Origin of the sequence: Natrialba sp. INN-245 (assembly GCF_009807105.1) — an archaeon.
In the GTDB taxonomy this organism is placed as follows: domain Archaea; phylum Halobacteriota; class Halobacteria; order Halobacteriales; family Natrialbaceae; genus Natrarchaeobius; species Natrarchaeobius swarupiae.
Map to the genome: position 1 here is coordinate 109,267 of NZ_WUBV01000017.1, position 57,193 is coordinate 166,459.

51 protein-coding genes and 1 tRNA gene (2 of these 52 running past the window's edge) are annotated in these 57,193 nt (G+C 64.2%); 23 read left to right on the forward strand and 29 right to left on the reverse strand.

All coding sequences use genetic code 11. From position 1 onward, the window contains the following. The 5 genes in view from GRS80_RS05395 to GRS80_RS05415 are tightly spaced (at most 4 nt apart) and all read right to left on the reverse strand, a layout consistent with a single transcriptional unit that may run on beyond the window. A protein-coding gene (locus GRS80_RS05395) for a 50S ribosomal protein L2 (RefSeq protein ID WP_149080020.1) crosses the window boundary here: on the reverse strand, window positions 1–715 show its 5' portion. 8 nt of this gene lie to the left of the window's left edge; the window shows 715 of its 723 coding nt (coding positions 1–715); it begins with the start codon at window positions 713–715; the stop codon falls past the left edge of the window. 2 nt (window positions 716–717) lie between these two features. Further along, a complete protein-coding gene (locus GRS80_RS05400; RefSeq protein WP_149080019.1) occupies window positions 718–972 on the reverse strand; it encodes a 50S ribosomal protein L23 in 255 nt (84 codons plus the stop codon). Continuing rightward, on the reverse strand, window positions 969–1,721 hold the full coding sequence (gene rpl4p / locus GRS80_RS05405; protein WP_160046668.1) for a 50S ribosomal protein L4: 753 nt from the start codon (window positions 1,719–1,721) through the stop codon (window positions 969–971). The genes GRS80_RS05400 and rpl4p overlap by 4 nt, the downstream gene beginning before the upstream one ends. Before the next feature lie 3 nt (window positions 1,722–1,724). Further along, on the reverse strand, window positions 1,725–2,744 hold the full coding sequence (locus tag GRS80_RS05410) for a 50S ribosomal protein L3 (RefSeq protein ID WP_160046669.1): 1,020 nt from the start codon (window positions 2,742–2,744) through the stop codon (window positions 1,725–1,727). Between the two features lie 4 nt (window positions 2,745–2,748). Next, window positions 2,749–3,600 carry an RNA methyltransferase gene (locus GRS80_RS05415; RefSeq protein ID WP_160046670.1) on the reverse strand — a complete coding sequence of 284 codons (852 nt, stop codon included), beginning with the start codon at window positions 3,598–3,600 and terminating at the stop codon, window positions 2,749–2,751. Between the two features lie 353 nt (window positions 3,601–3,953). Between GRS80_RS05415 and GRS80_RS05420 the strand changes: the two genes are divergently transcribed. Then, window positions 3,954–4,024, forward strand: a tRNA-Gly gene (locus tag GRS80_RS05420). A 173-nt stretch (window positions 4,025–4,197) separates the two neighbouring features. On the opposite strand, the gene GRS80_RS05425 is transcribed toward GRS80_RS05420, so the two are convergent. Beyond that, complete coding sequence (locus tag GRS80_RS05425) at window positions 4,198–4,875, reverse strand: helix-turn-helix domain-containing protein (RefSeq protein ID WP_160046671.1); 678 nt, start codon at window positions 4,873–4,875, stop codon at window positions 4,198–4,200. 137 nt (window positions 4,876–5,012) lie between these two features. On the opposite strand from GRS80_RS05425, the gene GRS80_RS05430 reads away from it, so the two are divergent. Next, window positions 5,013–5,180 (forward strand): hypothetical protein, encoded by a 168-nt coding sequence (locus GRS80_RS05430; RefSeq protein WP_160046672.1) that lies wholly within the window; start codon window positions 5,013–5,015, stop codon window positions 5,178–5,180. After that, complete coding sequence (locus GRS80_RS05435; RefSeq protein ID WP_160046673.1) at window positions 5,177–5,374, forward strand: hypothetical protein; 198 nt, start codon at window positions 5,177–5,179, stop codon at window positions 5,372–5,374. Before GRS80_RS05430 ends, GRS80_RS05435 begins: the two co-directional genes overlap by 4 nt. Window positions 5,375–5,474: 100 nt before the next feature. On the opposite strand, the gene GRS80_RS05440 is transcribed toward GRS80_RS05435, so the two are convergent. Both GRS80_RS05440 and GRS80_RS05445 read right to left on the reverse strand, forming a co-directional pair. Beyond that, window positions 5,475–5,663, reverse strand: a complete 189-nt coding sequence (locus GRS80_RS05440; protein ID WP_160046982.1) for a DUF5786 family protein — start codon at window positions 5,661–5,663, stop codon at window positions 5,475–5,477. 263 nt (window positions 5,664–5,926) lie between these two features. Continuing rightward, window positions 5,927–7,987 carry a cation:proton antiporter gene (locus GRS80_RS05445; protein ID WP_160046674.1) on the reverse strand — a complete coding sequence of 687 codons (2,061 nt, stop codon included), beginning with the start codon at window positions 7,985–7,987 and terminating at the stop codon, window positions 5,927–5,929. Window positions 7,988–8,593: 606 nt separating this feature from the next. Between GRS80_RS05445 and glmS the strand changes: the two genes are divergently transcribed. Continuing rightward, on the forward strand, window positions 8,594–10,408 hold the full coding sequence (gene glmS / locus GRS80_RS05450) for a glutamine--fructose-6-phosphate transaminase (isomerizing) (protein WP_160046675.1): 1,815 nt from the start codon (window positions 8,594–8,596) through the stop codon (window positions 10,406–10,408). A gap of 565 nt (window positions 10,409–10,973) precedes the next feature. Here the strand turns inward: glmS and glmU are convergent. Beyond that, window positions 10,974–12,155 (reverse strand): bifunctional sugar-1-phosphate nucleotidylyltransferase/acetyltransferase, encoded by a 1,182-nt coding sequence (glmU, locus tag GRS80_RS05455; protein ID WP_160046676.1) that lies wholly within the window; start codon window positions 12,153–12,155, stop codon window positions 10,974–10,976. A gap of 452 nt (window positions 12,156–12,607) precedes the next feature. Between glmU and GRS80_RS05460 the strand changes: the two genes are divergently transcribed. Then, window positions 12,608–12,817: a hypothetical protein gene (locus GRS80_RS05460; protein WP_149080009.1), complete on the forward strand. Its 210-nt coding sequence runs from the start codon at window positions 12,608–12,610 to the stop codon at window positions 12,815–12,817. Between the two features lie 60 nt (window positions 12,818–12,877). Here the strand turns inward: GRS80_RS05460 and glmM are convergent, their stop codons facing one another. Continuing rightward, window positions 12,878–14,203: a phosphoglucosamine mutase gene (gene glmM, locus GRS80_RS05465; RefSeq protein ID WP_160046677.1), complete on the reverse strand. Its 1,326-nt coding sequence runs from the start codon at window positions 14,201–14,203 to the stop codon at window positions 12,878–12,880. Window positions 14,204–14,422: 219 nt separating this feature from the next. Between glmM and GRS80_RS05470 the strand changes: the two genes are divergently transcribed. Beyond that, window positions 14,423–14,674 (forward strand): MarR family transcriptional regulator, encoded by a 252-nt coding sequence (locus tag GRS80_RS05470; protein WP_160046678.1) that lies wholly within the window; start codon window positions 14,423–14,425, stop codon window positions 14,672–14,674. Window positions 14,675–14,785: 111 nt separating this feature from the next. Here the strand turns inward: GRS80_RS05470 and GRS80_RS05475 are convergent, their stop codons facing one another. Both GRS80_RS05475 and GRS80_RS05480 read right to left on the reverse strand, forming a co-directional pair. Beyond that, window positions 14,786–15,796 (reverse strand): GNAT family N-acetyltransferase, encoded by a 1,011-nt coding sequence (locus GRS80_RS05475; protein WP_160046679.1) that lies wholly within the window; start codon window positions 15,794–15,796, stop codon window positions 14,786–14,788. Continuing rightward, entirely contained in the window at window positions 15,793–17,418 is a 1,626-nt protein-coding gene (locus tag GRS80_RS05480) for an alkaline phosphatase family protein (RefSeq protein WP_160046680.1), read from the reverse strand. Before GRS80_RS05480 ends, GRS80_RS05475 begins: the two co-directional genes overlap by 4 nt. A 325-nt stretch (window positions 17,419–17,743) precedes the next feature. Between GRS80_RS05480 and GRS80_RS05485 the strand changes: the two genes are divergently transcribed. Continuing rightward, window positions 17,744–18,862, forward strand: coding sequence for a DegT/DnrJ/EryC1/StrS family aminotransferase (locus tag GRS80_RS05485; protein WP_160046681.1), 1,119 nt, complete (start codon window positions 17,744–17,746; stop codon window positions 18,860–18,862). 112 nt (window positions 18,863–18,974) lie between these two features. Here GRS80_RS05485 and GRS80_RS05490 read toward each other — a convergent pair whose 3' ends face one another. Further along, window positions 18,975–20,756 (reverse strand): DUF87 domain-containing protein, encoded by a 1,782-nt coding sequence (locus GRS80_RS05490; RefSeq protein WP_343161462.1) that lies wholly within the window; start codon window positions 20,754–20,756, stop codon window positions 18,975–18,977. A gap of 407 nt (window positions 20,757–21,163) precedes the next feature. On the opposite strand from GRS80_RS05490, the gene GRS80_RS05495 reads away from it, so the two are divergent. Both GRS80_RS05495 and GRS80_RS05500 read left to right on the forward strand, forming a co-directional pair. Continuing rightward, entirely contained in the window at window positions 21,164–21,331 is a 168-nt protein-coding gene (locus GRS80_RS05495) for a hypothetical protein (RefSeq protein ID WP_160046682.1), read from the forward strand. Window positions 21,332–21,476: 145 nt separating this feature from the next. Then, a complete protein-coding gene (locus tag GRS80_RS05500) occupies window positions 21,477–21,803 on the forward strand; it encodes a hypothetical protein (protein WP_160046683.1) in 327 nt (108 codons plus the stop codon). 56 nt (window positions 21,804–21,859) lie between these two features. On the opposite strand, the gene GRS80_RS05505 is transcribed toward GRS80_RS05500, so the two are convergent. Further along, entirely contained in the window at window positions 21,860–23,725 is a 1,866-nt protein-coding gene (locus tag GRS80_RS05505) for a DEAD/DEAH box helicase (RefSeq protein ID WP_160046983.1), read from the reverse strand. Window positions 23,726–24,136: 411 nt separating this feature from the next. On the opposite strand from GRS80_RS05505, the gene GRS80_RS05510 reads away from it, so the two are divergent. Further along, a complete protein-coding gene (locus GRS80_RS05510; protein ID WP_160046684.1) occupies window positions 24,137–25,864 on the forward strand; it encodes a HAMP domain-containing methyl-accepting chemotaxis protein in 1,728 nt (575 codons plus the stop codon). A 104-nt stretch (window positions 25,865–25,968) separates the two neighbouring features. Continuing rightward, window positions 25,969–26,145: a hypothetical protein gene (locus GRS80_RS20325; protein WP_200840329.1), complete on the forward strand. Its 177-nt coding sequence runs from the start codon at window positions 25,969–25,971 to the stop codon at window positions 26,143–26,145. On the opposite strand, the gene GRS80_RS05515 is transcribed toward GRS80_RS20325, so the two are convergent. Further along, on the reverse strand, window positions 26,138–27,091 hold the full coding sequence (locus GRS80_RS05515; RefSeq protein ID WP_160046685.1) for a transcription initiation factor IIB: 954 nt from the start codon (window positions 27,089–27,091) through the stop codon (window positions 26,138–26,140). The two genes, GRS80_RS20325 and GRS80_RS05515, sit on opposite strands and share 8 nt — an antisense overlap. Window positions 27,092–27,863: 772 nt before the next feature. On the opposite strand from GRS80_RS05515, the gene GRS80_RS05520 reads away from it, so the two are divergent. Further along, complete coding sequence (locus GRS80_RS05520) at window positions 27,864–28,463, forward strand: ArsR family transcriptional regulator (RefSeq protein WP_160046686.1); 600 nt, start codon at window positions 27,864–27,866, stop codon at window positions 28,461–28,463. 430 nt (window positions 28,464–28,893) lie between these two features. Here GRS80_RS05520 and GRS80_RS05525 read toward each other — a convergent pair whose 3' ends face one another. The 5 genes from GRS80_RS05525 to GRS80_RS05545 all read right to left on the reverse strand — a co-directional run bounded on the left by GRS80_RS05525 (window position 28,894) and on the right by GRS80_RS05545 (window position 36,693). Beyond that, window positions 28,894–30,678, reverse strand: coding sequence for a hypothetical protein (locus GRS80_RS05525; protein ID WP_160046687.1), 1,785 nt, complete (start codon window positions 30,676–30,678; stop codon window positions 28,894–28,896). A gap of 491 nt (window positions 30,679–31,169) precedes the next feature. Continuing rightward, window positions 31,170–32,108 (reverse strand): hypothetical protein, encoded by a 939-nt coding sequence (locus tag GRS80_RS05530; RefSeq protein WP_160046688.1) that lies wholly within the window; start codon window positions 32,106–32,108, stop codon window positions 31,170–31,172. Between the two features lie 287 nt (window positions 32,109–32,395). Then, on the reverse strand, window positions 32,396–33,610 hold the full coding sequence (locus GRS80_RS05535; RefSeq protein ID WP_160046689.1) for a GNAT family N-acetyltransferase: 1,215 nt from the start codon (window positions 33,608–33,610) through the stop codon (window positions 32,396–32,398). Window positions 33,611–33,618: 8 nt separating this feature from the next. Further along, window positions 33,619–34,839 carry a succinyl-CoA:mesaconate CoA-transferase gene (mct, locus tag GRS80_RS05540; RefSeq protein WP_160046690.1) on the reverse strand — a complete coding sequence of 407 codons (1,221 nt, stop codon included), beginning with the start codon at window positions 34,837–34,839 and terminating at the stop codon, window positions 33,619–33,621. A gap of 54 nt (window positions 34,840–34,893) precedes the next feature. Further along, a complete protein-coding gene (locus tag GRS80_RS05545) occupies window positions 34,894–36,693 on the reverse strand; it encodes a hypothetical protein (protein ID WP_343161463.1) in 1,800 nt (599 codons plus the stop codon). 355 nt (window positions 36,694–37,048) lie between these two features. Here GRS80_RS05545 and GRS80_RS05550 point away from each other — a divergent pair, with 355 nt between their 5' ends. Further along, window positions 37,049–38,395, forward strand: a complete 1,347-nt coding sequence (locus GRS80_RS05550) for a hypothetical protein (protein ID WP_160046691.1) — start codon at window positions 37,049–37,051, stop codon at window positions 38,393–38,395. Between the two features lie 40 nt (window positions 38,396–38,435). Here the strand turns inward: GRS80_RS05550 and GRS80_RS05555 are convergent, their stop codons facing one another. Beyond that, entirely contained in the window at window positions 38,436–38,807 is a 372-nt protein-coding gene (locus tag GRS80_RS05555; RefSeq protein WP_160046692.1) for a hypothetical protein, read from the reverse strand. Window positions 38,808–38,908: 101 nt separating this feature from the next. Next, window positions 38,909–40,501, reverse strand: coding sequence for an alkaline phosphatase family protein (locus GRS80_RS05560; protein ID WP_160046693.1), 1,593 nt, complete (start codon window positions 40,499–40,501; stop codon window positions 38,909–38,911). A gap of 341 nt (window positions 40,502–40,842) precedes the next feature. Here GRS80_RS05560 and GRS80_RS05565 point away from each other — a divergent pair, with 341 nt between their 5' ends. The 6 genes from GRS80_RS05565 to GRS80_RS05590 all read left to right on the forward strand — a co-directional run bounded on the left by GRS80_RS05565 (window position 40,843) and on the right by GRS80_RS05590 (window position 45,925). Next, the gene (locus GRS80_RS05565) at window positions 40,843–41,817 is read left to right on the forward strand and encodes a polysaccharide deacetylase family protein (RefSeq protein ID WP_160046694.1); all 975 of its coding nucleotides are present in this window, start codon (window positions 40,843–40,845) and stop codon (window positions 41,815–41,817) included. Between the two features lie 197 nt (window positions 41,818–42,014). Then, window positions 42,015–43,118, forward strand: a complete 1,104-nt coding sequence (locus GRS80_RS05570; RefSeq protein ID WP_160046695.1) for a Gfo/Idh/MocA family oxidoreductase — start codon at window positions 42,015–42,017, stop codon at window positions 43,116–43,118. Continuing rightward, on the forward strand, window positions 43,115–44,086 hold the full coding sequence (locus GRS80_RS05575; protein ID WP_160046696.1) for a DUF362 domain-containing protein: 972 nt from the start codon (window positions 43,115–43,117) through the stop codon (window positions 44,084–44,086). The genes GRS80_RS05570 and GRS80_RS05575 overlap by 4 nt, the downstream gene beginning before the upstream one ends. Next, a complete protein-coding gene (locus tag GRS80_RS05580) occupies window positions 44,076–45,044 on the forward strand; it encodes an NAD-dependent epimerase/dehydratase family protein (RefSeq protein WP_160046697.1) in 969 nt (322 codons plus the stop codon). Before GRS80_RS05575 ends, GRS80_RS05580 begins: the two co-directional genes overlap by 11 nt. A gap of 87 nt (window positions 45,045–45,131) precedes the next feature. Continuing rightward, the gene (locus GRS80_RS05585; protein ID WP_160046698.1) at window positions 45,132–45,461 is read left to right on the forward strand and encodes a ribbon-helix-helix domain-containing protein; all 330 of its coding nucleotides are present in this window, start codon (window positions 45,132–45,134) and stop codon (window positions 45,459–45,461) included. Next, the gene (locus GRS80_RS05590; protein ID WP_235019652.1) at window positions 45,458–45,925 is read left to right on the forward strand and encodes a hypothetical protein; all 468 of its coding nucleotides are present in this window, start codon (window positions 45,458–45,460) and stop codon (window positions 45,923–45,925) included. Before GRS80_RS05585 ends, GRS80_RS05590 begins: the two co-directional genes overlap by 4 nt. 25 nt (window positions 45,926–45,950) lie before the next feature. On the opposite strand, the gene GRS80_RS05595 is transcribed toward GRS80_RS05590, so the two are convergent. Next, the gene (locus tag GRS80_RS05595) at window positions 45,951–46,868 is read right to left on the reverse strand and encodes a glycosyltransferase (protein ID WP_160046699.1); all 918 of its coding nucleotides are present in this window, start codon (window positions 46,866–46,868) and stop codon (window positions 45,951–45,953) included. A gap of 153 nt (window positions 46,869–47,021) precedes the next feature. On the opposite strand from GRS80_RS05595, the gene GRS80_RS05600 reads away from it, so the two are divergent. Beyond that, entirely contained in the window at window positions 47,022–48,152 is a 1,131-nt protein-coding gene (locus tag GRS80_RS05600; protein ID WP_160046700.1) for a DUF354 domain-containing protein, read from the forward strand. Between the two features lie 78 nt (window positions 48,153–48,230). Here the strand turns inward: GRS80_RS05600 and GRS80_RS05605 are convergent, their stop codons facing one another. Together GRS80_RS05605 and mvaD are read right to left on the reverse strand one after the other, a co-directional pair. After that, window positions 48,231–49,373: an FAD-dependent oxidoreductase gene (locus tag GRS80_RS05605; RefSeq protein ID WP_160046701.1), complete on the reverse strand. Its 1,143-nt coding sequence runs from the start codon at window positions 49,371–49,373 to the stop codon at window positions 48,231–48,233. Between the two features lie 81 nt (window positions 49,374–49,454). After that, window positions 49,455–50,438 (reverse strand): phosphomevalonate decarboxylase MvaD, encoded by a 984-nt coding sequence (mvaD, locus tag GRS80_RS05610; protein ID WP_160046702.1) that lies wholly within the window; start codon window positions 50,436–50,438, stop codon window positions 49,455–49,457. 200 nt (window positions 50,439–50,638) lie between these two features. Between mvaD and nth the strand changes: the two genes are divergently transcribed. Continuing rightward, complete coding sequence (nth, locus tag GRS80_RS05615) at window positions 50,639–51,322, forward strand: endonuclease III (protein WP_160046703.1); 684 nt, start codon at window positions 50,639–50,641, stop codon at window positions 51,320–51,322. Between the two features lie 146 nt (window positions 51,323–51,468). Next, window positions 51,469–51,732, forward strand: coding sequence for a hypothetical protein (locus GRS80_RS05620; RefSeq protein ID WP_160046704.1), 264 nt, complete (start codon window positions 51,469–51,471; stop codon window positions 51,730–51,732). 45 nt (window positions 51,733–51,777) lie between these two features. On the opposite strand, the gene GRS80_RS05625 is transcribed toward GRS80_RS05620, so the two are convergent. After that, window positions 51,778–52,545 carry an NAD(+)/NADH kinase gene (locus tag GRS80_RS05625; RefSeq protein WP_160046705.1) on the reverse strand — a complete coding sequence of 256 codons (768 nt, stop codon included), beginning with the start codon at window positions 52,543–52,545 and terminating at the stop codon, window positions 51,778–51,780. 153 nt (window positions 52,546–52,698) lie between these two features. Here GRS80_RS05625 and GRS80_RS05630 point away from each other — a divergent pair, with 153 nt between their 5' ends. Continuing rightward, window positions 52,699–54,900: an AAA family ATPase gene (locus GRS80_RS05630; protein WP_160046706.1), complete on the forward strand. Its 2,202-nt coding sequence runs from the start codon at window positions 52,699–52,701 to the stop codon at window positions 54,898–54,900. Window positions 54,901–55,044: 144 nt separating this feature from the next. Here GRS80_RS05630 and GRS80_RS05635 read toward each other — a convergent pair whose 3' ends face one another. The 3 genes from GRS80_RS05635 to GRS80_RS05645 form a co-directional block, all read right to left on the reverse strand. Further along, complete coding sequence (locus GRS80_RS05635) at window positions 55,045–55,743, reverse strand: protein sorting system archaetidylserine decarboxylase (protein ID WP_160046707.1); 699 nt, start codon at window positions 55,741–55,743, stop codon at window positions 55,045–55,047. An 85-nt stretch (window positions 55,744–55,828) separates the two neighbouring features. After that, window positions 55,829–56,215 (reverse strand): response regulator, encoded by a 387-nt coding sequence (locus GRS80_RS05640; RefSeq protein WP_160046708.1) that lies wholly within the window; start codon window positions 56,213–56,215, stop codon window positions 55,829–55,831. Between the two features lie 237 nt (window positions 56,216–56,452). Beyond that, window positions 56,453–57,193, reverse strand: partial view of a DEAD/DEAH box helicase gene (locus GRS80_RS05645; protein ID WP_160046709.1) — the 3' end only. The gene runs 2,091 nt beyond the window's last position; the window shows 741 of its 2,832 coding nt (coding positions 2,092–2,832); its start codon lies off the right edge, out of view; the stop codon is at window positions 56,453–56,455.

Below are 57,193 nucleotides of genomic sequence, written 5' to 3' on the forward strand. Positions count from 1 at the left end.
TTCCACCTCGGCCGGTTCGGCGCGAGGAAATGTCACCGACTTTGCGTCCCGGCGGGGCGTCCCGCGAGACGGATTTCGGTTTCCCCGGGTGTTGGCGGCCGCCGCCACCGAACGGGTGGTCGACGGCGTTCATCGCGACACCGCGGACGCGGGGCCACTTGGTCCCGCGGGCTTTCATCTTGTGGTACTTGTTTCCGGCTTTGACCATCGGTTTCTCTGTGCGTCCGCCACCGGCGACGACGCCGATGGTGGCACGACACTGCGGGTCGAGGCGCTTGACCTCGCCGCTTGGCAGCTGGACGACCGCGGCGTTGCGGTCGTGGGTGATCAGGTCCGCGTTCGTTCCAGACGCCCGGGCGAACTTCCCGCCGTCGCCGGGGTTGGCTTCGACGTTACAGACCGGCACACCTTCGGGAATCTCCGCGAGCGGCATCGTGTTGCCGGGTTTGATCTCCGCGGAGACGCCGACTTGGATCTCCTCGCCGACGCCGATTCCTTCCGGCGCGAGCACGAGTCGCTGATCACCGTCGTCGAACTCGATGGCGGCAATCGGCGCTGAGCGGGCCGGATCGTGTTCGATATCCACAACCGTTCCGCGAACGACGTCGCCGTCCTCTTCTTTCTTGTGATCGAGCTTCGCCTTGTATCGGTGCGACGGGGCACGGAACGTGGAGGTCCCGCGACCACGTCGCTGTCCGAGGATTCGTCGTCCCATGGTCAGAACACCCCGATACGCGAGGCGACTTCCTGGGCGTCGTCGTCCTCGGAGAGTCGAACTGTCGCTTTCTTCTTGCCCTTCATCGTTAGCTGGGTGTTGATGTTGTCGACCGAGACGTCGAAGCGCTCTTCGACCGCATCACGAATGTCGTGTTTGGTCGCATCCGGGTTGACGACGAACTGGAGCTTGTTCTCGAAGTCCATGTCGTTCATCGCCTTCTCCGTCACGAGCGGGTGTTCGATGATACCGGTCATCGGTCCGCCACCTCCTCGAGTGCGCTTTCGGTCCAGACGGTTAGTCGACCCGGCTGTGCGCCGGGTGCGAGATCCTCCGCGTTGACCTCGGCGGCCGTCGCGACGTCGGCCCCGGCGAGATTTCGTGCGGCCCGGGATGGGCCGGTCTCGCTCGAGGTGACGAACAGGATCGACTTTGGCGTCTTGTACTTCCGGCCTCGGGCTTTCCCCTGACCAGAGCGGACGCTGCGGCCCTCCTCGGCGCGTTCGATGTCGTCGGCGATGCCGGCGGCCTCGAGGAACTCGACGACCTCCTTCGTCTTCTGGAGGTCCTCGAACTCGTCGTCGACGACGACCGGAACGTCCGTGTCGTCGTCGAAGCGGTGGCCACGTTCGGCGACCAGTTCGGCGTCGGCCGTCGCGGCGACCGCGCTTCGGATGGCGAGTTTCTTCGTCTTCGTGTTGATCGATTCTCCCTGCTCTTTCTCGGCTTTCGGCGGGTGTGCCTTGCGCCCCTTGACCGCCTGGGGAACGCGGCGGGCACGACCGTCCTGTCGCGGGACGTGTGCCATCCCGCGACCGCTACCGAGCGATTCGGCCGGCGTTCGTTTGCCGGCGAACTCGTCGGCGCCGTAATCCTGTTTTCGGTTTGCCTGGGCGACGCGAACGGCACGAGCGATCAGATCCGGGCGGTACTGCGTGTCGAAGACCGCCGGGAGCTCGACCGAATCCGCGTCCGAGCCGTCCAGGTTGCGTACTGTTGCTTCCATTGTTTAGCCCTGGTTGGATGCGGTAGAGACGAACCGGACCTCGGGATCGAGGCGCGGCTGGTCTCCGGGTCGGATCGCCGGGCGGAAGCGTACGAGACGCTTCTGTGGCCCGGGGAGCGAGCCCTTGATCAACGCGTGCGGGCCGTCGACTTCGCCGTAGTTGACGAAGCCGCCGTCGACCGTCGCGTCAGCACCGTCGCCGATATCGACGAGGCGCTTGTTCAGTTCAGTCCGCTGATGGTAGCCCATCTGCCCCTGCTGTGGAACCGTCGAGCGAACGCGGCTCGGGTTCCACGGGCCGAGGTTACCGATGCGGCGGCGCCAGCCCTGCCGGGCGTGTTTGCCCTTGCGTTTCTGGACGCCCCAGCGCTTGACGGGGCCCTGGGTCCCTTTTCCTTTCGTGACGCCGCTTGCGTCGACGTACTCGCCGGCGCGGAACACGTCGTTCATGACGTGTTCGCCGCCCTCGGCGATCGTCTCGAGCCCAAAGTCGACGCGTTCCTCGGCGGAACCGCCGCCGACTCGAGTTTCCATCACGTCGGGTTTCTTCTTGGGCACCGATGGAACGTCGCCGGGAACCGTGTGGGTGATGACGCGAACGTCGTCGACGCGACCCTCCGCTAGGAGGCCCCGAAGCTCGTCTTCGGCGGCGTCGACGTCGTAGTCATCACCGGGCAGGTCGAGGACGCGGTCGAGTTCGGGAACGAACTCGTCGGTCCAGACCTCGGTTACCGGCTGCTTTCCGTACGGTGTATCTTCGTACGCTCGCAGAGCGACGGCGCGCATTGGCGGCGTCTCCACGATCGTCACGGGGACGGTAGTCTCCATCCCCTCGGTCGCCGAGTTCGCTTTGTCGTCGACCATGACGGCGTGGGTCATGCCGGCCTTGTAGCCCGCGAAACCCTGGAGCGTCGGCTGTCCTTCGTCGTCCGGCCACGAGTTGAAGCGTGGGACCTCGCTGGTCGCACGCTTTCGTGGGCCGAACCCGAGTGAGCCTTTGCGTGGTGCGTTTGGTTGTGGCATTCTATCACGCTCTCAGTGAGAGGGGCGCGAGGGTGGCGAACAGAGCCTCCTCCGTTCGCACGACCTTGCTCCCCTGGTTCGGAACCGTGTTCAGCCAGAGGTCGAACCCTAGATCGCTGGGTTCGACTCTGCCACCACCGTCGTCGGTGGATGACACCTCGATTCCGAGGATGTCCGGCAGCCCTCTCTCGGGCGCACCGAACGCGACGGTCGTCCCGTCGGATTCGACGCGTCCGGCCAGCGTCTCGAGTCGCCCGACGGTGAGTTCTTCACCGTAGCGGGACGACGCGATGCAAACGCCGGCGTCCTCACGGCCGAGTGCTGCCGAAAGGTCCGTCCGCTCGACCGACAGCCCCGGGAGGGGCTCGTCGACGAGTTTCGCCCGGACCGGTCGTCGCGAAGAGATCCTGATGGTCACGCGCTCGCCCTCGGAGACCGCCATTTTCGGCGGTACGTTGAGGGAGATCGGGTGTTGCAAGCCGCAATTGACCCGCACGCGTTGATCAGGTCCGACCTCGGTCACGATCCCTTGTCTTGTCGACCCCGAACCGTTCGATTCGGAGCCGGTCTGTGTCGTGGCGCGGAGCGGTGGCAGGACGCCCGCATACTCCAGTTCGTCCCGCATTCCCCAGACCTCGTTTCTGAGGTACGGTGGCGTTGCGGCGTACCGCAAGACGGTGTTTACGAACCCGCCGTCGAATCGCCCGGTTTCGCCGTCCCGATCGGGATAGACGAACAGGCGATCGACCCGAAAGATCGTCGCCGCGCGGGCGACGTATCCGAGCTTGCGAGTTGCCTCGCGTTTGTCCTCGGCTTCTCGGGTCAGTGACGACGGAACGAGTATGCTGACGGTCATGCCGAAACGCTTCGGCGCCGCGTCACTAGACTGTAGCGCTTTGTTGCCGATAGGGTCTTAAAAGGATAGCGGAATCCATCCCGGCTGTGACGGCCTCACAGGGTGGTATTGAGCCAGTTTGGGCGACATTCACACGCGATGCAATTTGTCGGCGATTGATACGGACCGGTATCGTTCGGTGCTGGCGATCGCTCGGACGGGACCGACCCGTTCTCGCTACTCGAGAGCCGGTGATCCGGACGATCTTCGAAAATCGGTTGACGGCGTCGCGTTCGTCGTGGTGGCGCGTACCGAACCCGACTCGATTCGCAACCCTTATACATCCCTCCGGGAGTAGAATAGAGTGCAGCAGGGCGCTGGTAGTGTAGTGGTATCACGTGACCTTGCCATGGTCACAACCTGGGTTCAAATCCCAGCCAGCGCATTTTCACTGGACAACAACGACGAGCGAAGCGAGTAGTCTGTCCAGTGAAAATCGAACCTGGATTTGAATCAGGGAGGAGCTTTGCTCCGACCGTGGTTCAAATCCCAGCCAGCGCATTTTTCGACGAACAATACCGACGACCAGAGCGAGTCGTCCGTTCCTCGAGACCGTGTCTATCCCTCGAAAAGCGCAGTCAGCACTGCCGCCTCGGCTTTCCTGAGGTGTTCCGCCGCGGTCGAGGTTGCACAGCCGAGTTCTCGAGCGACGTCTTCGCTCGTCGCTTCACGGGGAGTGTCGTAGTAGCCGAGTTCGATCGCGGATTCGACCGCCTCCCGCTGGCGCTCGGAGAGTCGGTCGACGACGGTCTCGGGTGCGACCCGCGTTCCGCCGACCGATTCGATCTCGACCGTGACGTCGTCGGGAATGTCTGCCACGGCGGACTGGGCGTTCGTGACCGCGGTCTGGACGTCGCCGTCTGACCCGACGACGGTGAACGTGTAGGTCCCGTCGGGGTTCCACTCCGCCGGCGGTATCGTCATCAGACTGCCCCGTTTGAAGTTTTCCCAGAGCGCCCGCGCGCTCGCCGACCCCGTTCCCCGGACGAAACAGTAACACTCGTCGACCGACAGCGAGATCAGTTCGTACTCGCTGACCGCGTCGTCACGCTCGAGAACCGATTCGAAACGCGACGTGTCACCGCGGACCCGCAACAGAAAGGTTGCGGGTGACTCCGTGACGTTCCAGTTGACGACCTGTACTCGAGCGAACTCCTCGTCTGCCCCCGTGACGGCGTCGTACGTGAGTGGCAGATTCGAATCGCCCGGATCGATCGTCACTCGCACGCGTTTCATACAGCGTTGGTTTCGCGATCCGGTGAAATACGTTTGCGAACGCGTCACAGTGCAGGACGGATCTCAGGCGTCGAAATATAAACGCGGGAAAAATATGCGGCAGGAGTTCTTCCTCCTGTCGGCACCTCTCGGCCCGTATGAAACGGATCGTTGTCGGAGCCGATCGAACTGTGAAGGGGATCGCAAAGACCGGAGCGACGGTGGTCGCGATCACGGCGTTTCTCGAGAGCAGTCGGACGAACGCGCTCCTCGAGGACGATACTCCCGACCAGTACCACGGCGAGCGAACGGTGAGATCGGAATGAACGGTAGTTGGACGGTGACTCTCGGTGCGATCGCCGTTTCGCTCCTCTTGATTCCCGGCGGGCTCACCTACTTCTTCGCAAACGGCGGTCTAGCAGCGGTCGACGGCTCGAGCACGGTCGTCATCGGACTGATCGCGATGCTTCCCGGGGTTTTGATGGGGTCGACGGCGCTGTGGGTCGCGGCCCAGGGGTAATTTATCGGGATTCGATCGGTTCTCGGCCGGATCGAGGATCGTATCGGCTTCCAGAACAGAGACGTCGGCTGTAAAAAGTGGAATCGATCGCGGGGGTCAGTTAGTCGTCGCCGTCGTCGTCGTCTTTCATCGAGTCGAGCTGGGAGACGAGCTCGTTCGTCGAGAGATCGGACTCGAACGACAGCTGGCCGTCGTGGTCGTTCTCGTGGACGTTGACCGCCTCGACGTCCTCCTCGTCCTCGCTCGTCTGCTCTCGCTGTTCGGACTCGTCGTAGCTACCAAAACCCATAGGACTACTGGTCGGCAGGTGGGTAAAGGCGTGGCGGTTCGTCGCCATACTGCGAACTGCTCACACGTGTCGACGCGATCCGACTGCCTGTGTTCGTCGGCCCTCATACGGATTCCTGTAACGTGTTACCGCTGAAACCGCAGACGGGTCGCGGTTTCGGCGGTACCGACTTACAGTAAATCGTATCAGGGGCAACCGGTTCCGACCGTGGTCCGTCACAGTCGATGGTTCGCTCGAGGCCCGTCGACCGGGTGGAGACCACGTTACTTCAGCCGGAGGTACTGTCTGTCGTAGTCGGGTTCGTCCTGTCGGGGGTGAATCGTGATGAACGACTCCGGGGGCAGTTCGGCAAGTCTGGCTGGCAGGTCCTCGAGTTCGGAGTGCCAGCCGACGTCGCCACGACGCGGCGAGATGGCGACGATGAGATCGTCTTCGTCCGTCCGAGACTCGAGTAACGGCAGAAGACGGCCCCAGTCGTCGATCGAATCGAACTCGGCTGGAACGTCCTCCTCGACGAGCTCGAACAGCTGTTCGAACTGGTGGGACGATCCCTCGACGACGACGACGTTCAGTTCGGCGCCGAGTCCAGCCGTGATACGCTTGACCAGGTGGACCGCCTCGTAGAACCCCTCGTGGTGGTCGGCACCGATCGGGACGACGACGACGATGCGGCGAGTCGTGTTGATCGGGTGACCGAGTCGCGAGATGAGTACGGGGAGTTTGGTTCGCTCGAGGACCTGGTCGATGATGCTCCCGAAGATGCGGTGGCGGAAGCTCTGTTTCGCGTCCCAGCCCATGACGATCTGGTCGGCCTGGACCTCGATCGAGCCCTGGACGATGCCGGAGGCGACGTTGTGGTTGATCCGGGTTTCGGTCTCGATGGGAACCTCGGCTGCGCTTCCGGTCGCAGCCAGATCGTCGAGGTCGGCTTGCACGTCGGTGACGCGGCGCTCCGTCTCCGCCTCGCCATCCGGTTGGACGACCGTGATGACGTTGACCGGCTCGGTTCCGCGATCACCCTTGATCACGAACGCGAGTTCGAGCAGCCGTTGCTGGAGTTCGGCGTTACGAGACAGGGGCAACAGGATGCTCGGATCGTCGGTGTCGGTCTCGCCGTCGCCGACCTCGCGATCGAGGGCGAGGCGGGTTGCCGCGCGCTCGGTGATCCAGGGGCTGACGAGGGCGGTCACGAGCAACATCAGGACGACGGCGTTGAGGACGCTGTCGCCGAACAGACCGGCGTCGTAGCCGACGAGAGTGATCGCAAGCGCCGCAGCGGCCTGTCCGGTCGAGAGCCCGAAGATGACCGCGCGTTCGTTGGCGGTGTATCCCTGGATCCGTGAAACGATCCAGGCGGCACTGCCCTTGGTGAGGAGCATGATTCCGATGATGGTGGCGGCGATCAGGAGCGTCGTCGGTCCGTCGAAGATGACGACCGGGTTGACGAGCATCCCGACGTGCAACAGAAAAAACGGGATAAAGAAGGCGTTGCCGACGAACTCGATGCGGTTCATCAGGGTTCCACCCTCCGGAATCAGCTGGTTGACGGCGATGCCGGCGACGAACGCGCCGAGGATCGGATCGAGCTGGAGCACTTCGGCGAGACTGGCGGCGGCGAAGATGGCGACCATCACGAACAGGAACTCGAAGTAGCTCTCCTCGCTGAAATTCTGAAAGAACCACCGCGATCCACGCGGCAAGACGAGCCAGACGGTTCCGAAGAGGACGACCAACGCGAGCAGTACCTGGGCGATCAGCCAGACGGTGAGCTCACCCTCCGTCGCCCCGGTGACGATCGCGAGGACGATCAACGCGAGCGTGTCCGTAAAGAGAATACCGCCGAAGACAGCGGTGACGGCCCGGTTTTTCGTCACGCCGAGTCGGTTGACGATCGGGTAGGCGAGCAACGTATGTGAGGCGAAGACAGCCGACAGCAACAGGGCGGCCCAAGGGTCGAATTCGAACACCGAGTACATCACCGCGGTGCCGACGGTAAACGGGAAGAAGAAACTCGTCAGCCCGAACAGCGCCGCGTTCTCCGGAGCCTCTTTGAACCCACGGAGATCGAGTTCGAGCCCGACGGTAAACAGCAGATAGATGAGCCCGACCTCACCGAGCAACACGATCGCGCTGGAGTGGTCGACGATCTCGAGCGCGTCGGGGCCGACGAGCGCACCGAGCACCACGATGCCGACGATTCCCGGCTGTCCCAGCCGTTTGACGATCAGCGGACCGGCGAGAAAGATCGCCATGGCGATGGTAAACACCAGCACCGGCTCTTCGAGCGGCATCTCGAGGACGTTCGCGACTGGTGTAGTGTTCATTCCGTCTCGGACCGACGTTCTCTGTCGTCGTGGCGATCGTTTGGTTCAGGCTATTGTTGCCGCATTCGTCGAATTTCAGATCGAAAGGCCGTGATTATCGCGGAATGATGTTCGGGGAGTTAATAAAATGTCTGACTTCTCCTGGGTTCGAGGATGGATTGTGTTATTTCCTGCTACTAGCGGACGAGCTACTGAGTGAATGTACGAAACATCGGCTCCGTTCGACGAACGGTCGGATTCGACGGTCGTTCGGTGCCTACTGGCGATTCATCGAGGGGTACTCGGCGTTCGTGACGTCGTACTGCGGACGCCGATTGCTGTTCGATGGACATACTCCAGTTTAGACGGACATTCGAGTGGCTTTGCTCTCAGTTAGACGAGAAAGTCGACCGAACGTTGGGTGCGTGACGCGGAGGCGACGTCGCGGCCGGTCTAGCGAGTCGTCGTGTAGTCGACTGTTCAGGGACGTATTACGGTGTCTCGACCCTGTCTAGTAGCCCGTCTATAGTAATGGGTTCGGACTGCCTGTGCTCCGATCATGCACGATACGGGATTTTCGTTGTACGCGAGGCGAGTGTCGGCAGCGTTCGACGGGGTGAGTCGCTGATGTGTGGGATCATCGGTCACGTCGGAAACGGCGACGCACTCGAAACGCTGTTGACCGGGCTGGAGAATCTCGAGTACCGTGGCTACGACTCGGCGGGCGTCGCCGTCCAGAACGGCTCCGGAATCGCCGTCGAAAAGCGCTCCGGAAAGGTCCAGGAACTCAAAGACTCGATCGAAGAGGTCTCACTCACGGGCGAGGTCGGCATTGGCCACACGCGCTGGAGTACGCACGGTCCGCCGACCGACGAGAACGCACATCCACACACGGACGAGACGGAAGACGTCGCCGTCGTGCACAACGGAATCGTCGAGAACTACGCCGATCTTCGGGAGTGGCTTCGCGGGAAGGGACACGAGTTCACGAGCGACACCGATACGGAGGTTATCCCACATCTCATCCAGTACCACATCGATCGTGGACTCGACAACGAAGCCGCGTTCCGTCGCGCGATCGACGAACTCGAGGGAAGCTACGCCATCACCGCCATGTTCTCGGGCGAGCACGTCCTCTACGCTGCTCGTCAGGGATCTCCCGTGGTCGTCGGCGTCGAGGACGATCAGTTCTTCCTCGCGAGCGACGTTCCCGCGTTCCTCGAGTACACGGACACGGTCGTCTATCTCGAGGACGGCGACGTCGCGATCGTCGACGAGGACGGAATCGAGTGTACCGATCTGGCGGGAGAGCCGATCACGCGCGAGCCAGAAACCGTCGAATGGGACCCGGAACAGGCGGGAAAGGGCGAGTACGACCATTTCATGCTCAAAGAGATTCACGAGCAACCGGTGTCGCTCTCGCAGGCGATCGAAGGCCGGGTTGATCCCGCACGGGGACGGATCGCTCTCGAGGAGTTCGGTCCGGCGACGTTCGAGGGAGTCGAGTCCGTCCAGCTGATCGCCTGCGGGACGTCCTATCACGCCGCCCTCTACGGCTCGCTCGCGCTGAACCGGGCCGGCGTTCGTGCGAGGGCGTTGCTCGCAAACGAGTACAGCGTTGGAGCTCCACCCGTCGACGAGAACACGCTGGTGATCGCGGTTTCACAGAGCGGTGAGACGGCGGATACGCTCAACGCACTCCGCCAAGCCAGTGCCGAAGGTGCTGAAACGCTCACCGTAACCAACGTCGTCGGCTCGACCGCCGCGCGGGTAGCCGACGAGACGCTCTTTATCAGGGCCGGACCCGAGATCGGTGTCGCCGCGACCAAGACGTTCTCCTCTCAGGCAGTGATGCTCGTCTTGCTCGCCCAACGAATCGCCGACGACGTCCGTGGCGGGCCAGGCGCAGACCTCGAGTCCCTGTTGACGGAGCTTTCCCGAATGCCGGCGGCGATCGACGACCTGCTCTCCTCGACCAACGCCCGATCGATCGCCAGGCGCTACGAGGGCTGTCAGTCGTACTTCTTCATCGGTCGCGGGCTCGGATTCCCCGTCGCGCTCGAGGGAGCGCTGAAGTTCAAGGAGATCACGTACGACCACGCCGAAGGGTTCGCGTCGGGCGAGTTGAAACACGGGCCGCTCGCACTCGTGACGCCGGAGACGCCCGTCTTCGCGGTGTTCACCGGAACCGAAGACGAGAAGACGTTGAAAAACGCCGAGGAAGCCCAGACCCGAGGAGCGCCGGTGATCGCCGTCTGTCCCGACGGCCATCGAGCGGTCGACGTCGCGGACGCACACCTCGAGATCCCCGACACCGACAGTATGCTCGCAGGGTTGTTTGCGAACGTACAGCTCCAGCTCGTCTCCTATCACGCGGCGCGCCTGCTCGAGCGACCGATCGACAAGCCGAGAAATCTGGCGAAAAGCGTCACTGTCGAGTAATGGGTTCGTTGTGGCAACGAGAATCGAGTACGAGTCTTCGAGACCAGAGGGACCGAAGGCCACCCCCGTAGCCCGACGTCCGATCGGCCTCGTCTACGGCGACTCGAACTCGAACGCGTCGGAATCGAATCTGGAGGGAATGCGGTGATCGAGTAGTGGTGTGATACCGACCCACACCCTCCAGTTTCTCTAGGAGTTCGATATCATATAAACCCAGCACCTGATCACTACGGGAACCGTCTCCTCCGTCGGAGAAAACCGCGAGACTGTGCGGGGTCGTTCGGATTGCCCGAACGCGAACGCGGTCGTCGTCGCGTTCTCACTCACGGACTGTCTTCGTTGCCGGGTATCGGTGACCCCGTCCGAACGATCACCGGTAGAACAGTACGACGATCCGTAACTGTAGTAGCCACTGCAGGTCTTGCACACCTGATCGTCAGACGGATCGGCGATCAGTGTGTGAATCGTTTCATACGGTTTACTGTAAGTCATTTCCGGCGCAACCGCGACCCGGGCGGCGGTTGCGCCGGTAAATCGTTACAGCAACCCGTATCAGTTGTTACTATTATCGATCGCGTTCGACGATCTCACCTGGAGCCGTCGTCGTCCCAGTATCGAGTTTGAGCCCCGGTGTCAGGCTGGTGTTGATACCGGTTTTGACCCTGTCACCAGCGACGACACCGAACTTTCGGCGTCCAGTGGAGACTCGTTTTCCTTTCACCGTAAACCGAACGGGCTCGCCGTCGTGACGGAGGTTAGCGACGGTCGTCCCTGCACCGAAGTTCACGTTCCGGCCGAGCACGCTGTCACCGACGTACGAGAGGTGCCCGACCGTCGCTCCAGAGGACAGAACGCTGTTTTTCACCTCGACGCCGTGACCTACTTTCGCGTCGGTCCCGATCACCGTCGCGCCGCGAACGTACGCGTTCGGGCCGATCGTCGCACCCGACCGGACGAGAACCGGCCCCTCGAGGACGACACCCGACCGTACCGTCGCGCCTTCCTCGACGATTACGTCTCCCTCGAGGAACGCGGCGTCGCTCACCTGGCCGTCGACCCGCCGCTCGAGCGTCCCGACTTTCCACTCGTTGGCTTCGAGCAGTTCCCACGGACGGCCGACGTCCATCCACCGGTCGGTGGTGATCGGCGTGACGGAGTACTCGCCGATGACCCTGGCGAGTACGTCGGTGATCTCGTGTTCCCCACGTTCGCTCGCGGGGACGTCGAGCCACCGTCGTGCTTCCGCCGGAAACGCATACGCGCCTGCGTTCGCGAGGTTCGTCGGCGGGTCGGCAGGCTTCTCGACGATGTCGGTGACCGTTCCGTCGGTCGTGCTGAGCACGCCATACTGGCGCGGATCGTCGACTTCGACGGCACAGACGGCTGGACACGCGTCGAACAGCTGCTCGATCGCGTTCGGGTCGTACAGGTTGTCGCCGTTGAGGACGGCGAACGGGCCGTCGAGGTGCTCACGGGCGGTGTTGACCGCGTGTGCGGTTCCCGCCTGTTCGGTCTGGTGTGCGTAGCTGACGGGGACGTTCCGGTACCTCGAGCCGAAGTGCTCTTCGACGGTCTCGCTCTCGTAGCCGACGACGAGGACGATTTCGTCTGCGCCGGCGTCGACAGCCGCGTCGACCGTGTGTGCGGCGAGCGGCCGATCCGCCACGGGCAGCATCGGTTTCGGGACCGCGGTCGAGAGCGGTCTGATCCGCGTACCTTCACCTGCCGCGAGGACGACAGCTTTCATGGACCCCGCTACACCGATTCGTCGGATAACTATCCCCTCGCTACTCCGCCCTCTCCTGAGAGTGGGACGGAGACATCCTTGAGTCAACTCGTCTGCGTGGCCATTCGACGCGGGAACAGGGTCGTTGGCAAAACTGCGATACGTTCATCCGTCGTTTACCCCACCTCGTAGATCAGGGTAGAATCGTCGTTTGGAAAACCGTCATTCCGACCGTCCGTCGAAACGGTCCGCCGAGTCGTATCGACGATGGGCTTGGAATCGGGGCTGGATTTCATCGGAAAACATCTCATTACCGACCGGAAATATTTGATTTCGTGGCTAAGAAGCCGTGAATGCCAGGATATTCGAACCGTCACGAGCACCCATCTGTCGGGTGCGAAAGCCGAAACTAACCGATTCGAAACGAGTTATGCGGTCTATAGTAAATACCGTTCTGTGGTTACGGGTTGGTGATGTCGACGGAACCAACCGATGCCAAGTGGACGCCGATGACGTCCGGACACCAGACCAGCGCTCCGCAGTGTGTCAACTGTGGCAATCAGGTAACGCGCCAGTTCGCCCGCGTCTTCGGCGACAATCGGGACGTCGTCCACGCCTGCCCTGACTGCTCGACGTACCGCGAGATGAAAACGTCCGATTTTATCCCGAAAGAGCTCCGGTGACCCCCGGTCCTATCGATCGGCTGAGAGGACGCGTCGATGGCGTAGCCGGCTCTGGCCGGCTTACTCGTGTCGGTTGATCGACTCCGAGACGAGTGTCGTCGCTTCGTCGAAAACGGCGTCGACGTTCGATTCGGTGCGTGACTCCGCGGTGACGCGCACCAGCGGTTCGGTTCCGCTGGCACGGATCAAAAACCAGCCGTCGTCGGTTTCGACGCGAACCCCATCGAGCGTGTCGACGTCGTCGTATCGGTCGTCGACGCGCCGCCGAAGGTCGTCCACGACGGCGTCTTTCTCCTCGACCGAGACGGACGTTCGCCGGATCGGATAGCGATCGATTTCCTCGACCATCGCGGAAAGCGATCCTCGCTCGTCGGCCAGTTCGACGAGAGCAGCGGCGGCGAGCGGGCCATCCGGACAGAGCGTTTCGTCCGGCCAGATCCAGGCCCCGCTTGGCTCTCCCCCGAAGACGACGTCCGCTTCGGTCGCACGTTCGGCGACGAACACGTCACCGACGCGCGTTCGCGTTACCGACGCCCCGACCTCGGCAACGGCGTCGTCGACCGCGAGACTCGTATCGACGGGCGCGGCGATGCGGTCTCCCTCACCCGCGACGGTTCGCGCGAAGATCGCCAGCAGCGCGTCCTTCGGAACGAACCGCCCCGTCTCGTCGACGGCGAGCATTCGGTCCGCGTCGCCGTCGTGTGCGATACCGAGATCCGCCTCCGTCTGCCCGACCAGCGTGGCGAGGGTCTCGAGGGTCTCTTCGGTTGGCTCACTCGGCCGACCCGGAAAGGAACCGTCTCGCTGTCCGTTTAGCGTTCGGACGCGACAGCCCAACTCGGCGAGAACCGCGGGCGTAATTCCGCCGGCACCGGTTCCGAGATCGACGATTACGTCCGGCGTTCCTTCCAGGTCGACTGTGCCTTCGATGCGTTCGGCGTGGGCCTCCCTCGCTCGCTCACGGCGTCGGCGAACGCCGAGTTCGTCCCAGGGAACGGGTTCGTAATCGCCGTCGCGGACCCGTCGTTCGATCGCCCTCCGGCGATCGGGACCGAACGCTTTTCCCGACCGTGTCCAGAGTTTGATCCCGTTGTCCGGTGCGGGGTTGTGCGACGCTGTGACGACGACGCCCGCGTCAGCGTCGAACAGTTCGACCGCGCGTGCGATCGTCGGCGTCGACTCGACACCGACCGTGAGGACGTCCGCACCGCACTCACGAAGACCGGCCGTGAGTGCGTCGACGAGCATCCGGCCGCTCTCGCGGACGTCCCGCCCGACGACGACGGTTCCACTCCTCTCCGAGGCGACGGCGCGGCCGACCGAGAGCGCGAGTTCGGCCGTTACGGTCGTTCCGACCCGTCCACGAATGCCGCTAGTTCCAAACATACCCGTCACTGACGTACCCCATTGCCTTACTATTCGCCGTCTACTCCCGGCCGGGACACACCTGCCCGTCGACGGTCGAGTTCACGGAACAGTCGCACCCGTCGACCGGCTCTAGTCGTCTCGAGAGAAAGACACGATCGGTAGCACGTCCCTATATCGCTAAACTGTCGACACCGACTATGTGGGGTCGGATCGACCCACTCGAACGAACCCATCCACATGAGCGCAACCGATCACGACATCGACGACGGATCTAGCACCGCGATCTCGGAGCTCTCACCGAGTGCGAAGCTCGTCTACAAGGTCCTCGAGTACGAGGGCGAGATGACCCAAGAGCAGATCGTCTCCGAGTCTCGACTCTGCTCGCGGACGGTCAGGTACGCCCTCGGCAAACTCGAGGAGAGCGGTCTGGTCGCGAGTCGCGTTCACCTCGAGGACGCCCGTCAGTCGAAGTATCGGATCGACGGCTGAGACGGATTGTTGTACCGATCTACCTGTAACCGTAAAACGGATCGTACCGCGACTGACGGACGACAGGCTGGATGATTCGTACCGGTCGTCGAATCTCGACCGACTCCGGAGTCACTGCAGCTTTCGATACTGATCGATCACCAGATCAAGCCCGAACGCCCCCGCGGTGATCTCGTAGGTGGTCTCGAGGCGAGGGTTGAACTTCGCTTTGTACCGGTTGATGCTCGGAACGCCAGCCCCGACGAGGTCGTAGCGCTCGAGTCCCTCCCGGAGACCGTCGCGCATAACCGTCCAGTCGAGCAGATCGTTGATCGGGAGGTCGACGTCGATGTCGGGTTTGACGCCGCCTTGCCAGCGGTATCGGGTCGTTTCGGATTCGACGACGAGGATTCCCCCGAGGAACTCGCCGTCGCTCCGGCAGACGTAGGGACGGATTGCGCCGTCCGGTAGCGTTTCGTATGCTGATCGGGCGAACTCCGGGCTCAGGTGAAACGCACGCCCCTGGTTCTCGTATCGGTTTGCCACCTGATCGACGATCCGCTCGACGTCGACGCCGTCGCCCTCCTCAACGACGTAGGTGTCCTCGTCGGCGTTTCGGACGTTGCTCCGTGCGTCGCTGCTGAACCGGTCGAGTAACTCCGATTCGTCTCCCTCGAGGTCGACAACGTAGGTGTAGCCGGGCGTGACGTCGTAGTCGTTCCAGACGAACGGACGCACGTCGTCGAACTCGGCGGCGACGAACTTGCTGTACTGGGGCGAGATTTCCTCGTCGATCCACTCGAGAGCGCCCTCGAGAAACCGCGAGATCCGCCGGTCGGCCTTGCGCTGTTTGAGTTTGTCGACGTTCAGCGTTGCGGGGCCGAGATAACACGACCACGACCGGGGCGCTGGGGAGAAGACACCGGTGATCGGCCCCTTCGTGTACTCGAAGACCGGAAAGAGGCCGACCGCCTCCTGTCCCTTGAATCCGGCCAGGAGGTGTGCTCTGGTCCCCGTATCCTCGGCCTGGAGCCGGAGCGCTTCGGCCCGGAAAAACGGGTTCGTCCCGTCCGATCGTTCGACGTAGCGGTTCCACTCGTCGGCGTCGGTCCGCGGATTGAGAACGGTGATATCGACGCTCATAGATATCCGAGATCCGAGAGTCGATCCTCGACCGCTCGATCGTCCGTCGCCATGACCGGAGTCGACTCGTAGGCCGGATACTCGGCTTCGGCGCTCCCCTCGACGATCGAGAGTGTCTCACCGTCGAAATCGGCGTCGACCGGTATCCCGAACAGCGAGCAGATCGTCGGTGCGACGTCGAAGATCGTCGCGCCCTCGAGCGAGCCGTGCTCGTCGAACGCCGGCCCCGTCGCCGCGACGACGCCCGTCCGCTTGTGGTTCCAGGACTCCATCGGCTCGCCGAATTGCGCTGTGCCGAGATCCGCGGCGAGCGCGGTGTCGAACGCCGCCGGAACGGTTACGATGTCGGGTGCGTCCGCTACGTGCGGGCCGTCGAAGAACGCTTCGCGTGGCCCGACCGTCTCGAACATCGGCTCACCGCCGGGGGTTCGGACGTCCGACAACGTCTCGACGACTTCCGCCCGTACCTCCTCGTACTCCGATTCGGGGACGGTCCCCTCGGGTTCGCGACCCTCGAGGTTGATCCGGAGACCGAGTTCGCTCTTCGAGCGCATGTAGACGGCGGAGTTCGGGAAATCGACCTGCTCGCTGGCCGCCCGGATCATATCGTTCGGAACCCGCCGCCCGATCGGCTCTTTGAGCCCGACCCGATCGAGGGCGTTCGCGACCCGCTGGGTCGTGAGTCCGACGCGTGCCACGGCGTTCATCGCGCGCTCGAGTGCACTCTCCTCGTGTTCGCCGGCGTTTTCGCCCTCGAGGAGGTCGTTCTCCCAGGCGCGAGACCAGTCGGGCATCCCCTCGCCGCCGCTCTGTGCCGTGAGATAGCCCCGATCGCGGAGGAACTCGTTGATGCGGAACTCGGGACCCGAGACCGGGCCGATGCCGTGGTCGCTGACGACGAGGACGTTGTCAGGATCGGTCTCGGCGAGCGTCTCCTCGAGTTGGCGGTCGACCGCGCGGTAGACCGCCTCGATCGCCGCCTTGTCGCCCGGGCGTTCGTGAAAGACGCTGTCGGTCTGTTGAAACTGGAGGAAGCCAAACTCAGGTTTCATCCGGCGACAGAGGTACCGAAACGCCTTTCCGCGCCGTTCGATCGTCAGTTCGTACCCCTCGATCGACCGATCGGCAGCGGGCGTACTCTGTGGATAGACGTGATAGTCGCCACAGGCGATCTTGACGTCCTCGAGGACGCCATCCGGGTGACAGTCGGGGTCTTCGGGGGCGGTCATTCCTGGAATCAACGCACCGTCGAACTCGCGGGCGGGGTGAGTGACCGGCACGTTGACGACGACGCTTCTGATCCCGTGTTCGCCCAGGAGTTCCCAGATCGGCCGTTCGCGCACGTGAGTCGCGTTGACGACGTTCCAGTCGTAGCCGTCGAACGAGAGAAAGTCGTAGACGCCGTGTTTCCCCGGGTTCTTTCCGGTGAACATCGAGGGCCAGGCGCTCGCCGTCCACGGGGGAATCTGGGACTCGAGTGGTCCGTCGATTCCCGTCTCGAACAGTCCCTCGAGGGTTGGAATCTCACCCGCCTCGAACAGCGGCTCGAGCACCGGCCGGCAGCCGGCATCGAGCCCGACGACGAGCAGGCGAAGGTCGGTTTCGTCGGTCGGTTCCGTCATGGTCGGGCCCTCCGTGCGTCCGGGCTTTGTTATGCGAGTGCTTTGGGCCTGTAAGCCGGCTCTTCACGGCGTGTCGATAGTCGGTGATCGCGAGGAAACACGACCCCCCGTTCTCACGGCGGCGGTCGATCGAGGTCGTCTACAGGTCTCCTGGCTGGGCGGACTGTGCGAACGAACGCCAGTGTAAGGATCGGTTTCAGGCGCTATCTCGAGCGTATTGCCCCTATCACTAAGGCCGCTCTCGACGAGTTACCGACGGTATGGGCCAGGTAGTCGAGGCATGTTCTCTGGCAACACGGGTCGTCGGTCGGGAGGGGCGTCGTCGATGATCGACGGAACGCCGTCGCTGTTCGTCGCCTCGCTGTCGAACCAACGACCGGCCGGTATCGAACCGTTCGTCGAGCAGTTCGTTCGCGAATTCACCTACTACGGGTCGGGAAAGGCCGCACTCAGGGATGGTCTCGCCGGACTCGTCGAACCGGGAGAGAACGTCCTCGTTCCGGCGTATCTCCCCGACGGCGTCGCCGAACCGTTCGCCGAACTCGGTCTCGAGACCCGTTACTACCGGATCGAGCCGTCGCTGGCAGCCGACCTCGCCGACCTCGAGCAGCGGTTGGACGACGAGACGGCCGCCGTGGTCTCGGTCAACTACTTCGGCTTTCCACAACCGGGGCTCGCTGAGCTCGAGGCATTCGTCGCCGAGTACGACTGCTATCACGTCGACGACAACGCTCACGGCTCGTTCAGCGTCGACGACGGAACGTTGCTCGGAACGCGGGGCCACCTCGGGATTACGAGCCTCTGGAAGGTGTTGCCGATCCCCGACGGTGCGCTCCTCTATCTGACCGACGAAACGGTAGCGGACCGGTACGACCCCTCGTCGTCGGCCGGTGTGCGAAACGGCATCGGGACCGTCGACTGTCGGTTCGTCGCGTCGTCGATCGTCGACGACCTGTTCGGGGCTAACGGAGCGGTTCGCCGATCCATCGACGCGCTCGTCGCTGGACGGGGTGACACGCCGGCCGTCGGCGGACCGCGTGAACGCTACGAGCGGGGAAAGCGGCCGATGGCGAAGCTCTCCTGGTACGTTCTCGAGGATGTCGACCCCGACGGGGTCCGGGCCGAACGCCGGAGGAACTACCGGGCGTGGCAGGAGATCCTCCAGGCGCGAGACGACCTCGAGGTCGTCTTCGACTCCCTCCCTACAGGAATCTGCCCCCAGGTGGTTCCGGTTCGTGCCGACCATCCCGAGGGCTTTCTCGCGGAACTCGAGGCCTGTGCGGTCGATGGCGTCCACACCTGGCCGCGGCTGTCCTCGTCAGTTCTCGACGACTCGGATTACGACACCGCGAGGCGTCTCTCCAGGGAGATCGTTACGCTTCCCGTTCACCAGCAGATCGACCCCACGGCGATCGTCGATGCCGGCAATCGACTCGTCCGTTGAGTTCGCCGGCAACGACTCGTGCGATTCACTGTACGCCATTTCCAGCGCATCCGCCACACGGGTCGCGGTTGCGCCGGTACATCGGTACGGAAATCCGTCTCACGACCGTTCCTCACTCGTCACCGGCGACCAACACGAGCTTCGATCGAACGTCGTCAGCCAGCCCGTACCGCCGGTCGTCGCTCCGATCGAGGATCGACTCGCTCCGAAGCTCGGAGAGTAAGCTCTGGACTGCGACAGGGGAGCGGCCAACTCGAACGGAAAGCGAGTCGACGTCGAGTGGTCCCTCACTGGCCAGTATCGCCAGGACCACCGCCGCAGTCTTCGTCGAACACCGCGATCGCTCGCTCCCCCGCTCGACCGGTTCGGCGATCCCGGCCGTCTCGAGGTAGTCAGAGAACTCCCGTCGATCGTTCGCGACGACGATCCGTGAACTGGTTTCCGGGTCGTCGACGCTGACGTAGCCGAACTCGAACTCCTCGCCGCCGCCGTGGACGATCGCGTCGTCGGTCGACGAGTCGTCCGCCTCGACGTCCGCGACTGCGTTTTCGATCTCCTCGGCGTCCGCGGAGACGCTCGCGTCCGCGGATTCGTCCGGACGCTCGCCGTCGCGCTCGAGTTCGTCGACGCGGTTTCGAAGCCGTTCGGTCTCGTCTCTGAGCCGTCGGATCAGGTCCGAACGAGAGTCGAGTTCCGACTCGAGGGCTTCGATGCGCTCCTCGCGGTCCTCGAGTTCGGTCTGGAGCGTCTCGATGCGCCCCTCGCGGGCCTCGAGATCGGCCTTCAGGTCGTCGCGTTCGTCCTCGAGTTCCACGACCTCGTCGTGGAGGCGGCGAACCTCCTCGTCGCCGTTCGGTAACTTCGACTGGACGGTGTTCGGGTTGCTCAACGCGTCGGCCATCTGTTTCGCTGCGTTCGAGACGTCCCGGGCGGACTCGAGTTCGTTCTCTAGGGTTTCGATCCGTTTTTCTTTCTTCTCGAGTTCGGACTCGAGTTCGTGAACCCGATCCTGTTTGCGCTCCTTTCGTTCCGAGATCTCCTGGAGATCGCCGACGAGCGCGTCGGAGACGGATTTGAGTTCGGGCCGTTCGAAGTCGTCGAGGCCGGGCGTCGCGCCCGCGTCGAACGTCCGCTTGCGCCGGAACTGCACCTTGCGGACGTCGGCTTCGGTCCAGTCGGTCTGGACGAACGCCTGGCCGTCGCCGAGATCGGAGACGAGTTCGGCGTACTCGGTGTCGATGATTCGGCCGACGACCTTGGTGTCGTTCTCCCAGGTGAGTCGGTGCCAGACGAGCCAGTTCGCCTGCGTGATGAAGTCTTTCTTGACGTCGGCGGGTCGCTGGCTGATCCCCAGGATGCCGAGGCCGTGTTTCCGGCCGCGCTTGCCGATCTTGATCAGGAGTTTTCCGGTCTCGCCGACGCCACCGCCCTCGGGGATGTACTCGTGGACCTCCTCGACGACGAGTAAGAACGGCTTCTTCAGTTTCTTCTCCTTGACGAACAGCTGGCGGGCGATCTCCTTGATGAGTTCGTCCGCGACCTCCTCGTCGAGATAGCCGGAGACGTCGAGGATGACGGGGACGTTCTCCTCTAAGGCGAGCGTCGCCATCTGTTCGGCGTGCTCCGGGCCGATTTGGATGTCACACTCCTCGTCTGCGCCCGCGTGCAACATCTCGTACTCCTCTTTCAGGCCGTAGTATTCCCCGTCGGTGTCGACGATGAGCAGCGGAAATCCCGCGTCGAGTAACTCCTCGGCGATCACCGACGCGGTATTGGACTTGCCGCTTCCGGACTTCCCGGTCACGAAGCCGCGACCGGTTAGCAGTTGGACCACCGGAAGCGCGACGTCGGACCCGTCGGCGGTCTCGCCGACGATCACCCGTTCGTCGCTCACGACCCGTTCACCTCGACCCGGTTCGATCCACACACGCTAGTCATAGAATTACCGTTTCAACACGACACCTTGAATATTCGTGTCGACGGGACGATCCTCTCGAGCCAACAGTGAAGCGGCCACCCCGATACGGACAGCGACGAGACAATCCCGGTCGATCGACGAACTGCGAATGATCGGCCGGCAATCAGTCACAGCAGACCGTATGAGCCGGCGGTGGAGTGCGTTCAGACGTCGACCCGTACCGGGTGTAAATCCGACTCGAGCCGTCGGTGGGCGACCGGCCACCAACCGTACGGGAATTCGCAACTCGGTCATGCTATGATATACCACGCCTGAGAAACAATTATGTCATTCCCGGCAGACGTTTGGATCGACGGGTCGCACAACCGCGACCGTTTCGACCGATGACCGCGCTCACACCCCACATCCCGGCTTTCGCACGCGTCAATAGCGGTGCGAAGGCTCTCGCCGCCCCCGCTGAGGGAACCGGGGCGGCCTGGGGCGGGTTCGGCGCGGTCGTCGGCTATCCGATGTCGATTATCGGTAACATCGGGTCCGTCCGCGCCGCGTAAGCGCCGAACGCTGGCCGGACGGATCTCACCTTCTTCCACTTTCACGGAGTAGACGGTGTCGACCGTTCGGCCAGCCACGACGACCCTCGTGGGCTGGCCAGCCGGGTTCGGTTCCGGCCTCGAGTTCGACTCTCGACGAGGGCGTATGGCACGACAACTGCGAGCCGTCGTCGTGACGCTCGCCGTGCGCGTTCCCGTGAACGCGACCGGCAGCCTCGCCGACGGCGCGACGAGAGTCGTCGAACGAATAGACGCCGTCTCCCACCTCGAGGACGTCGAAGTCAGGGGCGTCCAGCCCGGACTCAACGATACCGTCGTCGAACTCCACGTTCGCGCCGACCTGACGTTCGACGACGAGGGCGCGGACGACGCGCTGGTGAGACGCGAACTCGAGGGCGGCGTCGGCGTCCGACGCGTCGACGAGGTCGAAACAGTCGACGCCGAGCGGACGCCGGTCGCCGAAGTCGGCTGACCGAGGACGGACAGTGGGTCGCTCCGAACACCGGGAGATCGGTACGACAGTCCGTCTCAGTCTTCGTCCGACGACTCGACCGTCCGTTCGCGGACCGTCATCCCCTTCCTCCCGAGATGCTGGAGCTGTCGGCGGGCGAACTCCTCCTCGCGCGTGCCCCGCGTCGCCAGCACGTAGACGAGCGCCCCGCCGGCGGGTCGCATCGTCCGGCCAGCCCGCTGGGTCCCCTGTCGTCGCGAGCCGCCGAGACCCGAGGCGACGACCGCGAGATCCGCCGTCGGCAGGTCGATCCCCTCGTCTCCGACCCGCGAGATCACGAGGAGGTCGCGTTCGTCGTGTCGAAACTCCGCTAACAGACGCTGGCGCTCGTGGTGGGGCGTCTCGCCGCTGAGGAATGGTACGTTCAGAGCCTCGGCGAGTTCCCGCCCCTGCTCCAGGTAGTCGACGAAGACGAGCGCCTTCGAGTTCGGGTGAGCCGACAGCAGGTACCTGACCTCGTCGATCTTCCCTCGGTTCTCGGCGGCGATCCGGTACTTCTCGCGGCCCTCCGCCGAGACGTAGGCGTTTCGTTGCTCCTCGTCACCCCAGGGGACGTATCTGATCTCGAGTTCGGGCTCGGCGACGAAGCCGGCGTCGAACAGCGCCTGCCAGTCGGTGCCGATCGGCGGCCCAACGAGGGTGAAAATCTCCGTCTGTCGGTCGTCTTCGCGGATCGGCGACGCCGACAGTCCCAGTCGGTTCCGCGACTGGAGGTGCGTACTCCGCCGGTAGACGTCCGAGGGAACGTGTTGGCACTCGTCGAAGACGACGAGCCCCCACTCCCGATCGTCGAACAGCGACCGGTGGCGGTCCATCCCGGCGATCTGGTACGTGGCGATCGTTACCGGTCTGACCTGCTTTTGCCCGCCGTGGTACTGTCCGACCTGTGCTGGCTCGAGGGAGGTGTACTCGACGACGGCCTCGGCCCACTGGCGGGCCAGATCCCGGCTCGGAACGAGAATCAGGGTCTCGCCGCCGACGTGGGCCATCGCACCCATCGCCGCGATAGTCTTGCCGCTGCCTGGCGGACCGACGAAGATCCCCTCGCCGCTCTCAGCGAAGCGATCGACCCACGTTCGCTGGTACTCCCGCAGGCTGACCTCGAGGTCGATCGACAGCGCCTCGCCAGAGTCGAGATCGCGGTGGTCCTCGACGGGGTAGCCGGCCTCGTAGAGAATTCGCTTGATCGCGGCTTCCGCCCCCTCACGGACCCAGTCTTCGGTCTCCGAGATCGGCGCGTGGACGTGTTCCTCGTCGAGTTTCTGGCGGGCGACGTTACCCATTACCTCCGGACTGTTCGCCTCGAGGACCGTGTAGCCCTCCTCGTGAGTCCGCAGACGGAACTGGTGGGCGCGATCCCACTGGCTGTGAACCCACTCCTCGAGCTCCTCGTTTCGCGATCCGAGCGCCTGGCGCATCGTCCGCTCGAGGGCGTCGAAGGAGTCGTGTGGGGCCTGCCAGACGTCCTCCGGTCGGACGACGTAGCGGTAGCCGTCCGCACCGTTCGCGTCTGCGAGGTGGGCGAACTGCGCCAGTTGTGCGCGGGTGAACTGCTCGGGTCGATCGACGACGATCTCGCGCCGTTTCGGAAAGACGACGACCCGCTCTCGGTCGGTCAGGTCCTCGAGTTCGCTCGGGTACCAGACGACCGGATCGGTCGACACCGAGAGCCGCTCGAGATCGCCGTGGTCGGCGATATCGTCGAGGCGCTCGCTGACCGCGTCGTGGGGGTACTCGAGCGCCCTGGCGACGGCGCCAGCGGTGAGCACCGGTCGCCCCTCGCGCTGGGAAGCCTCGTGGAACGTCGCGAGCGTAATTTCGTCGTCGGCTTCGCCCGGTCCGTCGTCATCGCTCGGTTCGTCCGATCCGTCGTCCTCGCCCAGCCCGCCGAGTTCGTCGCTGTCGTTCGATTCGCCGGGTTCGTCGTCCTCACTCGATTCGTCGGGTCCGTCGACGTCGTTCGGTTCGTTCGTCTCGCCCGCACTCTCTCGCCTGCCGGGGCCGTCCCCGCCGTCCGTCCGGGTGTCCGACACGGCGTCGGAGTTGCCAGCGGCTCCGTCGGTCGTCCGCTCGGAGGAACGTTCGTCGGTCACTGAGGGATCTACCGTCGGCGGGAGTAAACCCATTTCGCTCGCGTCTCGCCCCCTTCCACTCACGTCTCGGCGGTCGTCCGTCTGCTGCTCGCGCCGGTGAGTCGCGTTTCCCTCGAGTGGTGAACTGGTTGAATTAGTGACGAATTTCGACGATCTGGTACTAGCCACCGCAGTTAAGTAATCGTTCGGGAATTTCAGCGTATGTCGACCGCTTCTTCAGAACTCGATGGATTCGACGGTCGGACGGCGTCGATGCAGGAGCGATACGAGACGGTACTGTGGGGAGTGATGGAACGAATCGGGATCGCCGAGAGCCTCGAGCGTAAGATCATGGCGGCGGTCCTCCTCCAGTTTCTCTCGACACTCGCCGTCTTTGCGCTTCCGCTCGCGTTTCTCGGGCCGCGAGATGCGATCGCGGTCTTTCCGACCGCACAGATCGTGTTGACGGGCCTCGTCTTTGCGCTCTCGGTGGTCGCGTTCGTCAACACGCTCCTGATCGCTCGCCGTGACGTCGTCGGACCGATCCTGTCCCTTCGGACGGCTGCCGACGCCATCGCGTCGGGACGGCTCGACGATCGGCCGGAACGGACGGATCAGTCGGACGAGATCGGCGACCTCCAGCGCTCGTTCGACTCGATGCACGCCCACCTGAGGACGGTCGCGGCCCAGGCGGACGCACTCGCTTGCGAGGAGTTCGACGCTGACGTCCTCGAGGAGCGAGTCCCCGGCGAGTTCGGCGACTCGCTCGAGGCGATGCAGACAGGCTTGCAAGACCGAATCGGGGAACTCGAGGAGAGCCGCCAGCAGATCGACCGTCAGCGTGAGCGCGTCGAACAGCGAAACGCGACGCTCGAGGCCGACGCCGAACGGATACGAGCGGTTCTGGACCGATGTCGCCAGGGCGATTTCACCCGCCGCGTGACGGCCGAAAGCGACCACGACGCGATGAACGAGATCGCTGACGGATTGAACGAGACCCTCGACGACATCGAGGGGACGCTCCACGGCATCCAGACGCTCGCGCTGGAAGTCGAAGACGTCGGACGCGAGGTCTCACAGAGCGTCCGGCAGATCGAGGCGGCCAGCGAAGACGTCAGCCAATCCGCAGAGGAGATTTCGATCGCGACGGACGAACAGAACGATCGTTTCGAAGACGTCCTCGGTGAGATGAGTGACCTCTCGGCGACGATCGAGGAGATCGCCGCGACGGCCGACGGCGTCGCGGACGTCTCGGCGGCGGCGACCGAGCGTGCACAAGCCGGTCGCGAAACGGCGACGGACGCCCTCGACGAACTCGATCGCATCGAACGACGCGCCGGGGAGATCGTCGACCGGATCGAAACGCTCGAGGACGATCTCTCGGAGGCCGGTGACATCGTCGACGTGATCGACGGGATCGCCGAGGAGACGAACCTACTCGCGATCAATGCCTCGGTCGAGGCGGCTCGAGCCGGTGCGGACGGGAAACGGTTCGCCGTCGTCGCGACCGAGGTCAGATCGCTCGCCGAGGAGACGAGCGACGCGACCGACGACGTCGACGCCGTGGTCGGCGACGTTCAGTCGTCGGCCGGACGAGCACTCGAGGAGATCCGAACGATGCGACGGGAGGTCGTCGAGGGCGTCGAGACGATCGAGGAGAGTCTCGACGCGCTCACGGAGATCGCCGACCGCGTCCAGGACGCCAACGAGGGGATTCAGTCGATCGACGATGCCACCGACGAGCAGGCGCGCTCGAGTCAGCAGGTCGTCACGATGGTCGATACGGCGACCGAACGGAGCGAGCGGACGTTGAAAGAGACGAGCAGCGTCGCAGCCGCCGTCGAGGAACAGACCGCGACGATCGCCGACATCGCCGGCGCAGCAGAGTCGCTGTCCGAGCGGGCGACGGAACTCAGCGATCGGCTCGAGGAGTTCACCGTAGAGGAGTAAGTGTGACCGGGGGACAGCTCGGGTAATTCGTCGCGGTCGGTACGGAGCCCCAGTTGTTTGTGACGGTCCAACAGTATATGCCGATCGAGGACGTATTCTCGCGCATGTTCCGTGCGATCCTCCCCGAAGGTCAAATCGTCTGTGAACGGTACGACCACGTCGAGAAGGGCCTCGAACTGTACGACGAGAACGACGAGTTCCTCGGGTTCGTTCCGTACGCGAACCTCCACGCGCTGGTCGACGAAGACGTCTACGGCGGCGACGAGCGTTCGATCATGTAGCGGGTGTCTGGTCGATCGCCTCGAGTTGTTCTCGGTACCTGTTTCGGACCGTGACGACCGTCGTCTGTGCGGTGTCGGCGACGGCCCGCTGGGGAATCGTCTCCTCGCAGAGCAATCCGGCGGCGTAGATCGCGGCGGCGGCGAACCCGGTCGGCGACTTTCCGGAGTGAAGCCCCTGTTCGGTCGTGCGGTCGATGATCTCGATCGCCTTCGTCTCGACGTCCTTGTCGACGTCGAGTTCCGAACAGAATCGCGGGACGAACTGTCTCGGGTTCGTCGGCTCGAGGTTGATGTCGAGTTCGTCCGCGATGTATCGATAGGTGCGGCCGATCTCCCGCTGGTCGACGCGTGAAACTGCCGTCACCTCCTCGAGGCTCCGCGGGATATCCTCCTTTCGGCAGGCGGTGTAGAGCGCGCTGGTCGCGACGCCTTCGATCGATCGGCCGCGGATGAGATCCTGATCGAGCGCCCGTCGGTAGATGACGCTCGCGGTCTCCTTGACTGGGTTGGGGACGCCGAGTGCGCTGACCATTCGATCGATCTCCGAGAGCGCGTACTTGAGATTTCGTTCGCCGGCGTTTTTCGTTCGAATCCGTTCCTGCCAGACTCGAAGGCGGTGAATCTGCCCGTGTTTATCGGACGACACCGAGTGTCCTTTCGCATCCTTGTTTCGCCAGTCGATCGTCGTCGTCAGCCCGCGGTCGTGCATCGACTGAGTGAGGGGTGCGCCGACGCGCGAGAGCTGGTCGTGTTCTTTCGCGTTGAACGCCCGCCACTCGGGCCCGTAATCGATCGGATCTTCCGTTAGGACGAGACCGCACTCCCGGCACACTCGTTCGCCTCGGTCGGGATCGTGGACGATGGTATCGCTCTCGCAATCGGGACACAGTTCGGCATCCGCTCGCTGAGACTCGCGCGTAGTATGGTCGATAATGGACTGTGTCATCAGTGGTGGGGGAAGCCGTGCCGAGACTGTAAGGGGTTCACATGGTTTCGCGGGAAACACCGACTTACTGCAGTCGTCGGCTTCCGAAGAAAAAGAGCGAAGACAAGCGACACGGAACGTCCCACCCGCCCGCTCGAGGCGGTCAGCATTCGTGCCGAGAGCGTGTCCCGTCGGTCGTGTTCGGACGAAGCGATCGACGGCGGCGGACGATGCGAGCCACCTCGATCGCCTCGGCCAGTGAGTCAAATGCCAACATGGTACATTAATCGACTTCATTGTTCGGCGGATCTCGTCCAATAAACTGGGAGTTCATCCCGTAAACTTCCATTTCGGGGGCAAACCGACGCCCGAATTTATGTCGCTCCAGTCGGACGTTCTCTCGTATTGCCGTGTTCGAGATATCCCCGACAGTCGCCGACGATCCCTCGTCTGCAGCCGAGTTGTGGGGCGTACGCAACGGATACGGCGGCGCAATCGGACGATACCGACGCCGTCGTATTCGCCAGTCGACCCGCCCCGCGAGCCGATGCAGACCCCTAGTGGCGACCCCAGACCGAAGTCGACGCGTAGTAGCTTTGCAGCCGGTGCAAAACGTGACCGTGTTTAAGAGAGTCACTGTTGGTGTACAACTTGGTGTGTCAATCGTGATTGCGACCTGCCGTTTGAATACGAAACGGCCCCTGCAAACCCGTCAGTTCGGTGGTGGTCTCGTCTCCCGAAACCGACGCGGACGCGGTTCGAGCAGGCGGCTGCAGTCCGGAGGCCAAACATAATGTCGTCGATCGATACGTCTCTGCCCGACGAGATTTCGTCGTCGGTCTCTCAGTCTGAAGACGATGAAGGACTCTCGAAGGACGTCATTTTCGAACTCCTGAAAAACCGACGCCGACGGGAAGTCCTCGCGTACCTCCTCGAGGCGGAGGAGACGGTAACGCTCGGCGAACTCGCCGAACAGATCGCGGCCTGGGAGAACGATACGGACGTCAACGCGCTCAGTTCCGACCAGCGAAAACGGGTGTACGTCGCATTGTATCAGACTCATCTCCCCAAGATGGACGACGCGGGAATCGTCGAGTACGACCAGGATCGTGGGCTCATTACGCTCGCGGACAACGCGGATCTCCTGATGATGTACCTGGACACCGATTCTCACCAGCAGGACCGATGGGATCGGTGGTACGGCCTACTTAGCGTCGGCGGCGTGGGACTCGTTGGGGCAGCGTTCTTCGGTGTTCCGCCGCTGTCGGCCGTTCCGATCATCGCGGTCGCCGGCACGGTCGTTCTCGCGTTTTTGCTGTTGTCGGCCGTCCACACCGTCCGGAACCGCCGACGTGAGCGCTCCGTCAACGGCAAACTCTCCCGGATCGAGTGATACGGATTGCTGTACCGGTTTACCTGTGAAACCCAGATGGCTCGTGGTTTCGCCGGTACCGATTTACAGCAGACCGTATGAGTCGTCCGCGCCACGCGCGAGCCACGGATTTCGACCCCGATCCGTCGTATCGTTTAATCGTTTTGGAGAAATACGAACGTGGTTCCTCCATACGAGAAGGACTTTTATTCGCGCCGCACGTACGACCGTCTGGCTCCCGGTGACCGTCATCCAGTACCGGAACAGTTCGCGTGCCAGCTTGCTGTTCTCGGCGCGGGAGCCATCTTTACTCGAGACTGTCCAGACCGCCACCAGCGTTCGCTCTCGCTGCCGGATCGGTCGTCACCCTCGTGGGGACCGCTGTGTGTTAGTTCTGGTGTGACCGCAGGCGGGCCGCGGTCACGCCTGGATATCGGGATACTAGTCGATTTCAGAGATTCCGAGCGTTGTACTGGACGTCGACGGTCGCATCGCCGAGCAGATGGAACTCCTCGATATCGCCGTCGAACCAGTAGGCGTCGAGCCAGTCTCCGACCCCGCCTCGGACGGCGCCCCCCTCGACGACGTCCTCGTCGTCGATCGACGCGTCGCGATACGCTGATTTGACGACCGTCCCGCTCACCTCGAAGGAGTACGTAGTGGGCCCGTCGGCGTGCGTTCCGTCGAAGACGATCGCGTGCGGGAGGAGTTCGTGGTCGCCGTACTCGCTCGGATCGATCTCCTCGCCGTCGACGAACAGAGCGGCCTCCCCGTCCGTGAACGTCACGTCGGTGACTGCACCCGAGAACCGGAACCGGTGGGTCGCGTCGGTGACCGAACTCTGGACGGTCGATCCCGAGACCGTCGTGGCCGTCTCGTCGGGATCGGCGGACTCGAGTTCGATTCGTCCGTCGACGGTGATCTCGTAACTCGTCGGCGCGCCGCGTCCGTCGACCTCGAGGACGTGCGGAAGGTTCTCGCCGAACGCGTCGGGATCGACGACCTCGTCGTTCACCCGAACCGTCGCCGGCCCGTCGACCGTAAGTCCCTCGAGATCGCCGCTGAACCGGAACGCGTCCTTCCAGTCGGCGACGCTGCCGTAGACGGAGGATCCGTCGACGACGTCCTCCTCGTCGATCGAGGCTCCGTCCGCGTTCGACTTCTCGACGTCACCGCCGACCTCGAACTCGTAGCGGCTCGCGTCGGACGGGTCGCCGTCGACGACGAGCAGATTCGGAAGCGACGAATCGTCGGTCGTGTCCTCGTCCGCGCCGTCCCCGTCGCGTCGGCTACTCGAGGCACCCGAAGCCGCCTCCTCGGCGGACGTCGGGACGCCTGCCGGCGGCGACAGCTCCGGCGACCCGGAGACGCTCGATCGCTCGAGTCCGCCCCCCTGGACGGAGCCGCTGATGGCGCCACCGGACATCTGCGCTCGGCCCGAGCCTCGCAGGACCATCGCGTGGGGATAGCCACCGCTGGCGAACTCCGAGTCCTCGATCGTCACGGGCCCGCCGGGCCAGACCCAGACCGGGCGACCGGCGTCTTCGACGTAGCCGCCCCAACCGGGTCCGTAGTCCGTGCCGTCGTTGTAAGCGACGCAGTTCGAGATGACGTCGTTGCCGCCGGCGACGCGGTACGTACTGACACCGTTGTTCTTGCCGTAACAGTTTTCGAAGCGAGCCGAACCGCCCGAAGCCGTGTTCGAGCAGTAAAAGCCGTTGTTCGGCCACCCCTGAACGTTGCAGTGTCGAAAGGTGACGTCACACGACGCGTTTCGGTGGTAGAAGACGGCACCCGGACCGTGAACGAAACTCTCGCCCTCTTTCGTCGAGCCGTCACCGAGGTAGACGTTCTCGATCAGAACGTCGCCGCTGGGTGCGGTGATCGAGATCATGAACTCGTCCCCGCGGTGGAGGCCCCTGAACCCAATGTTCCGGATCACGGAGTTTCCCCCCTCGACGAGTAACAAGACGCTGTTCCCGTTGGTGAGATCGAACAGCTTGTTTTCGTACGTTTCACCGGATTCGATTCTGATCACCTGACCGCGCGCCGTGATCTCCTCGTACTCCTCGTCGGCGCTCGTGGTAGTCGAAAGCGCCGCGGCCGCCGTCGTGACGCCGGCCAACCGCATATACGTGCGTCGGTGGAGTAATCCATCGTTACCACCGTTCGCCGCCGTGGTTTCGTCGTCGCGGACTGAACGCTCGTCGTCCAGTACCGAATGTTCGCGTGCCATGCAATCCGAGTAATATACCACTACTCGCATAAACTTTCCCAATTTCTAACCCTAAAATTTACACAATGTAATTTCTTCACAGGGTTTTTAATAGACATCTATCGAAAAACGTTCACGGAAGAATGAACGTCGAATCGGCCTACGGCGGCGACGTAATAAAATATTACCGGGTGCAGAACGCTTCGTAAGCGATCATTACCGGATGTCGACCGTCGATCACGCGACTTCCGAGCGTCGACTGCCGAGTCGTCCGATTGCCGTCTCGATGTATCGACGAAACCAAAACCGGGGTCGTGACCCCATCGAAAACGGCGTCCAGCGGTCCGGATCGGGCAACTGCTCGCGGCGTAATACTGTATTACCACCGTCCGTGCGGTCGAGGAGGACGAATGCGGACAGTCAACTGGTAACCCGAGCGCGTCAACGAACCGACTGCAAAAACGAACGAAGCACGTGAAAATCGCGTCAGCGGGGTCGTGTGATCGGTTCGATCAGTTTCCGGCGGCGGCGTCTTCCGCGGAGGTCGGGACGCCGTTCGGAATGTACGCGTTGGGGGCGGTTCCGACGCCGTCCTCGAGTTGGACGGTCGAACCGGCGTGTTCCTGAACGCCTGCGGTTTCGTCGTAGTCGGTGTCACGGACCGCAACCGTCGTTCCCTGCCCGTTCGCACCGGCGTCGATCGCGACGTTCTGTCCGTTCATCTCGAGTTGACAGTTCTCGACCTCGACCGTCCCGGGCGCCCAGGCCCAGATACCGCGACCCTGGTACCCCTCCTCGTCGACGTAGACACAGGAGTTGGTCACCTTGCTCCCCTCGGTCGCGAGACGGAAGTGGGAGACATAACAGTTGGCGGCGAAACTGCTGTCGATGTGGATCGTCCCACCGCCGGCGTTACCGGGCGCGGAGGCGTAGATCGCGTTGTCCGCGAAGCCCTGGATGTTGAGGTTCTCGAAGTCGATGTGTCCGGCGTGGTCGGGGTTGACCCAGAAGGCGGTCTGGCCGTGGCCCGACGAACTGCCGTTGCGGCTGTCGGAGCCGTCGCCGAGGTAGACGTTCTCGATCGTACTCGAGCCGCCGGAATCGGAGATGCCGAACGTGGCGGAGCCGGTTCCGGACGTGTTCTCGCCGCGGAACCCGACGTTTCGGACCGTCCAGTCGCTTCCGTGTGCGGTGATGACGACGTCCTGGCCGGTCGTCATGTCGATCAGTTTGTTCTCCCAGGTCTCACCGGAGTCGATGGTGATCGTCTGGTTTGCAGCTTCGATGACCTCGTAGTCGTCCTGGCCCGCTACCGTACCCGTTGCGCCAAACGCCGTCGTCGCGGTCGCGACCGCGGCGAGCGAGCGAACGTAGTTTCGGCGGCTTAATCGCGTGTTACGGCCTGTAGTCGGAGCGGAATCCGTCTCGGACGTACGGGGGTTCTGCGCCATACACTCGGGTAACGAGGGTTTACACTCATAAACTTTTCTTTGCCGATATAGATTAAAATTACTGAATAACTTTAGAACAGTACGTGATCAATCACATTGTGTGGGTGTTTTAGCCCGAAAGTAAGAACAGTTTGGGTGGGAGAAGGGGTCGATGTACGAGGCAATTACTCGAGAAATTCCGTATTTCCCGCGGACGTAACGGGCCTGCGCGAGTCACGCGAACCGACGGAAACAGGTCTATACGGATCGATACTGGTTGGCAAGAACGAGCGTGGCGTCGCGAAGAACTACCAGGAGTCCTGTTCGGCGAACGTAATCGTCCAGTTCGCGGGGTCGGTCACCGCACGGCCCCCGACGGTCCACTCGTGTCCCCCGTCGTCCGCGATCGGATACGTCACCTGCGTCGTCGGCTTGGTTACCCTCGAGAGGGGGAGTCGCTGGTCGGTGTGAAACCCGAACCGACGGAGGAGCGTCGGCTGGATCACTCTGCCGCTCGCGGCGAGAATCGCGGCGTCGCGGTGGTCTTGGACGACTCGAGACAGGATCGCGAGCAGGCCGTCCCGACGAGCTGGCGTCTCCGCGAGCGGGACGACGTCCGACAGACAGGTCGTTTGCGACCGGTCGTCGACTCTCGTTCCGACGACCACTCCTGCGACCGGGACGCCGTTTCGCCTCGCGAGATAGGACTCGTAGGACCAGTGGGGGGTATCGAACCGCCACTCGTAGAACGTCTCGTCTCGGGCGGCGTGAATCGTCCTCGGCGTCCGTTTCCCAGCCAGACCGACGAACTGGTCGACTGGAATCCCGTCGAACCGGTCGACCGTCACGTCCGACGGCGTGGTAACGAGCCGTTCGCGGGCGCGACAGTAGCCGGAAGCGACCGGCCGAGCGAGCGAGGCGAGCGTCTCGAGTCGCCCGTCACCGTCGGCGAGCGCGTCCGGGCGTTGTACTCGGTAGAACGTCGGGACCTCCTGGACGATCCGCCAGCCGTGTTTCAGACTCCCGGAGAGCGTCGCCTCGTTGGGAAAGTTGAAAAACAGCGCCGGCTCGCGGTCGCGATAGTGGTCTTTCAGCCGCTCGGTCGTCCGAGAGTACAGCCCGTTGCGCCGATGTTCCGGGTGGACCATCACGTCCGCGGGCTGAAGCCCCAGCTTCGTCGTCGATCCGACCTGTAGCTCGAGGGCGAAACAGGGTTTCGTCCCGACGACGCGTCCCTCGTGGCTGGCGACGATCATCGGTACGTGGTCGACGTACGGGTTATCCTCGTACTTCCAGCGGAACCACTCGTCGTTTCGGTCGCCGAGCACCCGATCGTAGAGCTCGAGGAAGTCCTCCCGGTCCGTCGGCTGGTACGGCCGAATGACGTACGGATCATCCCCAGGCTCGCGACCGTTCTCGCTCGCCGCCCCCCCGATGTTGTCACTACGCGATCGTTCGAGACGATCTGTGGCACGATCACCGCCGGTCGATTCCGCGTCAGAGTGTGTGCGCTCCGTTGCCATAGCTCCGATCAGTCGTTCTGGGGGTTTCCGTCGGTGACGCCGACGGGACTCGAGTCGGTTTCGTGGCGGCTCGAGTGGATCGCGCCCTCTCGGTCGACGATCTCGCTCCGGTGTTCGTCGAGAAGCGGCGCGCGTTCTCCGGGCGACGGCGGCGTCTTGGCCATCTTGATGGGCGTCCCCGCGATCGTCACCGTCTCCTCGGAGTGGGGAAGTTCGGCCTCGACGAGCATCTCACGCTGGTGGGCGTGTTCGCTGTCGTAGACGTCGGTGATATCCTGGACCGGGCCACACGGAACGGCCCCGTTGAGTTCGGAAAGGACCGATTCGACCGAGAGGGTGGCGACCCAGTCGGCGATCCCCTCCTCCAGTCGATCTCTGTGCGCGAGGCGATCGGACGCCTCGGGGTAGTCGACGGCCCACTCCGGGCGATCCATGCGTTCACAGAGATTCCGCCAGTGTCGGTCAGTGAGTGCGGCGATGACGACGTAGCCGTCCTCGGCCTCGAAGGCGTTGTACGGGAACAGCGTCGGATGCGCGTTGCCACAGCGGGTCGGGTTCTCGCCGGTGTAGGAGTGTTGGTACACCGCTCGCTCGGCCAGGCTGATCATCGCGTCGTACATCGCCGTATCCACGAACTGGCCGACGCCCGTCCGATCCCGGTAGTGCAACGCGCCGAGGATGTTGACCGCGTGGAGCACGCCCGTGAAAATGTCGCCGACGCCGAACCCGACTTTCGTCGGCGGGCCGTCCTCCTGGCCGGTGTGATGCATGATCCCGCCAAGGGCCTGCGCGACCAGGTCGAACGCCGGCTCGTCCTGTCGCGGACTCGAGACCGTTCGCGGATCGCCGAACCCGCGCATCGCGGCGTAGACCAGCCGCGGATTGATCTCGGCGAGTCGCTCGTACTCGAGGCCGAACTTCTCCATCGTCCCCGAGCGGTAGTTCTCGACGACGACATCGGCCGTCTCGACGAGGGATCGAAACTCCTCGCGGTCGCGTTCGTCGGTGAAGTCGAGTTCGAGACTCCGCTTGCCGCGGTTGATACTCTGGAAGTAGCCGCCGAAGCTGTCGTCGTCATCGTGAAACGGCGGCGTTTGACGAACGAAGTCGCCGCCCGGTGGCTCTATTTTCACCACGTCGGCACCCATATCGGCCAGCAGCATCGTACAGTACGGTCCACCGAGGACCCTCGTCAGATCCAGCACACACACGTCATCGAGGGCAGACATGTATCAACCACGATGGGTGTTCTCGGGCTTTGTTATGCAGACTGTTTTCCCCGCTCACTCGTCGTCGTCCTCGCTAACGACGGCATACATCTCGAACTCGTCGTTCGAAATCACCTTGTCGACGGCCGGATCCGACCCGACTCTCTCGAGTGACTGTTCGCTGTAGTGGAGTTCCTGATAGACTTCGATTTCCCGCGTGAGGTCGTACTCGGTGACGATCAGGTAGTAATCGAGACCGTGATACGCACCGGTGTAGTTCCCAGCCGCGAGTTCGTCGGGATCGGCTTCACCCGTCGCGGCCGTTGCGCCGCTCAGCGTCTCCTCGCCCTCGAGTCCGTGGAGGGCGTGGTCGTACCGGAACGGATCGTAGCCGACCGCCGCGTGCGAGTAGCCCTCGGCTCCATGCTCGAGCCCGGACTCGTAGCCGCTGAACTGCTCGTCAGTGACGTGCTGGCTGGGGTTGTAGATGAGCGGCGAGGCGTAGACGGTCATCAGTCCCAACACGAGGAGTGCAGCGAGACCCACCGACGCGACTGCGTTCGCACCGGGTCTCGTGATCACTCTCGAGAGGCCGCCGATCACGTGTGCGATCCCGATGGCACCGAGGATCGTCAGGAGGACGTAGATGAACCCGACCTGGCGGAAAGCCATCGTCGGCGTTCCGACGAAGTAAACGAGGAAGATCCCACCGAGGGGGATCAGGGCGATCGCGAGGTAGGTGACGAACGACGCCGCCTCGCGGTCGAGGGAGGTCCACCCGAGCCAGGTAACGAGGACGAACAGGGCGGCGACGACACCGACGATAGCCGCATCGAGGAACATCGTGACGAACAGCTCCTGAATACTGCCGCCGATCTCGGTCAGCGAGGCCCCACGCTGGTCGACTTCCGCGCTGGCACCGACGTCCGCTGTAAGGATCCCTTCGACGAGTCCGACGGCAGCGCTTCTGAACCGCTCGTTCGAGACCGTCCAGACGGCAAAGAGCGTCCCCAGGACGATCGTATGCGCGTACGTCGTCGGTTGATCGACCATCGGGTGATCGGAAAATCGCCACCGCGCGAGAAACTGAACGCCCGCGACCGCTCCGACGAGGACGACTACGTTTATCATCTGCTGGGGGTGGACGACCAGGAGTGCGATCCCCGAGAGATAGATGAGGGCGCTGTACGGCGAGAGGCCGAACGGCAATCGTTCGACCGTCGAGCGTCGCCGCAGGTACGCGACGAGCGCGAAGATGACGACCGGAACCAGAAACAACGCGTTGGAGTTCGAGTGGATGCCCATGTGGGTCGCGACGTTGTTGATCGGCAACACCATCCAGGAGACGATCGCCGCGACACCCACGGCTGCGGGGGATCCAGTCATCTCTCGGACCGTCAACGGGACGAAGATCAGGAACGGAACAAACAGGACGACGATAGTCAACAGCAACGCGCGCTCAACCGGAATGCCCCCGAGGAGGTGTAGAGTGGCTCCGAGCGAGTGAACGCCCGGGTAGATCAGTTCGTGGGGAGCCAACAACCCGTCGACGATATCCCTCGTCCATCCGAGGTGTGTCAACGCGTCGCCCATCCCCGAGAATCGATAGTTTCTGAGCACGGGAAGACTCACGATCGACGTAACCGTCGTCGCCCCGAGGACGATGCCGAGCGTCTGTGACCGGCCGCGGGCGGCGACCGCCGCAACGACGGACAGGCCGAGTGCGACCGCGAAACAGATCCACACAGTCGTCGGCGTGCCGGTGTAGATCGACGACTCGTACGACGTCGCCGGGTTCGCCCGCGCGAGGACGACTCCCGCAGCGAGTGCGAAGAACCCGAGCGCGAACGTCAGGTTCGACGCCGTCCGATTCACGCAAACCCACCCCAGCAACCAACGACTCTCGTATCCGTACGCATCTCTCGAGCGGAGGGTCACTGGACCCGGCGTTTGTTATAGTGACCTTATTCGACGGACCCGATCCACGCCTGACGGCGTCGAATTCGTGACCGCCGCCGGTTTCTGTGGGAATTTGCTCGAGCGAACGCGGCGACTTCGACCGCCGACCGGGAACGCGGTACGAACGTCGTACACCGGTAACGACTCGGTCTCGAATCGACGACGACGACGTATCCGGTGCTTTCACGTCGCCGTGATGATCAACGATTCTGCCCGTTTTTGTAGCGAGCCGTGATCGTCGGGACCGACGGTCACTGCCGTCTCCACACCAATGTCATCTATCGTCATCGACAGCATCACCGCAACGGGATCGACCCTCGAGTGCGACGTCAGGCCCTCGAAAGACCTCGAGCGCTTCTTCTCGGGGGAGCCGTTCAGGGTGGAGTACGACCGCTCGATCGAGGACGTTCCCGAGGGTGTCCTCGCGATTCCGGTCCTCTCGAACGTCTGCCCGCTCGCCTGGGCGAACGGCGCGGACGTCTACGTCGACGAGGTCGACGGACGGTTCGCGCGCGCCCTAGAGGACGTCAAAGCCTCGTTGCTCTCCATGCACGACTTTCTCGAGGGAGGAACGCTGTACGCACGGGAGACGATCGACGCTGAACCACCGGCAGTCGAGAGTTCCGCCGAACGGGACCACGGTCGATCGACCGACGCGGACAGCGCACTGCTCTTTACCGGCGGCGTCGACTCGACCTGTTCGTACGTCCGCCACCGCGAGGAGTCTCCGACGCTGGTCAGCATCCGCGGCTGGACGATCACGACGGACCGAGCCGACGACGAGAAGTGGAACAACCTCCGGGAACGCGTCTCGCGGTTCGCCGACGAGCGCGGCCTCGGGACCGCGTTCCTCGAGTCGAACGTCCTCTCGGCGATCGATCATCCGATGGTACTCGCACACTACAAACGGTTCGTCGACGGCGCGTGGTATAGCTCAGTCGGCCACGGACTCGGGTTGCTCGGTCTCTGTGCCCCGATGGCGTACGCACGCGGTATCTCGGAGCTGTACGTCGCGGCGACTCACTGGGAGGGCGTCGACCTCGAGTGGGGCTCCCGACCCGACATCGACGACTTCGTGCGCTGGAGCGGGACCCGGTGTCACCACGACGCCTACGACCTCACCAGACAGGAACGCCTCGACGTCATCGCCGACTACGTCGAGACCGACGCGCCGACGCTCGAACTCCAGACCTGTAACGTCCGGATGGACGGCAACTGTGGTCGCTGTGAGAAGTGTTATCGGACCGCCGTTGGCCTCCGACTGTCGGGACTCGAGCCGACGGCCCACGGCTACCCGTTCGACGAGACGGAGTACGCTCGGATCAGGCGCACGCTCGAGGGTGGCGAGTGGGAACTCGGCGAAGACGAGCGATACATGTGGGCGGACATTCGGGACCGCGTTCGCGAGACGACGCCCGAATCAGCCGTCGAGCGGGCCTTTTTCGAGTGGCTGGCCGACGCCGACCTCGAGGAGCTCGTCTCGGAGGCCGAACCGCCGCTGTCGGATCGACTCTTGCGCGCGGGCGCGAGAAACGTTCCGACGCGACTCTACAACGCGGCGTACCCGGCGGTAAAATCGGCGCGGACCGGACTCGAGCGCGTGCGTTCGGCGCGGTGACATCGCAGGGACACACTGACGAGCTGCCGGAGACGGGTCGCTACTCGTCGTCGGTTTCGTCCCGCACGCCGACCTCGATCGGACGGCCGTCCTCGTCCTCGTCTCTCCCGCCGCCGACCGGAATCTTGGTCCGTAACTCCGAGGCGAACGACTGGACCTGATCGATCATCGTCTGGACTTCCTCCTCGAACTCCTCGACCGACCGCTCGACGTAGTGTACCCGTTTGGACGGAATACGGCGGACGATATCGTATCCCTCGTCGTCCTCGTCGGTCTTGATGATCCAGTGGTCCTGGAAGTACGCCACGTGTTCGTTCGGAACCGTCTTCCGGACCGTCCCGTCGTCCGGTTCGTCGTATACGATCGTCGCCTCGCCGATGTCACGCTCGAGTTCGAGGTCATCGTCGACCATAGGACGGGATAGGAACGCGTCGCGGGTAGCTTCGGTGCTTGCGAGAACGCCGGTTCTTGCTTCGCGTACAGTCCGTCGACCAGGTCGATCTGGGAAGCGACTTATTCCATGTAGCCGAGCCCTTTCAGGCGGCTCTCGACGTCGGCGAAATCGTCGTGGACGTCGTCGTCTTCGTCGCGTCTCGAGACGTCGACTCGCTCGACTTTCGTACGAGACGGCTTCGCATCGGCCCGGAACGCATCGAAGAGGACGCGGCCGTCGGCGTTCGCAGGGACCGGTTGGCCGATTCCGTGGAGCAGCGTCGGGGCGACGTCGACGACGCGAGCGCCGCGGAGGGTCGCGCCGGCGTCGATCGTCGGGCCGCGACAGAGGACGATTCCCTGTTTCCGGTGGCTCGCGGCGTACGTTCCGGTGTCCCCGAACGGCTCGTCCGTGATCGCGTTTCGTGACTCGTAGCCGTCGACGCCGTTGACAACGAGGTCGGGCGAGTCGTCGTCCGTCGGGAACAGCTCGTCGCCGTCTTCGACGGTGAGAACTCGATTCCCGTCGTCGTCCGTGACCGATTCGAAGATCTCGATGAGCTCGTCTTTGACCGACGGGACGTCGACCGGCGAGACGACGCCGTGTTCGAACCGGTTGGTGTCGTTGATATAACAGTTCCCGGCACCGTGGACGAACGCGCGCGTTCGATCGTAGTCGACGTCGTAGAGGGCGTGATCCCCTGGGATCTGCTCGGCGACCGAGTCGACGAGTCCCCGTGGCAACGTCGAGACGAGCATCTCCTCGGAGATTCCGACCCGCTCTAAGACGTTCGTGATGCGCTCACGCGAGATTCCCAGACTCGCGAGCGCTCCCCTGGTGCCCTCGTCTTCGCGTCTGCAGAGGTACCCCTCCCGCTCGAGAACGTGATTGACGTAGACGAGTTCGTAAATCGGCCCGAAGCCGTGATCTGAGACGACGTAGAGGTCCGCGTCGTGGCGCTCGGTGTACTCCATCACCTCGCCGAGGAGGTCGTCGAGTTGCCGGTAGTGTGCGAGGAGCCGATCCAGATCCCAGGTAAGATGCTGGAATCGGTCGGGTGCGGTGTAGACGAAGAAAAACAGCTGCCAGTCGTCGTCGGCGCGTTCCATCTGGATGTCCATTACCTCGCGACGGTTCGCGAGCATCTCGTCGACGGCCTCCTCGAAGACGTCGAGCCGACCGGCGTACTCAGGATAGTCGAGACTGATCCGATAGTCGGGAACGCGCGACTCGATCTCGTCGCCGAGGTCGGGCGGATACGTGAACTCGCGCTCGGTCGAGGGTGTCATCATCCCGGAGACCATCGTTCCGTCGAGTTCGCGAACGGGGTAGGTCATCGGAACGTTCCCGACGTGGGCCGGCGAGAGCAGATCCCAGAGCGTCGGCTGTTTCAGATCCCGACTCGTATACATCTCGTGGCTATACTCAGCGGAGAGGTTCTGGAAGCCGTAGATACCGTGTTTGTCGGCCCAAACGCCGGTCGCGATCGACGGCCACGCGAGCGGCGTCGTCGGCGGACTGGTGCTTACGAGCGGACCGGATGCCCCTTCCTCACGCAGTCGCTCGAAGTTGGGGAGTTCGCCCCTGTCTGTCCACTGTTCGAGAAGGCTCCACGGGACGCCGTCGAGTCCGAGCACGAACGCTCGCTCGGACGTCGGAGTAGATGCACTCATGATTGTACTGAGAACGCCTGCTGTGGTGGAGGTGGCCGGATATCCGCTTTGTTATAGAGAGTGTTCACACCGATTGCGAACACAGACTGCGCCTGTTCGGCCTCCTTACCGTCGGATGCGCCGACTGTTCGCGAATTCTGGCACTCGCTTGCGACGATACAATACTCCGGGCGATCTCCGGGTGACTCGAGGCGAAAGCCGGAACGGAAGGACCACGGAGGCGGGGGTTCGTCCCGATCGGCGGACGGCCGTGATACGAGGCTACGTCGGAAAAAGCGAGCAATAACAAAACCGTCCGGTCGGTTGCGCTACGGATATGACTGTACGCCGTGGTGGGTCCGATGGGTAGCGTCGTCATCTCGCTCGATGCCGAACTCGGCTGGGGGTTTCACGACCTCGAGTCCCTGCCGGGCCGTCGCGTCGAAGCCGGCCGGCGCGGCTGGTCGACGATGCTCGAACTGCTCGAGACGTACGAGATTCCCGCGACCTGGGCGGTGGTCGGCCACCTCATGCTCGAGTCGTGTGACGGGAGACACGCTGACCATCCCGCACCGGACGAGTGGTTCGAGCGGGAACGGACGACGTGGCGCGACCGCGAGGACCTCCGATTCTGTCCCGATCTCGTCACCGACCTCCTCGAGTCCGACGTCGACCACGAGTTCGCCAGCCACTCGTTTTCGCACGTCCTCTTCGATCGGCCGGAGACGGACGCCGAGATCGCCGCGGCCGAACTCGAGCGAAGCGTGGAGATCGCCGCTGACTGGGGGCTCTCGATCGACTCGTTCGTCTATCCGCGAAACGGTGTCGGCCACCGGGACGTGCTGGCGGAGTACGGCGTACGTGCGTATCGTGGCCGGTCGCCAACCGGCGACGGCGTGTGGGGATTGCTCGATTCGACGATCCGCGACCGGTCCATGCTGGTCGAGCCGACGATCGACGAGTACGGGCTGGTCGACGTTCCGGCGTCGTTGTTCCTGTTCGGGTTCGAGGGGCCAGCACGCACCGTCGCAGAGTCGATCTGGCGGGATCCGATGGTCGTCCAGGTGCGCCGCGGTATCGACGAGGCGGTCCGACGCGACGGGGTCTTCCACATGTGGCTTCATCCGAACAACCTCGTCGGCAAACAGGACGACCGGCGGATGCGGGCGATCCTCGAGTATCTCGACCGCCGACGGTCGGAAACCGATCTCCGCGTCGAGACGATGAACCGTATCGCCCAGCGCACCGTCGACGGCAACGTCACGACTGCGAGCGACGCCGACGGCGGCGTGATCTCGGTCTCTCGGCCGGCACCGGCGAGTCGATCGAACGATTGATTTCGGCTCGATCCGCCCGCCCAGTGTAGTTTCGTCTTACCGTCTCCGAGACCGACTGTCAGCGCTGTTGATCGGTCCGGTCGTCGATCCGAACCACAGCCGATTCCGACGGCAGGTCGCTGTACGATCACGAATACGAGGACGTCGGTTCTGTACGGCGATGATAACAAAGCCCGACGCCACCCCGTCTCCGACAGATGAATACGGCACTTCTCTCGCGGTTGACGGAGTCAGATTCGCTCGCCGTGGGCGTACTCGGGGTTGGAAACATCGGCACTGTCCATCTGAAATCGGCGCTGGTCATGCCCGGCGTGGACGTCCGTGCGGTCGCGGACGCCCGATCGGAGAACCGAGCCCGGGCGAAACGCGCCGGCGTCTCGCGGACGTACGACGATTACGCCACGCTCCTCGAGTCGGAGGATCTCGACGCCGCGGTCGTCGCACTCCCTCCGTTTCTCCACGCCGACGCCGTCGAGCAGGCCGCTGCGGCCGGCGTCGACGTCTTCGTCGAGAAACCCCTGGCCCGCTCGAGCGAGGAAGCCGACAGGATGCTCGAAACGGCCGCTGAAGCGAGGATCACCGTCGGCGTCGATCACACGCTCCGCTACCAGCCCGACGTAGTTGGAGTCAAGGAGGCCTACGAGGACGGTCGCGTCGGTCACGTGCCGTACGCGTCGATCACGCGGCTCAACGACGGCGCCCTCGGTCGACCGCCGGTGACGGACTCACCGCCGGAGTGGCCACTCGACGCCGATGCGGCCGGGGGCGGCTCGTTGCTCGAACTCGGAATTCACTGTTTCGACGTCCTCGAGTGGCTGTTCGGCGACCTCGAGGTCGAGAGCGCGGCGATCGGCGAGACACTCGAGTTACCCGTCGAGGACGCCGCGACGGTACTCTTGCGTGCGCCGGAGACCGAGACGACGATCACGCTTCACTGTGGCTCCTACCAGTGGGAACAGCTCCCAGAGGTCAACACGCGACTCCGCCTTGAGGGCGTGACGGGGACGATCGCCAACGAGGAGTACCTCCCGGAGAACTTCTATGCGAGTGCCGCCAAATCCGCGATCGGAAACGTCGCCGGTCGGGTGACCGGAGACGACCCGGACGTCTTCGGCCCGACGTTCTACCTCCGGGCACACTACGATGCCCTGGCTGCGTTTTTCGACGCCATCCGGAACGACGAACGGCCGCCCGTCGATGGCCGCGACGGCAAGCGGACGCTCGAGCTCGCCGAAGCCGCCTATGAGTGTGCCAAACCGACCGGATCGAACGATCTCGAGGCGACGGAGGTGACGCTATGAGTGATGACCACGGGAGCCACGGCCGCGTTCGCGCGGCCGCCGTCGACGCCGCCGACCGAACCGGTAGCTGGATCCCCGACGTCGACGCGCGGATGGCGACGTTCGAGTCGTCGCTTTCGGCGGTCCTCGAGCCGTCGATCGACTCGCTCGAGGCCGCCGATCGAATCGCCGTCGTTCCCGACGTCCACTACCCCTTTCACCCGTCGACCGGGATGGTGACCGATCCGGCACTGCTCGGCGCGCTCGTCGCTCACCTCGAGCGTCGGGGCGACGCCGAAATCGACGTCTGCGGTGCCGGCACCGGAATCGACGCCGAGCGAACCGCCGCCTACCTCGGCTATCCGGCCGTTCTCGAGCGGTTCGACGCGACGTTTTCGGGGATCGACGACGAGACGAGCCGGACCAGGGTCGTTCGATCCGTCGACGATCGGTCGGTTCCGTTCGCGGTGCCGACCGACCTCCTCGAGCGCACCGTGGTCGTCGTCCCGACGCTCAGGCCGACCGAGTCGGGGGCAGTCGCTGGCGGCATGCGGACCCTCGCAGCGCTCGGCGAGGGGACGGACGATCCGGACGCAACGGCAGTCGCGGCCGCCGACATCGTCGATCCCACGCTCTCGATCCTTGACGCCACGACCGCCTACGGCGGGACGCCACACGCGGCGAACGCGATATTCGCCGGTCCGACAGCGCCAACCGACGCCGTCGCCGCTTCGCTTCTCGGCCGGTCGATCGACGAGGAGCCCGCGGTCTCACTCGCGCTCGAGGACGGGGCGAGAATCGACGTCGAACGCGTCGGGCCGGAGGCGCGAACGCTCGACGTCGAGGCAATCGGCGATCGGCTCTCCGGGGGCGAGTTACCGCCGAAAGGAGATATGCATCCGATAGTGACCGCAGCCTACCGACTGTACGCCGCGGCCGGGCGCGACGCCGTCCCACCGCAACTCGAGGGAGTGAGCGATGCCGACTGACGTCGCGGCGGTCACCGGCGCGACGGGGTTTCTCGGGGGCCACCTCTGTGAGCGACTGCTCGAGGAGGGGTGGGACGTTCGGGGACTCAGCCGTCCGACCTCAGATCGAAACGGGCTGGAGGGCGTCGACTGGTACGTCGGAGACGTGTTCGAAGACGAGACCCTCCGAGCGCTCGTCGACGGGGTCGACGCCGTCTTCCATCTCGCCGGCGTCGGGCTCTGGAGTGCCGGCCCGAAGACCGTCGAGCGGGTCAACCGCGACGGGACGGCGACGCTGCTGTCGGCCTGTCGCGATTCGGACGTCGGCCGGCTTGTCTTCACCAGCACCGCGGGCACCCGCCGGACCAACGGGACGAAGCGCTTCGCCGACGAGACGGACGTTGCCGAACCGATCGGTGCCTACCAGTCCTCGAAAGCCGCAGCCGAACGACTGGTCGACCGGTACGCCGAGGACGACGGCGATGCGGTGACGGTTCACCCCACTTCGATCTTCGGCCCCGGCGACGACTCCTTTACCCCACAGTTGCTCGCGATGGGCCTCGAGCCGACGATGCCCGCCTACCTCCCGGGCGGACTGAGCGTCGTCGGCGTCTCGGACGTCGTCGATGGCCTACTTTCGGCCTACGCCGCCGGCACGCGTGGCGACCACTACATCCTCGGCGGCGAGAACCTCACCTACGACCGGGCGGCCGAACGGATCGCCGACCACGCGGGTGGCTCCCCCGCACGCGTTCCCGTTCCGTCGACGGCGATCCACGCCGCCGGCCCAGTCGCCGAGGTCGTCGACGCCGTCGCCGACAGGCGAGTGTTTCCCTTCGACCGGCGGATGGCCCGTCTCGCGACCAGCGAACTCTTCTACAGCTCGCAGAAAGCCCACGAGGAACTGGGCTACGAGTACGAACCGCTCGAGGCGCACCTGCCGGAGACGGTGGCGTGGTACCGGTCGCCGAACGGGTGAACTGCCACGGGACCATGTCGAGAGACGATCGATCTTTCCATCGAGGATGTCCGCATCTTTATTTGGCTGTACTACTATAGTATTACCATGAAGTACGCCAACGTTAGCGTCAAATTCCCTACAGAGCTCGACCGGGAACTCGAGCAGTTTCTCGAAGAGACCGGCGTCTACACGAACAAGAGCGAGTTCATCAAGGAGTCCGTCCGTCACCACCTGATCGAACTGAACGACGAGCCAGCTATCGCCGCACTTCGCGTCGAACAGCTACTCGCTCGCGCCGAACAGGAGCCGGTGAGCGACGACGAGCTACACGCCCGCCTCGACGACCTTCGCCAGCGTGTCGACGAAGAGGGGGTTGCGGATTCGATCGAAACCGCTCGTAGCGAAACAGCCGACGACTACGTCGATCACGCGTGAAGATCCTCGATACGAACCTCTGGGTTTTCGGAACGGTCGGGACGAGCGATCGAGCGACACAGCTTCTCGACGAGATCGAACGTGGCGACACGGTATCGGCTGTCAGTGCATATATGGTACAGGAGGCCCTCAAGGCGTTCGATCGAATGCCCGGATTGACAGCGAGGGAACGTGACGAACTGAAGACGTTGTTCTTGACCCGACTTACCCGCATGACCGGACTCATCGAAGCCCCTTCGAGTCGTGACTTTGCCGATTCATTGCTCGACGAACGCCGAGCAAGCCTTCACACACAATCGCTCGCCAGGATCACCGGTGTCCAGCCAAAAGACATCCCGATCGTCGTTCTGGCATTCGAGCATCGGGATCGAAAACCGTCGATTCTTACCAACGACGCGGAGTTCGCCGCGTTCGATCCAGCCAATTATAGTTTGCCAGAACTCACTCTCGAGCACGTCGACTGACGGTTTTTCGAGGCACCCTCCTGATTTAGACGACTCGTTCGTACACCTCGAGCATCCGCGTCGCCGTTCGGTCGAGGCTCACCTCGCGGGCGGCGTCCCGACCGTTCGATCGCTCGCCGTGCTCGAGGATCTCCCGAAGCCCGTCGACCAGTTCCTCATCGTCGTCGCTCACGCAGGAGGGGGAGACCCCCTCGAGCCGGTCGCTGACGTCGCCGACGCCGGTTGCGACGACCGGAAGGTTACAGGCGAGAGCCTCCTTCACGGAGTTCGGCGATCCCTCGCTGTCGGAGGTCAACAACAGCGCGTCGGCGGCGTTCATGTAGTCCGGAATCGTTTCGTGATCGACGTCGTAGACCGTTCGGAGCCTGACCGGCCGGTCGACCAGTCCGTTGACCGCGTTGACGATCCGGCGAGCGCGGGGGTAGTTTTTCACCGTCCGCTTCGGCGTGTACGGAAACAGCACCTGGTGCTCGTCGTCGGCCCAGCCGACCGCCTCGCGTGCGTCCCGCCTGGGGCCGGGCTGGAACTTCTCGAGGTCGACGCCGTCCGGGACGACCGTACACTCGCGTCCGAGATACTGGCGCATCTCCTCGGACATGACGACCACCTCGTCACAGATCGGAACGCAGGCGCGGCTGAGCGGCTCGATCGGGCCGTAGAGGTCCGATCCCCACAGCGAGAGCACGACCGGCTTGCGACACTGTGCGAGTCCCATCGGCGCCGTCAGCCCGTAGTGGGCGTGGATCAGATCGTAGCCGTTCGTCGACTCGCGGAGGACCGACGGGAAGAATCGGAGGTAGTCGATCGGCGTCCGCGAGTGGCCCGCGCGGCCGTCGCCGGAGACCGAAAGCGTCGAAAACGAGACGCCGCGGCGCTCTAAGATTCGCATCTGCTCGTTCATGAACGGCGCGTCGTCGTTCGTCGTCAGCGCGAGCACGTGCATCCGGGTCGGGGAGTGAAACCGCCCGACGACGCTTCGTTATCCGTCCCTTTTTCCGACACGTCTCCTCGCGGCGAATGGCCCGGTATCGCCGCCGACCCACGTTCGTTTGTACGTGTACGATTACAAAGCACGCGCGGCGGGAATCCACCCTCGATGCGGATTCTCGTCTTCGCTAACACGCCCGCGCACGTTCACCTCTATCGCCACGCGGCTGATCGCCTCGAGGACGCCGGCCACGACGTCCTCGTCCTGACCAGGGAGTACGCCTGTACGACCGACCTACTCGAGTTCTACGGGATGGCCTACCGGCGCTACGGCCGACACGAGACGACGGCGCCGTCGAAGCCACAACTGGCCCGCGAACTCGGCGAGCAGGCCGCTCGAATCGTCGGCGAGAGCCTTCGATTCCGACCAGACGTCGTCTTCGGGCGGGGCCCCTACGCCGCCCTCGCCGGGACGGTGACCCGGACGCCGACCGTGTTGGTACTCGACGATGAACCGGGCGATTTCAACCACACCGTCTCCAGGCCCTTCGCCGACTGCATCATCTCGCCGGCGGTCACTCGCCGCGACCTCGGCGACGACCACTACACGTTCGACGGCTTCAAGGAGTGTGCGTATCTCCACCCCGACGTCTTCGAACCGGACGGCGCCGTCCGGGAGTACCTCGGGGTCGGTCCCGACGAGCCGTACGCGTTGGTTCGATTCAACGGCCTCGACGCGCTCCATGACGCCGGACTCGAGGGCTTTATGCGCGAGCAACGTCGCGACCTGCTCGAGCGCCTGAGCGACCGAGCGACCGTCTTCGTCTCGGACGAGGGCGGCGAGATGAACCTCCGTGAGCACCCCGCTCGCGAGTACGGCCTCCATCCGGCGTTGATCCACGACGCGATGGCCGAGGCGTCGTTACTGGTCGCCGACACCGGGACAATGGTCAACGAGGCCGCCTTGCTGGGGACGCCCGCGCTCCGATATCGGGGAACCGACGACCACGAGTACGGCGAGTTCCGCGAACTCGAGCGCGTCGGTCTCGCCGAACAGTTCGACGACTACGAGGCGATCCGCGATCGCTCGCTCGAGTTGGTGGCCGACGAGACCGCACCCGACCGCTGGGCGACGCGACGACGCGAGTACGTCGGCGATCTGGTGAACCTGACCGACCTGCTCGTCGACGTCGCACAAGCCGGCGGCTCGCTCGAGCGCGTGACGCCGTCGACGCGACGAGCGCTACAGGCGAACTCGTTGGTTGGAGGGACGAACGCGCGGTCGTCGTCGTCCGACTGACGGCCACCCAATTCGACGATCCCGACGGACCGTCGTCACGACTGCTACCGGTGTCGCGGATCGAGTTCATCGCGACCGTTACCGGTGTCGCGGATCGAGTTCGTCTCGAGCGCGGCCGAGCGCAGTCCTCCTCGCGCCGACCGCGGAGAGGTAGCCGACGCCGACGGTCGATTTGAGCGCCTTCGCCCCACGGCCCGTGAGTACCGCGGGGCCGACCTGTGCGACGGCATCGTCACCGACGCTGACGAGCCAGCCCGGCGAGTGAAAGCTGAACGACTCCATTCGGGGCTCGACGCCGTCGCTCTCGTCACGGGCCGCCTCGACGACCCGTGTTACGTTGGTCGCGGCCGTTCGAGCCTGCCGGACCGCCGCCTGCGCACTCGCCGGGACCGTCTCGCCGTCGGCGTCGACGACGGTTGCGGCGTCACCCAGCGCGAACGTCCGGTCGTCGAGCCGGAGGTCGTCCGCGACCGTCGGACGCTCCCCCTCGAACGCGTCCGGCCCTCGAATACCGCCGGTCCAGACGAACTGGTCGAACGGAACCGACTCACCGCTCTCGAGGTGAACGGCCCGGTCGTCCGCCGACGCGACGGTCGCGTCGGTCCGAACCTCGACGCCGGCGTCGTCGAGCGCGTCGGCGACGGCTCGCTGGAAGTTCGCGGGAAACGACGGCGCGACGGACGGAAACTGCTCGACGATCGTCACCGTCGCCTCGGCGCGGCGTTCGCGAGCGAGCGCCGCCAGTTCGCCGGCGACCTGGACCCCCGAGAGCCCCGCACCGCCGACGACGATCCGCGGGTGATCCTCGCCGAGGACCTCGAGCGCTCGGTTGCGGATCCGAAACGCGTCCGAGAGTCGCTTGAGCGGCGTCGCGTGCTCGCGAACCCCTTCGAGGCCGTAGAAGGCGGTCCGTGCGCCGAGACAGATCGCCGCGACGTCGTACTCGAGTCTCCCTTTCGAAAGGGAGACGATCCGCTCGTCTCGATCGATCCGCTCGACCCGACCGACCCGGACGGCCGCGCGCTCGAGAACGTTGGGGAGGGAGATCGTGATCTCCTCGGCGAGTTCGGGTCGACGGACGACCCGGTGAAGTTCGTGTTGAACGAGGTGATCCGGCGACCGATCGACGAGCGTAAGCGCGACGTCTTCGGGGAGCTCACGCTCGAGCGAGCGGGTGAGGGTGAGCCCCGCGTACCCCGCGCCGAGAACGACGACGTGCATACGACCGGGTACGGACTCGAGATGTATAGCGATTGATGTGCTCGAGCGGCGTCCGGAGCGGTTGCGGTGGGTCAACAGCGTCTAGAACAGGTGGTCGTCCTCCTCGAGCAGGCGGGCGGGGCCGCCGACGTCCCAGGTGGTCGTCGAGACGCCGCAGTCGGCGATCTCCTCCTCGACGAACTCGGCGTGTTCCTCGGTCGTGTTGACGTAGACGCTCGCGCCCGTATCGGTCGAGAAGTAGACCGGAATGTCCTCTTCCTCGCGGAGTTCGCGAACGCGGTTGAAGACCGCGAGGGTGGCCGGCTGCCAGTAGACCCACCCTGAGGGACCGGTCATCGTCGTCGCGGCCAGCGACAGCGAATCCTGTTCGGCGAGTTCGAACGCGCGGTCGAACTCGTCGTTGCGGAGCGCGTCGCGCATCTCGACGATCTGGTCCTGGACGTGTGCCCGACGAGCGTCGAACATGTGGCTGTCCGTCGCCTCCGCGTGGGCGTCCTCGGTCTCCTTGTGGTAGGGAACGAGACCGACGACGATCTTTAAGTTCTCGTGAAGGTCCGTCGGAATGCGCCGGGAGTGACAGTCCTCGTCGTTCAATCCGGCGTCGAGTTGGGAGAACGCGCCCGTGACCGCTCGAGCGGCCGAGGCAGAGCCGACGCGGGCGATCGTCGAAATCTCGGGCAGCGAGAGATCGAGTTCGGCCGCCTCCGCGAGCGCCACTGCGGCGGCCGCGAATCCGGACGAGGAAGAGCCCAGTCCGACGTTCGAGGGGAAGCTGTTCTCGCTCTCGAGGCGGACGGGGTAGACCGTGTGGGCGGCGTCGGACATCGATCGAGCCTTCTCGACGACGGCCTCGACCCGCTCGAACGCACGCCCCTCGAGTTCCTCGCCGTCGACGACGTAGGTGTCTTCGTCGTAGTCCATCGAGAACTCGACGGTCGTCCGGGTGTGACTCGGTGCCGTACAGAGGCTGATGCTGTCGTGATAGGGGAGGCGCTCGATGTCGTCGCGCATCCCGTGGTACTTCACCAGCCCCTGGATCGGGTGGGCCATCGCGGTTGCTTTCATACCCACACACGTGAGTGAAGGCCGCTTAAATGTCACGGCATTCCGACCGACCGTTCTCGACCGACGGTCACCGGTGAAATCACCGCTCGAGGGACGGCCGTCCGCGACACGCAAAGAAGCCGACTGCAGGGAGTCGAGAGCCGACAACGGGGCGATCCGGAACCCGAACGCTCAAAAGAGGCCGCTCCAACCACTCCTCTATGGGAACCCCACGCGAGACGCGGACGGAACAAGCCGAGGCGGTCGTCGACCGGCTCGAGGAAGCCTACCCCGACTCGACGATCTCGCTTCGCTACTCGGATCGCCTCGAGTTGCTGATCGCGGTGATCCTCTCGGCGCAGTGTACGGACGAGCGAGTCAACCAGGAGACCGAACAGCTCTTCGAGACGTACGACGGACCGGAAGCGTACGCGAACGCCCCGCAGGCGGAACTCGCGGAGGCGCTGAACTCGATCACCTACTACAACAACAAGGCGAAGTACATCCGCAGCGCCTGCGAGACGATCGTCGAGGAGTACGACGGCGAGGTACCCGACACGATGGACGAGCTGACGGACCTCTCGGGTGTCGGCCGGAAGACGGCGAACGTCGTCCTCCAGCACGGCCACGACGTCGTGGAAGGAATCGTCGTCGATACGCACGTCCAGCGACTCTCGCGGCGGCTGGGACTCACCGACGAGGAGTACCCCGAACCGATCGAACAGGAGCTGATGGAGATCGTTCCGGAGGGGTACTGGCAGCAGTTCACCCACCTCTGTATCGATCACGGTCGGGCGACCTGTACGGCGCGAAATCCCGACTGTGCCGACTGCGTTCTCGCGGACATCTGCCCCTCCGAGAAAGGCGACTCCGAGGTCGACCTCGCCGCCGGCGAACCCTGGTAACGCCGAGAATCGACGGGCCGACAAGCCGCTGACTACAGGCCACGATGGGTGCCTGCGACGGACCCACGACGGCTCCACGCTCGAGGCCGACCGTCGCAAGCCCAACGCCTTTTCCGCAACTCCCGATACCCTCAGTCGGGATCACTATGTCCGACAACACCGACACCAATTCCGACGAGCGAACCGAGACGGGCACAGACGAGCACGGACGCGACGTCGAACTCGCCCGCGAGAATCCGGAGGAGGACGAAGACGAAGGGCTCTCCGAGGCCGAAACGGAAGCGCGAGAGCGCCAGGACGAGCAACAGCGTCGCCAGGACATCGAACACAAATCGACACAGCGCGAGGCCGATGCCCTCGAGAACGCGAACCCCGACCACCACCGGGACGAGGAACCGTACAACAGTTAATCGCGTGTCGAATGCGATCCGACGATTCGTTTTCGCCTCCCGCGATCAGCCTCGCTCGTCTGTTGACTCCGGAATGACGACGGTCGAGAGCGTTCCGTCAGCGGTGATCGAGACTCGTTCACCCGCCGAGATCCGTTCGACCGTGCGGTCGTCGACACAGAGGACGACCGGAGGTTGATCCCGTTCGACCGACAGCGCCACCCCGTCGTTCGGAAGGACCCATCGACACGTCTGCGTGACAAACGGTGCGATCGGAACGACGACGACGCCCTCGACTGCCGTGGAGAGCAGTGGGCCGTCGATCGTCTCGGCGTAGCCGTGACTCCCCGCAGGCGTTGCGGCGACGACGCCATCGGCACGAAACTGGGCGACCGACTCCTCGCGGCTCGAGACGCTATACTCCGAGATCTGTGCCGGTTCAGCGGTGACGAGCGCGACGTCGAACAGCGCACGTTCGCTGTTCCCGCTCGGAGTCTCGACGACGAGTACCGGATTCGTCCGGAGGTGTCCGTCGCCGCGGAAGACCGATTCGAGCGCGCCCACGACGTCGTTGGGATCGACGGCGGCGATCCCGGGGACGTCGCAGACCGGCAATACCGGAACGTCGGGCTTGGCGTCGGCGACCGCGGCGACTGCCGAGTCACCGACGGCGACGATCGTCGAGGGATCGGCCTCGAGAACCTCCGCGGGCGGGCCGGAGACGACGCTCGTTCCAGCGGCCTCGAGGTCGCTCGGCTCGAGGTCGTTCTCGAAATCGCTTTCGACGAACCCGACCGGGGACGTGGGGTCCGGTCGCCACGCGTCACCCTCCATTGGGTACTCGTTGCCAGGGATCGGACAAAAGGGTGCGGATTCGGTGTGCGGGGTCAACCTGGCGACGAGGCACGAGCGGGCTGAGGGGGTGGCTAATCCGACGCCCGTCCGCGGAGGGTAATTCTCAAGGCGACTGGCCGGAAAGAACCCGGTATGAGTGGGTCGGATTCAGACGGCGTTTCGCTGTCGGTTCGCGCCGCCGAAAAGCGGGATGCGGGACGTGGCGTCGCCCGAATTCCGGAGATCGCACGGAGACAGCTCGGCGTGTTGAGCGGCGACACCGTCGTCATCGAGGGCGAGTCGACGACCGTCGCGAAGCTCTGGCCCGCGGACTCCGCCGTCCCCGAGAACGTCGTCCAGATCGACGCGGACACCCGCGCGAACGCCGGCGTCCACGTCGGCGATACGGTCACCGTCCGCACGAAAGATAAATCGACCATCCGGGAGGCCGAACGCGTCACGCTCGCCGCCCCGGCGACGCTCTCCGAGGAAGCGCTTACCGCGCGCGAGGCGACGAAGAAGCTGCGCAACCGGCCGGTCAGCGTCGGCGAACAGATCCGACTCGAGGGCGTCGGCCAGGAGCCGTTTCGCGTCGTCGACACCGATCCCGACGGCGACGTTCGGATCACCAGCGCGACGACGGTTCGCGTCGTCGATCAGAGCGGCGAGCCGGCCGACGACCTCGTCACGAGCACTCGAGGCGGTGAATCAGACGGCTCCTCGACGTCCCGGGTTTCGTCGGCGTCCAGAGACGGGTTCGAATCCGAGCCGAGTTCCGGCGTGACGTACGAGGATATCGGTGGCTTAGACGAGGAACTCGAACTCGTCCGGGAGATGATCGAACTGCCGCTGTCCGAGCCCGAACTGTTCCAGCGGCTGGGCGTCGAACCGCCATCGGGCGTCCTGTTGTACGGCCCGCCGGGCACCGGGAAGACGCTGATCGCCCGTGCGGTCGCCAACGAGGTCGACGCGAACTTCGTGACGATCTCGGGCCCGGAGATCATGTCGAAGTACAAAGGCGAGAGCGAAGAGCGCCTGCGGGAGGTCTTCGAGGCCGCCGAGGCGAACGCGCCGACGATCATCTTCTTCGACGAGATCGACTCCATCGCCGGCGAGCGCGACGACGACGGGGATGCCGAGAACCGGATCGTCGGTCAACTGCTGACACTGATGGACGGACTCGACGCCCGCGAGGAGGTGATCGTCATCGGGGCAACCAACCGCGTCGACTCGCTCGATCAGGCGCTGCGCCGTGGCGGCCGCTTCGACCGCGAGATCCAGATCGGCGTCCCCGACGCGGAGGGCCGCAGGGAGATCCTCGAGGTCCACACCCGCGGCATGCCGCTGTCCGACGCCGTCAGCGTCGACGCGATCGCTCGTCGAACACATGGCTTTGTCGGTGCAGATCTCGACGCTGTCGCGAGCGAGGCCGCGATGGCCGCCATTCGGGATCGACCGACCGACGCCGACGAGCGGGCGTCGTGGAACCGCGACCCCGCCGTGACGAAACGTCACTTCGACGAGGCGCTGGCATCGGTCGAACCCTCCGCGATGCGCGAGTACGTCGCCGAGTCACCGAACACCGACTTTTCGGACGTCGGCGGCCTCGAGGACGCCAAACAGGTCCTCCGAGAATCCGTCGAGTGGCCGCTTACGTACGACAGACTGTTCGAGGAGACGAACACTGACCCTCCCTCGGGCGTCCTGTTGTACGGCCCACCGGGAACCGGGAAGACGCTGCTCGCGCGGGCGCTCGCCGGCGAGACCGACGTCAACTTCGTCCGGGTAGACGGCCCCGAGATCGTCGACCGGTACGTCGGTGAGTCCGAAAAGGCGATCCGTGAGGTGTTCGAACGGGCTCGGCAGGCCGCGCCATCGATCGTCTTCTTCGACGAGATCGACGCGATCACGGCGGCTCGCGGCGAGAGCCACGAGGTAACCGAACGCGTCGTTTCCCAACTTCTGACCGAACTCGACGGCATGCGCGAGAATCCGAATCTCGTCGTTCTCGCGGCGAGCAACCGCAAGGATCAGATCGATCCCGCCCTGCTTCGGCCCGGGCGGCTCGATACGCACGTGCTGGTCGGCGAGCCCGACCGGGAGGCCCGCGAGAAGATCCTCGAGGTCCACACCCGCGGCAAACCACTGAGCGACGACGTCGATATCGACGGCCTCGCGGCTGAACTCGAGGGGTATACCGGCGCAGACCTCGAGGCGCTCGTCCGCGACGCCTCGATGAAGGCGATCCGCGAGGTCGCGACCGAGTACGATCCCGACGAAGCCAACGCGAAGGCGGGCGAGGTCGTCGTCGAGCGCCGACACCTCGAGGCGGCCCGCGAGCACGTCGACGGATAGCGGGTTCCCGGTGTGGTGTGAGTCCGCGTTTCCGATTTAGATTTCGCCACTAGCAGGAGATGCGGATTGGCCCCCTCCGCTCTTTCGTCCCAGGAGACACTCGTTCTCTTGGGGGCATGGATCACCTCCAGACGTCGCGGGCGGTTACCCCGTGGCGGGGTCGTCGTCATCGGGTGGCGAGACGTCGATCTCGAGGTCGCCACGCTCGACCGAACCGGCGTCGAGAACCACCGTCTCTCCGGCCGTCGTCGAGTCGCCCGGTTCGACGGCGACGTCCGCTACGTCGACCGTCGGTGGGAACAGGAGATCGACTCGACTCCCGAAGGCGATGTGGCCGATCCGCTGGCCCCGCTCGAGATCCTCGCCGGACTCGACATAGGGGTGGATCCGACGCGCGAACGCGCCGGCGATGAGGGTCACCTCGGCATCGGTTTCAGAGGTGTCCGCCGAGGGAAGGTTCGGCGAGTCCGTCTCGAGGCGAGCGTGGACCCGCTCGTTTCGATCGGACTCCTTCGAGAAGGCGGGTCGGTGTGCGCCGGAGACGTGTTCGACGTCCACGACGCGGGCGGCGACCGGGGCGCGGACGACGTGGACGTGCCAGACGTTCATGAAGACGCCGAGGCGAACCCGGTCGCCTTCCTCCCGTATGACCGAGACTGTGCCGTCGGCTGGCGAGACGACGCCCGTCGGTGGCGGCGTTCGCTCGGGGTCGCGAAAGAACGCGAGCGTGGCGACGCCGAGGGCCAGCGCGACGACGCTCGCCGTGACGCTGATGACGAGTGCGAACGGCGCGGCGAGCAGGGGAACGGCCGCGTACTTCCAGGCCCCCGGCGCGAGGTTCATGTCGGAGTAGACGGACGCGACTCGTATGGCCGTTACGGATGGTGTGCGATCGCCACGAGCAGGTGCCCGCCGCGATCTGACGGCGTCACTCTCCGGCGGCGATCGCGAGTCGAATCCGGTTTGCGAAGACGTCCATCCCGCCCGTCGCGCCGCTGCTCTTACTGACGAACGCGGAAACCCCGGCCTCGAGGGCCTCCTCGGCGAGTGGCTCGAGCGGATTTCCGGTAAAGAGCACGAACGGGACCTCGTCGCCGTCACCGTTGATCGATTCGGCGAGTTCGATCCCGGTCTCGTCCGGGAGTTCGTACGTCGAAACGACGCAGTCGAAGCCCGACTCCGCGAGGGTGTCTCGAGTCTCACTCGCCGAGGTTACCGTTTCGATCTCGAAGCCGTGTTCCGACTCGAGGGTCTGGCTGACGTGCTGTGTGATGAAATCGCTGTCTTCGGCGAGGAGAACGGTGTACGACGACATACGTATCGAGAAGTGACACAGGTCCGTCTAATAATTCTTCTTGCAGATCGTATCAGACTCCTATCCTTATCAGCGTATTTCGCCACTCCACACCCCGGAAGAAACGTAACTGCGGGGATACTGGGGGCGAAACGGGGTGGTGAAACTCGTCCTCCAGCGCCCCCGACACTACTATCAAACATGCGTCACTTCTTCAGGACGTAACGGTCGTTCCGAATTCGAGCCGGTCGGTACCCGTCAGTCCCAAAACGACTGCGTTCGCGCGTATTCACGCTCCTTTGAGAGGACGTCCCGGTAGAACTCGGATTCGTCCTCTCGGTGTCTGTTGATGATCTGGGCCGCGTTGTGCGGGCCGACGCCGCGGGCGGCCATCGCGATCACGGCGCGTTTGCCGTGACTCTGGACGAGACTTGCGCTCCGAAACGCACGCTCGGTCATCCGCTCCTGTTCGTCGTCTTTCTTCTGGGCGCGAACGGCGTCGACGACCTCGTCGGCCCACGGGTTCAGCGCCGCGATCCGAGTCGATCCGCACTCGGGACACTCCGGCTGGTCCCGGACGCGTTTTACCTTCGTCCTGGACTTCCACTCCGTGCAGTGGGTACAGAGCAGAATAATCCGGTCGTTCTGAATCCGCTCCCGGACCGTCTCGATGACGCTCGCGTCGGCGTTCTCGGGGGCCAGCAGCTCCTTACCCGACGATCGTCCGCCCTGTCCGATCGCCGTCCGTCCGCGGTGGCACACGACCTCGAGGTCCCCCGACTGGATCGCCTCGAGGACCGAACTCGCTCGCTCGACCGCCAGGTCCTCGTGGAACACCTCCCGGATCGCCTCCTCGTACATCGGGGTGTCCTCGAGTGCCGAGAGCAGCCGTTCGTTCGAGAGTCGACCCGACCCCTGCCAGCGTTTGAGCGCGCCGAACTTTCCCGAGACCTGTGCGAGTCGAAAAGCGAGGGCGTCCGAGCGCTTGAGCCCGAGTTC

Coding starts and splice junctions, on each gene's coding strand:
- GRS80_RS05400 (WP_149080019.1), bottom strand. CDS start 972: ATGACCGGTATCATCGAACACCCGCTCGTGACGGAGAAGGCGATGAAC.
- rpl4p (WP_160046668.1), bottom strand. CDS start 1,721: ATGGAAGCAACAGTACGCAACCTGGACGGCTCGGACGCGGATTCGGTC.
- GRS80_RS05410 (WP_160046669.1), bottom strand. CDS start 2,744: ATGCCACAACCAAACGCACCACGCAAAGGCTCACTCGGGTTCGGCCCA.
- GRS80_RS05415 (WP_160046670.1), bottom strand. CDS start 3,600: ATGACCGTCAGCATACTCGTTCCGTCGTCACTGACCCGAGAAGCCGAG.
- GRS80_RS05425 (WP_160046671.1), bottom strand. CDS start 4,875: ATGAAACGCGTGCGAGTGACGATCGATCCGGGCGATTCGAATCTGCCA.
- GRS80_RS05430 (WP_160046672.1), top strand. CDS start 5,013: ATGAAACGGATCGTTGTCGGAGCCGATCGAACTGTGAAGGGGATCGCA.
- GRS80_RS05435 (WP_160046673.1), top strand. CDS start 5,177: ATGAACGGTAGTTGGACGGTGACTCTCGGTGCGATCGCCGTTTCGCTC.
- GRS80_RS05440 (WP_160046982.1), bottom strand. CDS start 5,663: ATGGGTTTTGGTAGCTACGACGAGTCCGAACAGCGAGAGCAGACGAGC.
- GRS80_RS05445 (WP_160046674.1), bottom strand. CDS start 7,987: ATGAACACTACACCAGTCGCGAACGTCCTCGAGATGCCGCTCGAAGAG.
- glmS (WP_160046675.1), top strand. CDS start 8,594: ATGTGTGGGATCATCGGTCACGTCGGAAACGGCGACGCACTCGAAACG.
- glmU (WP_160046676.1), bottom strand. CDS start 12,155: ATGAAAGCTGTCGTCCTCGCGGCAGGTGAAGGTACGCGGATCAGACCG.
- GRS80_RS05460 (WP_149080009.1), top strand. CDS start 12,608: ATGTCGACGGAACCAACCGATGCCAAGTGGACGCCGATGACGTCCGGA.
- glmM (WP_160046677.1), bottom strand. CDS start 14,203: ATGTTTGGAACTAGCGGCATTCGTGGACGGGTCGGAACGACCGTAACG.
- GRS80_RS05470 (WP_160046678.1), top strand. CDS start 14,423: ATGAGCGCAACCGATCACGACATCGACGACGGATCTAGCACCGCGATC.
- GRS80_RS05475 (WP_160046679.1), bottom strand. CDS start 15,796: ATGAGCGTCGATATCACCGTTCTCAATCCGCGGACCGACGCCGACGAG.
- GRS80_RS05480 (WP_160046680.1), bottom strand. CDS start 17,418: ATGACGGAACCGACCGACGAAACCGACCTTCGCCTGCTCGTCGTCGGG.
- GRS80_RS05485 (WP_160046681.1), top strand. CDS start 17,744: ATGATCGACGGAACGCCGTCGCTGTTCGTCGCCTCGCTGTCGAACCAA.
- GRS80_RS05495 (WP_160046682.1), top strand. CDS start 21,164: ATGACCGCGCTCACACCCCACATCCCGGCTTTCGCACGCGTCAATAGC.
- GRS80_RS05500 (WP_160046683.1), top strand. CDS start 21,477: ATGGCACGACAACTGCGAGCCGTCGTCGTGACGCTCGCCGTGCGCGTT.
- GRS80_RS05510 (WP_160046684.1), top strand. CDS start 24,137: ATGTCGACCGCTTCTTCAGAACTCGATGGATTCGACGGTCGGACGGCG.
- GRS80_RS20325 (WP_200840329.1), top strand. CDS start 25,969: ATGTTCCGTGCGATCCTCCCCGAAGGTCAAATCGTCTGTGAACGGTAC.
- GRS80_RS05515 (WP_160046685.1), bottom strand. CDS start 27,091: ATGACACAGTCCATTATCGACCATACTACGCGCGAGTCTCAGCGAGCG.
- GRS80_RS05520 (WP_160046686.1), top strand. CDS start 27,864: ATGTCGTCGATCGATACGTCTCTGCCCGACGAGATTTCGTCGTCGGTC.
- GRS80_RS05525 (WP_160046687.1), bottom strand. CDS start 30,678: ATGGCACGCGAACATTCGGTACTGGACGACGAGCGTTCAGTCCGCGAC.
- GRS80_RS05530 (WP_160046688.1), bottom strand. CDS start 32,108: ATGGCGCAGAACCCCCGTACGTCCGAGACGGATTCCGCTCCGACTACA.
- GRS80_RS05535 (WP_160046689.1), bottom strand. CDS start 33,610: ATGGCAACGGAGCGCACACACTCTGACGCGGAATCGACCGGCGGTGAT.
- mct (WP_160046690.1), bottom strand. CDS start 34,839: ATGTCTGCCCTCGATGACGTGTGTGTGCTGGATCTGACGAGGGTCCTC.
- GRS80_RS05550 (WP_160046691.1), top strand. CDS start 37,049: ATGTCATCTATCGTCATCGACAGCATCACCGCAACGGGATCGACCCTC.
- GRS80_RS05555 (WP_160046692.1), bottom strand. CDS start 38,807: ATGGTCGACGATGACCTCGAACTCGAGCGTGACATCGGCGAGGCGACG.
- GRS80_RS05560 (WP_160046693.1), bottom strand. CDS start 40,501: ATGAGTGCATCTACTCCGACGTCCGAGCGAGCGTTCGTGCTCGGACTC.
- GRS80_RS05565 (WP_160046694.1), top strand. CDS start 40,843: ATGGGTAGCGTCGTCATCTCGCTCGATGCCGAACTCGGCTGGGGGTTT.
- GRS80_RS05570 (WP_160046695.1), top strand. CDS start 42,015: ATGAATACGGCACTTCTCTCGCGGTTGACGGAGTCAGATTCGCTCGCC.
- GRS80_RS05575 (WP_160046696.1), top strand. CDS start 43,115: ATGAGTGATGACCACGGGAGCCACGGCCGCGTTCGCGCGGCCGCCGTC.
- GRS80_RS05580 (WP_160046697.1), top strand. CDS start 44,076: ATGCCGACTGACGTCGCGGCGGTCACCGGCGCGACGGGGTTTCTCGGG.
- GRS80_RS05585 (WP_160046698.1), top strand. CDS start 45,132: ATGAAGTACGCCAACGTTAGCGTCAAATTCCCTACAGAGCTCGACCGG.
- GRS80_RS05595 (WP_160046699.1), bottom strand. CDS start 46,868: ATGCACGTGCTCGCGCTGACGACGAACGACGACGCGCCGTTCATGAAC.
- GRS80_RS05600 (WP_160046700.1), top strand. CDS start 47,022: ATGCGGATTCTCGTCTTCGCTAACACGCCCGCGCACGTTCACCTCTAT.
- GRS80_RS05605 (WP_160046701.1), bottom strand. CDS start 49,373: ATGCACGTCGTCGTTCTCGGCGCGGGGTACGCGGGGCTCACCCTCACC.
- mvaD (WP_160046702.1), bottom strand. CDS start 50,438: ATGAAAGCAACCGCGATGGCCCACCCGATCCAGGGGCTGGTGAAGTAC.
- nth (WP_160046703.1), top strand. CDS start 50,639: ATGGGAACCCCACGCGAGACGCGGACGGAACAAGCCGAGGCGGTCGTC.
- GRS80_RS05620 (WP_160046704.1), top strand. CDS start 51,469: ATGTCCGACAACACCGACACCAATTCCGACGAGCGAACCGAGACGGGC.
- GRS80_RS05625 (WP_160046705.1), bottom strand. CDS start 52,545: ATGGAGGGTGACGCGTGGCGACCGGACCCCACGTCCCCGGTCGGGTTC.
- GRS80_RS05630 (WP_160046706.1), top strand. CDS start 52,699: ATGAGTGGGTCGGATTCAGACGGCGTTTCGCTGTCGGTTCGCGCCGCC.
- GRS80_RS05635 (WP_160046707.1), bottom strand. CDS start 55,743: ATGAACCTCGCGCCGGGGGCCTGGAAGTACGCGGCCGTTCCCCTGCTC.
- GRS80_RS05640 (WP_160046708.1), bottom strand. CDS start 56,215: ATGTCGTCGTACACCGTTCTCCTCGCCGAAGACAGCGATTTCATCACA.